Source organism: Actinoplanes sp. NPDC051851, assembly GCF_040681165.1.
GTDB lineage: Bacteria > Actinomycetota > Actinomycetes > Mycobacteriales > Micromonosporaceae > Actinoplanes.
In genome coordinates this window covers 1-45075 of the sequence record NZ_JBFAYF010000070.1, presented here as the reverse complement: position 1 = coordinate 45075, position 45075 = coordinate 1, and the positions used below count along the sequence as shown (strand labels likewise).

Below are 45075 nucleotides of genomic sequence, written 5' to 3'. Positions count from 1 at the left end.
CCGCCATGACTTGATCCTCACCCCCAGGCTCTTGCCGGTGCTGGCGGGGGCTCCGGTGTGTGACGGGCGGCCTGACTCACCCCGGAGCACCAGCCGAGAAGCTGTCAGGAAGGCACCGGAGCGAGGGGCGCGAGGGGTGCCGGGGACGGGGCGGGATCGGGGCGGGTGGACGCCAGCGCCGCGAACGGCAGCATCAGCAGGACCGCGCCCGGCACCGCGGAGAGGCCGTCCGCCGGATAGCCCAGCCCTTCGCTGGCGAAGAGCAGGTCGGGCACCATGCCGGCCACGAAGATCGCCCCGTACCAGAGCACCGCGGAGAGCGGCACCGCGGCCACGGTCAGCAGGCCCCAGCGGATCACCCGCCGGCCGCGCATCAACCCCAGCACGACCACCGACAGCGGCACCCCGATCAGGCCGCCGAGCAGCGCGTACCCGGAATCCTCCACCCCCGGGTCGACCGGCGCCAGCCCCGCGACGAGCGCGACGGCGAGCGGCAGCGCGATCAGCCAGGCGGCCCGGGTCCGCCCGCTGACCACCACCGCCGGAATCAGCGCGAGCAGCACGCCGAGCACCGCCAGCCCGGTCGTGGTGATCGTCAGCCCGGCGGGCAGGAACGGGTGGTTCACCCCGGGCGTGCCCTGGGTCAGGATCAGCGGACCGCAGGCACCGGCGATCATCGCGCCGGTGGTGACCCGCCGCCGGATCACGCGAGCCGCGTAGTCGCTGCTCAGCGCCGTACCCGCGATGATCCAGGAGAGCCCGACGGCGACCGCGCCGGCCACCAGGGCCACCCGGAGCCCACCGGCGCCCGCGACGCCGAGCCGGACCAGGACGCCGTTCGCGGCGAAGAGCAGCACCCCGAGGACCGCCGCGGCCGGCAGAACCCGGCGGCGATCGGCGACCGCGATCACGAGACCGAGAACGGTCAGGATGATCGCGGTCCAGCGCAGCTCCGCGACCCAGAGGTAGATCTCGCCGTCCCCGCCCGGCATCGGCGCCGTCGCGGAGACGCCGGGCATCGCGGGCGACAGGATCGCGAGCGTGTAGGCCCACGCGATCACCGAGAGCGCGACACACCCCACGCCCACGCTCACCACCAGCGGCGGCAGCGTCCGCGGCCCGTCGATCGCGACGGCGGTCATCCGCCGGGGGAGAGGCTTCAGGGAGCTTTTCGTGTACGCCCATGCCAGGAGCCCGAACGTGCAGAGCGTGACCGCCCAGGGCCCGAGGTAGTAGAACGCGCGGCTGCTGAGCCCGTCCTCGATCACCATGTACTCGGCCGGTGGCTCCCGGACCAGCAGGGACGCGACCATGCCGTGCAGGTCCCCGCCATCCGAGACGATCATCGGCACGGTCGCCGCGACGGCCGCGAGCGCACCGACCAGCGGCGTGGCGAGGACGACGGCCGGGCGCCCGCGACCGATGAAGATCATGCCGGGTACCCAGATCGCCAGACCGATCAGCTGGCCGGTCAGGTAGGTCGCATCCATCTCGGCGAAGGTGGGCGCCAGGATCGCCGGGACGAGCAGGAGCGGCGCGAACCGGGTGCCGCCCTCCAGGGGCATCCGGCGGCCCAGCCAGCGCCCGGCGAGCACGCACCAGAGCGCGGTCAGCAGCCCGGAGGCGAGGGTGGCGGACCAGGTCGTCGCGTACGAGTCGATCCCGATCATCCCGGTCAGCATCTCCGCCACCTGGGCGACGCCGATCGTGAGCATCCCGGTGACGACCAGCGCGGCGGCCGGGGTGAGCGCGCCGGTGGTCTCGGCCCAGCCGCGGGGCGCGCCGCTGCGGTCCTTCAGCGGCGGGGACATCAGCAGGCTGAGCGCGAACCCGAGGGCCTGCCGGCCGGACTCGGCGGCGGCCAGCTCCGCGTGCCACTCGGCGGCCAGCTCGTCGCGCAGCTCGGCCGGCCAGCGGCGGGCGGCCAGGTCTATGCACCGGTGCGCGAACCGGATCGGCGCGCTCACGCCGGACTCGGCTTGCTCACGATGTGCGCGCGGTCGAGCTGCCGGCGCAGGTCGGCGATCTCGGTACGGGCGGCGATCAGCCCGTCCGGGGTGAGCCGGTAGTAGCGGCGCGCCGGGCGGCTGGCCTCGGCGGGGTCGATCTCCTCCCACACCGCCTCGACCCAGCCGGCGTTCTGCAGGCGGAGCAGGATCGGGTAGAGGGTTCCGCTGGGATGACCGGTGGCGCGCATCAGGTCGAGGCCGTAGCGATCGGCCTCGGGGTCCTCGAGGAACGCGGCCAGGACCTTGGACACGGCGGCGGTCACCCGTACTGGGCTCGTCATGGTGTGACACCCTAGCCGACCCTCAGCCGGTTTTCTACATAGGGTGTGACCTGCGGGTGCGGGCCACTGGCCCGCACCCGGGGCGTGTCAGCAGTAGCCCGACGGGCACTCGCCACTGGCCAGCAGCTGGTACTGCCGGCACTTCGAGCAGATCGGCGGCTCGGGCTTGGGCGCCGGTTTGGCCGCGGCCTTGGTCGCCGTCTTCTTCGCGGTGGTGGTCTTGGCCGCCGCCGTCCCGCTGCCGGTGGCCTTCGCCGTCGTGGTCGCCGTGGCGCGCAGCTGGACCGCCTGCACCGAGGCCTCGAAGAGCGCGTCGTAGTTGTCGTCGATCAGCTCGGCGGGGACCACCACGAAGCAGTTCGGGTCGTCCGGATCCTTGATGTACGCGCCCTCGATGGAGAGCGCGAGCTCCTCGGCTAACGCCGGCTCGACGGCGACATCCGCGCCACCGGGGTGGATCCGCAGGGCTATCTTGCGGCCGCCCAGCGGGGTCACCTGCAGCGCCCGGCCGTTCTGCCGGACGTCGATCTTGACCCGGCCGCGGAGTTCCAGCAGCAACCGGGCCACCGACGGAGCCGCTCCGATCCCGTCGTCGGTCTCGATTCCGTGCATCTGATCGCTCACGATCTTCCTGCCTTTCCTGTTCGCCTCCAGACTGCCACCCGCGCCGGACCCTCCGGGCAGAGGCCCTGACCCTGAGCCGATTCCGGCCCGGCCGTCCGCCCGCGCCTCCCGCTCCCGTCTTCCGCCCGCGTCTTCCGCTCCCGTCTTCCGACCTCGTCGATGACATCGATTCGCGTTCTGGTACTCATGGTCGGCACACCAGGCTTCGGTGGGAGGAACGAGAGCATGGCCAACGGTCCCGAGCAGGCACCACCGACACCGCCGCGCCGCCCGCGTCATCAGACGCCGGTCGAGCTGGGCTTCACCCCGGCGGAACCGGTCGCCTGGCTGTCACCGGTGCAGCTCGCCGGGACCGGCCTGCGGGTCGCGCTCTCCTCGATCCAGGGCAGCTACCTGGACAAGCGGGAGCTGCAGGCCTCCTTCCCGGACCAGGTGCACGCCGAGACCGGCCCGGACGGCGACTGCTGGGTCGACTTCGTGGCCGACCTCGGGGACGGGTTCGACGCGACGTACTCGATCGCGTACCTGCTCGCCCAGCCGCAGCTGACCGTGGGGGAGCGGGTGCTGCCGCGCGGCCGGGTGCTGGTGCTCGGCGGCGACGAGGTGTACCCGACGCCGAGCAGCGACCGCTACGAGGACCGCCTCGTCGGGCCGTACCGGGCCGCGCTGCCGATGCCCCCGCCGGACGGCGACGCGCCGAGCATGTACGCGCTCCCCGGCAACCACGACTGGTACGACGGCCTCACCGCGTTCCAGCGGCTCTTCACCGGCACCAGGCGCTCCGGGATCGGCGGGTGGCGGCTGCCGCAGTCCCGCTCGTACTTCGCCGTCGAACTGCCCGGGAACTGGTGGCTGCTCGCCGTCGACGACCAGGCCTCCACGTACATCGACGACCCGCAGCTGGCGTACTTCGGGCGGGTCGCGGAGGGGTTCGGCCCGGAGACCAAGGTGATCATCGCGTCCGCGAGCCCGACCTGGGTGCAGGGCGCCGACGTACCCCAGGTCTACGAGTCCCTGGACTACTTCGCGCGGACCGTGATCGCCCCGAGCGGCGCCGCGATCCGCCTGATGGTCTCCGGTGACTGGCACCACTACGCGCACTACACCGGCGCGGAGCGGGAACTGATCACCTGTGGCGGCGGTGGGGCGTACCTGTACCCGACCCACCAGCTGCCGGAGACGATCGAGGTACCCCCGCCGCCGCTCGAGACCACCTCGCCGCGGGAGGAGTACCGGCTCACGTCCCGGTTCCCGGGCAAGCGGCTCTCCCAGGCGTACGCGGCAAGCATCTTCGGACGTCTCCCCAAGCACAACCCGAGCTTCATCGGCATGCTCGGCGCCGTGCACACGTCGATGATGCTCGCCGCCGGCGCCGTGATCAGCAGCGGCTACGGCAGCCCGATCCAGAAGTTCGCCCTGGTCCCGCTCTTCATCCTGGCCGCCGCGGTGGTCGCCGGCACGTACGCGTTCGCCCACCTGAGCGACTCGGTCGAGGGCCGGCTGCGCCGCCGGATGATGGGCCTCCTGCACGGCGTGGCCCAGCTGGGTCTCGCCGCGCTCGGCACCTGGGCCTGGTGGGAGCTACCCCTGCACGCGTGGCCGTGGCCCTGGTCGCTGATCGCCGCGCTGATCGTCTACGGGGTGCTCTCCGGCCTGGCCGGCACCGAACTGGTCGCGGTCTACCTGCTCTTCGCCGCCCGGGTCGGGGTGAACGTGAACGAGCTCTTCTCCGCCCAGGGCATCATCGACTCGAAGTCCTTCCTCCGCTTCCACGTGGCCGCCGACGGCACCCTGACCATCTACCCGATCGGCGTCCGCCGGGTGGCCCGGCGCTGGCGCACGAACCCGGACGGCGCCCCACACGAGCCCTGGCTGGAGCCGGTCGGCCGCCTGCACGCCCACCTGATCGAGGACCCGATCGTCCTGTCCCCGGCCGCCCCGGTCGCCCCGTCCGTCCCCTCGTCCGCCCCGGAGACGGCGACGGCCTGATCGGATTCAGCCCCCGCCGGACCGGTGGCGGGGGCGTCCCGGCCGCTCAGCCGGAGCGCCTGATCCTGCGCATGAGCATCGCCCAGACCCCGTAGCCGGACCCGGTGTTCCCGGCGATCACCCCGGCGGCCGAGCCCATGAACAGGGCACGCGCACAGTCCGGGCAGACCTCACGCCCGGTGATCGTCTTCTCGAACGGCTCCCGGACACCACGGCCACAGTCCGGGCACTCCCGGCTCGACAAACCCATCCCGGCCTCCCACTTTCGGTCCAGCCGAGCGTACGACCACCCCGCACTCCGCCTCCCGTCCAGCGGGCCGTCGACGCGGAATGCGGTTCCGTCCACGGGTGGCGCTCCGCGTCGTCGTCGTCCTGTCCCGGAGCCGAAGATGACGTGCGCGGCATGCAGGGTGTCGAGATATTCGCGCACCTCCGCGTACCCGCCATTCCAGAACCGCGCGTGTGCCTTCCGCGGTGATCTCACGCGATTGTTCCTCCATACCGCGTGGCTGCGGTCCCGGACGGTGCGGGGGATATCGGCTCGTGCTGATGTCGGGTCCAGTGCGATCATCTGGCGTATGGACGGATGTGTCTTCTGCCGGATCATCGAGGGCGAGTCCCCTGCATACCGCGTTCTGGAGGACGAACACTGCCTGGCGTTCCTCGACATCGCTCCGGCCAGTCCGGGACACTGCCTGGTGGTTCCGCGCCGGCACGTCCGAGATCTCTGGGAGATCTCGGACGAGACCCATCAGGACGTGTCCCACATGGTCCACCGAGTCGCCGCGCTGCTGAGAACGGCCCTCGCGCCGGACGGCATGAACGTCAACAACTCCACCGGTGAGGCCGGCGGGCAGGAGGTACCCCACTTCCACACGCACGTGGTTCCCCGCTGGCACGGTGATAGCCTCCGCCCGATCTGGGCCGGACGGCGAGCGACGCCCGGCGACCTCGAACGGATCTTGAGCAAGCTCCGCGACGTCCGGCTTTGACGCGCCGTCCGCACGCCGGTGCGACAGCGCGTGATGGCCAGGCCGGGGTGCTAGCGGCGCGAATGGCGGATGCGGGCGGCCGTCACCAAGCGCTCCACCTCGGCCGCCGTCGAGGGGCCCGGGTTGACCACGCTCGCCCAGCCCTGGACCGCGTACGCCGGGTGGGGCGTCAACCTGTCCACGGCGGTGAAGTCGATGGTGGCGCGCTGCGCGGCGAAGGACTCCGGGCCGTACCCGAAAAGGGTGTTGAACTCGGTGCGGCCGACCTCGACGTTGAGGCGGTAGCGGTCCGGGGCGGACAGGCCGGAGAGCGTGTCGAAGTCCGGGATGTCGTGGTACACGATCGTGGCGAACGGGTGCTTGCGGTCCGTGCCGGTGAAGAAGAAGCGGTCGCCCCAGGTGTACGGCGGCATCTCGGAGCCGGCGGGGATCCGGGTCTCGGTCACCCCGGGCATGCCGCTGATCCGGGCCGCGTCGACCGCCCCGGGCTCGGTGCCGAGGTGCAGGACCGCCTCGCAGCCGGTCACGGTGGCGGCGTCCAGCGGGAAGTACCCGAGCAGATCCGTCGTCCGGGCCCGGAGACCGGCGGGCGGCGGGAAGATCCCGGTCTGCGGGCCGAGCCGTTCCTCATAGGTGCCCACCGCCGGCTGGCCCGCGCCGTAACTGCCGGCCACGTACACGTACCGCTCCCCGAGCAGCGGCGACACGATCGACCCGGCGCCGTTCCACTGCGCCGCCAGGTGCCGGCCCTCCCAGTGGGTGTCCCAGGTGCTCGGGTGCCGCTGCAGGTGCGCGTTGTTCGCCGCGGCCAGCACCGGTCCCCGGTCGCGTTCCAGGGCCACGATGTCCATCAGGTTCCGGGCCATCAGTGCGTCCCGGGTGGCGAGCATCCGGCCGATCCGCTCCGACTGGGTGCCCGGCTCGGCCATCGCGGCGTGGTAGGTGAGCAGGCCGATCGCCGTGGTGGCGAGCACCGTGGCCCGGGCGTCCCCGGCCGACCGGGTACGGAGATCCTCCGCGATCACCAGCAGCGCGGCGGCCTCCGGCGACGTACCGGGCGACCGCGCCGCGTCGTACATGATCTCCGGGGCGCTCCAGCGGGCGTCGTCACCGACCAGGTCGTCCAGTTCGGGCACCGAGGCGCCGAGATGGTCGCGTAACGACCGCAGCAGCGGCCCGGGACTGGGCGCACCGGTGATCTCGGTGGGCGCGTCGAACCCGTAGAAGGAAATGGGGGACGGATGCCCCTCGTTGTACGCCCGCAGCCAGTCGACCAGCTCGCGGGTGGCCGGGTGCGCGCCCCATCCGTGGCTGATCCCGGTCGTCAGGTCCAGGTCGTCGCGCCGGCCCTGCACGTAGTCGTCGACGGCCAGCGCGGCGGCCCGGTCCGACTCGATCGCGATCGACCGGAAGCCGAGACCGGCGAGCGTCTCCAGGATCCGGTTGCGCAGGCGGGGGAAGGCGGGCTCCCCGTGGTACGGCTCCCCGAGGGCGAGCAGGTGCGGCCGGTGGGTGTCGACGAGCGTCCGCAGCGCGGTGTCAAAAGGCATGACCTTCACCGTATCGTTGAACCACCCGTTGAAACTTCCGTGCAGAAATCCCAGGAGAACTCCCGTGAAGTCTCAAACCCGGCCGGTGGACCTGGCGCGTGCGCACGGGCTCTCCGCGCAGGCGGTCCGGAACTACGAGCAGGCCGGGGTGATCCCGCCCGCCGCCCGTACCGCGAGCGGCTACCGGATCTACACCGAGGAGCACCGGGCCGCGCTGGCCGCCTACGTCGCGCTCATCCCCGGGTTCGGCTACGGCCCGGCGGGGGAGATCATGCGGGCGATCCTCCGCGACGACCTCCCGGCGGCCCTGGCCGTGATCGACGCGGCGCACGTGCAGCTCCAGCGCGACCGGGAGACCCTGGAGCAGGTCGCCGCGGCCGCCGCACCGACTCCGGGAGGGCCGATCCCGATCGGCGCCCTCGCCCACCGGCTCGGCATCACCCCGGCCACGCTGCGCACCTGGGAGCGCGCCGGCATTCTCGCCCCGGTCCGGGTGCGGACCGCGCGGTCCTACTCGCCCGAGGACGTCCGGGACGCCGACCTGGCTCACCTGCTGCGCCGCGGCGGCTACCCCCTGGACCGGATCGCGGCGGTGATCGCCCAGGTGCACGCCGCCGGTGGCCCCGGCCCCCTCGCGGACTCGATCGACCGGTGGCGGGAACGGATCACCGCTCGTGGCCGGGCCATGCTCCTCGGTTCCGCGCGTGTTTCCGCTTGTTTGCATTTGTAACCATCGATAGACTGCGGATTCCGTGGAAAACGTATTCAGCGCATCCCCCTCGTCGCGCCGAACACGTCATCCCCCGTCCCCGACCATGTTGGGAATCCCCATGCGCGTCTTACCCGGCGTAGCCACGGCACTCCTGCTCGCGGGCCTGGTCGTCGCACCGGCGACCACCGCGGCGGCCGACACGACCAGCACCACCGAGAACCTCGACCGCGGCCTGATCAGTCTCCGCACCACCACCGGCAACTTCCTCTCCTGGCGGCTGCTGAAGTCCGACCCCGCGGACGTGACGTTCGACGTCTACCGCGGCTCGACCAAGGTCGACACCACGAGCGGCACCAACTTCACCGACGCCGGAGCACCCGTCGGCGCCACCTACACGGTGCGCCCGGTGAGCGACGGCGTCTCGCTCGCGTCCGCCGCCGACCCGACGGTCTCGCTCGCCGCGGCGTACCAGGACGTCCCGATCCAGGCGCCGTCCGGCGGAACCACCCCCGACGGCGTCTCCTACACGTACACCGCGAACGACGCGTCCGTGGGTGACCTGGACGGCGACGGCGCCTACGAGATCGTGCTCAAGTGGGATCCGACGAACTCGAAGGACAACTCGCAGTCCGGGTACACCGGCGACGTCTACATCGACGCGTACGAGCTGAACGGCACCCGGCTGTGGCGCCTCGACCTGGGGAAGAACATCCGGGCCGGCGCGCACTACACCCAGTTCCAGGTCTTCGACTACGACGGCGACTCGAAGGCCGAGGTGGTCATGAAGACCGCCGACGGCACCGTCGACGGGACCGGCGTGGTGATCGGCAGCTCGACCGCCGACTACCGGAACTCGTCGGGTTACATCCTCTCCGGCCCGGAGTACCTGACCGTTTTCAACGGGCAGACCGGCAAGGCGATGGCGACCGCGGACTACGTGCCCCCGCGCGGGACCGTCAGCTCCTGGGGTGACAGCTACGGCAACCGGGTGGACCGGTTCCTGGCCGGGACCGCGTACATCAACGGTTCGTACCCGAGCATCATCATGGCGCGCGGCTACTACACCCGCTCGGTGATCGTCGCGTGGGACTACCGCAACGGCGCGCTGACCCGGAAGTGGACCTTCGACAGCAACTCGTCGACGAACGGTTCCGCCTGGACCGGCCAGGGCAACCATCAGCTCTCCATCGCCGACGTGGACGCCGACGGCAAGGACGAGATCCTCTACGGCGCGATGGCGGTCGACGACAACGGCTACGGCCTCTGGGTCAACGGCCAGGGCCACGGCGACGCGTACCACGTGGGCGACCTGATCCCGAGCCGCTCCGGCCTGGAGATCTTCAAGGTCGACGAGGACACCAGCAAGCTCGCCGCGTGGATGGCCGACGCCAAGACCGGCGCGATCATCTGGTCCAACGCGTCCTGCGGCTGCGACAACGGCCGCGGCGTCTCGGACGACATCTACGCGGGCAGCGCCGGCGCCGAGTCCTGGTCCTCGGCGGTCAGCGGCCTGTACAGCGCCGCGGGTGTCAATATCGGTCGCAAGCCGTCCAGCACGAACTTCGTCATCTGGTGGGACGGCGACGCTCAGCGCGAACTGCTCGACGACACCCACATCGACAAGTACGGCACCTCCGCCGACACCCGCCTGCTCACCGCCAGCGGCGTCCACTCGAACAACAGCACCAAGGCCACCCCGTCCCTGCAGGCCGACATCCTCGGCGACTGGCGCGAGGAGGTCATCTGGCCGACAACGGACAACACCGCGCTCCGCATCTATTCGACGACGGACTCGACGAGCATCTCCCACGTCTCCCTGATGCAGGACCGCATGTACCGCGAGGCCGTGGCCTGGCAGAACACCGCCTACAACCAGCCCCCGCACCCCAGCTTCTCGATGAGCTGACCCCTCAGGATCAACTTCCTGTCGCAGCCGAGTGGTGGGTACAGACCGCCGCTCCCGCCGAGGGCCCCGGAGAGCTTCGCTGGCCGCTGACGCGTCCAGACCGCGAAGCCCTCCGGGGCGACGTGCGTGAGCGGTCACGCTGTCAGCGTCCGCCCCCACCTTCGCACCCCGCACCCCGCACCCCGCGCCTTTTCTCTGCGGAGGGAGAACACCGGCCGGATCAGGTGGCGGGCCGGTCCGAGGGCGCCGTGCGGGGTCGGCGATGTCCTGGAGCCCGAACCCCGTGTCGACCAGGACCAGGCCGTCCGGGCCCTCGGCCAGGAGGACATGACAGATCAGCCCGTCGGGCGTCGCGGGCGGGCGCATCGTGCCGCAGTTGAGGTGGTGGACCTTCTTAACGCCATCCCCACGGATAAATCCGGGGGATTTCCCAGCTCAGACCGCACCCGACCCGCCGCCCCGCAGGGTGGCCGACCGCATGTCTCACGTCGTCAGCACTGGCACGGTCACGTTCCGCCGTGGCAAAACCTCGACAACACTCGTTCACTCCGATCGGTTTGGTTCTCACCGACCGGACGCCTGAAAATTTAGCACATCTGTCCACGTGGACCCCGCGCGGGTGGGACGCCGGATTCGCCGTGGCGGCGAACCGGCTTTCCTTGTCCTGCTCCGCAGGGAGTCCGTTTCCTCCCCACGGTTGAAGCCGGGGGTTTCTACGGAAGACTTTCGATGAGGGTCGACCTACCGCCGGGCGACAAGAAATGATCAAGGAGAACTCACAGGTCGGATAGCCTATAAAGCAGAGAGGATATATGGTTTGCTGGGGCCGCACGGAGGCTCCACCGCCGCCGGATAAGGTCGCACAACGCCGGCCGACAGACGAACCACGCCGACCAGTGCCGGTCGGGAACCCCGGGAGGAACCGATGCCGCCACTCTGCAGCACCACGTGTCGATGGACGGCGGTGCGCTCGTGACCAGCACCGTCGTCCGCCAACCGGCTCTCGCGGAGCTCTCCGACTCCCATGCCGGCGTTGTCACGATCATCGGCGGCGGGGCGGCCGGTGCGCTCGCCACCCGCGCCATCCTCCGCCGTACCACATGGCGGACAACATTGATCGCCCCCGAATCTTCGCCCGGTCGTGGCGTCGCGTACGGGGCCGCCGAACCCTGGCATCTGCTGAACTCCCGCGCCGGGGCGATGAGCGCCGACTCCGCCGATCCCCGGCACCTGGTCCGCTGGTGCCGCGAGCGGGGGCTGCTCTTCGAGGCCACCGACTTCCTGCCCCGGGTCCGCTTCGGCGACTACCTCTCCGCCCAGTACGCCGCGACCGCCGCCGAGGCCGGTGCCCGCCTGCGCCACACCATCGCGATGGCCACCTCGATCCGCGCCGACGCCGGTGGTTTCCTGGTCACCGACGACCACGGCGCCGAGGTCCGCGCCGACCACGTGGTGCTCGCCGTCGGCAGCGCCCCGCCGCGCCCGCCCGCCGGCATCAGCGAGGACGCGCTGCGCAGCGTGGAGTTCGTCGCCGACCCGTGGGCCAAGGGCGCGCTCGACGCGATCCCCGCCGACCAGCCGGTGCTGCTGCTCGGAACGGGTCTGACCGCCGTCGACGTGGCGTTGACCCTCACCCGGGACGGCCGGAGCGCCCCGGTCGAGGCCCTGTCCCGCCGTGGCCTGCTCCCGCTGACCCACCCCGAGCTGCCCGCCCCCGCCGTCACGCTGGCTCTTCCCTCCAGCCGCACGCTGGCCCCGCTGATCCGCCGGGTCCGCGCCGCCGTCCAGGCCGGTGCCGACTGGACCGCCGTGATGGACGCCGTCCGCGCCCAGGCCGACCGCCTCTGGACCGCTCTCGATCAGCCCGCACAGGAGCGTTTCCTCCGCCACTGCCACCGCTTCTGGGAGGTCCACCGGCACCGCATGGCTCCCACGGTGGCCGCCCGCATCGCCGACCTCGAGGACAAGGGCCTCTTCCGGGTACGCCCCGGCCGCCTGCTCTCCGTCGTCCCGCACGAGGACGGCGGCCTGACGGTCCACGTCGAGGGTTCCCCGCCGCTCCGCTACGGCGCGGTGATCACCTGCACCGGCCCCGGCCCGCTCCCGGCCGCCGCGACCCCGCTGATCGCCGCCCTGCTCGCCGACGGCCAGGTCCGCCCGGGCCCGCACGGCATGGGCCTGGACGCCGACCCGGACGGCCGCGCGATCGACGCCCTGGGCCGCATCCAGCCGAACCTCTGGATCGTCGGCCCCCTGCGCCGCGGCAACCTCTGGGAGGCGACCGCGGTCCCCGAGGTCCGCTCCCAGGTCGACCTGCTGACGGCCGCGCTCCCGGCCCCGATGGAGAACCAGCCCCGGTAACGCTCCCGCGGCCGGTAACGCTCCCGCAGCCGCTGACGCTCTCTCCCGACCCGTCAGCGGCTGCCGAGCCCACATCCCCGCCGCTCGTGCCGCTCGTATCCATCCTCTCCTGGCCGACCTCGCTCGTGGACGCCCGTACCGCACTCAGTCGCTTCTCAGGGTGATCACAGGAAGCACGTAAAGTGATCTTTGCTGGCCCCGCCCCGAAGATCGACCAGCACCCGTCGGACCTGCGGCGACACGCGGTTACCATGGCGGCGGTTCGCGGGACAACGGGGAGGAACACATGGAACGCGAGACGTCGACCGACTGGCTGGCACGAACGGTGCAGGACACCATGTCCCGCCTCGAGAAGATCAAAGACATCCGGGACGAGCTCACCGAGATCAGCGGGGAGGCCTCCTCACCCGGCGGCGAGGTGCGCGCCGTGGTCGCACCGTCCGGGATGATCCGTTCGCTGGAGTTGGGCCGCACCGCCTACCGCCTGGCCCCGGAGGACCTCGCCGACGCGATCGTCGCGACGATCCACGAGGCCGCCCGCAACGGCGCCGAGGCCCTGAGCGCGACCCTGCAGCCGATCGTCGGCGACCGCATCGACCTGACGGCCCGCCTCGCCGACTACGACACCCCGGACGATCAGGAGCTCGACTCCGCCCGCACCTCCCTGCGCGAGTTCAGCCGCGAGAACGGCAACCGGCAGTCCACGAGCGGGCCTCGCTCACCGCACTCCGTCCGTGCCGCCGGATCACCGCAGTTCGGTCGCGAAAACGGTGGTGCGCGATGAGCTTCGAGGTCGACCCCGACGTGCTGGACGAGGCCGCCGTCGCGATCCGGGCCGGCGGCACGACGCTGCAGGCCCAGGTGGCGAAGCTCCAGGAGGGCGCGGTCACCAGTGACGCGTACGGTCAGATCGGCAATCTGGTCGGCCTGAACGACGGTTACCAGCAGCAGCTGGAGGAGTCGATCCGGGAGATCGCCGAGGGCGCCGCGCTGCTCGAACGGGCCGCCGCGCTGCTGGAGTCCAACGCCGCCGCGTACCGGACCACGGACGAGAAGCACGCCGACGAGTTCGGGAAGATCCTGTGAGCGACGGTGTTGCCACCACGGTCGTCGACGGCGCCCAGTTCGTCGCCAACCGGGCCGGCGGCCTGGTCAACGCGGTCAACAATGTCATGGACGCCATCCTGTGGCCGTTCGTCCAGCCGCTGATCGAGGTCTTCGAACTGGCCATCGGCGACCCGGACCAGCTCCAGGCGAAGTCCAAGGCCTGGAACGCGGTCGCCGCCGAGGTGGAGAAGGTCGCCGGTGACCTGGCCGGTCAGCGCCAGACGCTCGCCACCCGGTGGAAGGGCGACGCCGGCACCGCCGCGCAGAAGAGCCTGACCGAGACCGAGGAGCACCTCCGCGACGTCGCCAAGCGCATGCGCGAGACGGCCCGCACGATGGAGCAGATCGCCGAGCTGCTCTCCGCCTACGAGCAGCTCCTCCAGGACACGATCCGCGAACTCGTCGAGTGGCTGATCGTCGAGTGGATCGTCGCGCAGATCCTGGCCCCGGAAACGCTCGGCGCCTCCGAGGTGGGCTTTCTCGGCGGTGCCGCCCCGGCGACGTCCTCGGTTTTCGTGGCCCGCTGTGTCAAGTACCTGAACGACCTCCGTAAGGCTCTCTGGGAATTCCGCAAGGTCTACAACGAGTTGAAGGCCGGCAGCCGCCTGGAGAAGTTTGCCGCCAAGCTGATCAAGAAGCAGATCTCCGGCGTGATCGGCGACCTCACCGGCCTGAACCACTCCAAGTTCGGCGCTTTCACCACCATGGCCGGCGACATCCTCCAATACGGCATCCACACCGCCGCCGAGGAGTTCGACGACCGCCGCAGCGGCATCGACGGCAACGACGACCCGATGCGCCAGAAGATCAGCGAATACGTCGACCCCATAGCGGACAAGGCCGACCCGTACCTGGACAAGGTCGAGGAGACGGTCGACCCCTACGTGGACAAGGCCAAGGAAACCGTCGACCCCTACATCCAGAAGGCCCGCGAATACCTTCCTGACTGACACCCGGGTCGAATCCCAGGGCTCGGGCACCATCCCCTTTCATCCCAAGCTCGACGGACGTCCCTGCTCGAGACGTCTCCTGCTCAACAGACGTCTTCTGCTCAACGGACGCCCCTGCTCGGCAGACGTCTTCTGTTCAACGGACATCTTCTGTTCAACGGACGTCCCTACTCGACCGACGATCCTCCGGGCCGGCGCCCTGCGCGCCGCCCCGAACAGCGAAAGGACACCGCCTTGACGGACGCGCCGAACGCACCCACCGGCCCGAACGCGGAGAACCCGCCGCCCGGAGCGAGCGCGCCCCATCCGTCCATCGGGGCGAACCCGCAGGCCGGGGCGAACCCGCAGGCCGGGGCCAACCCGCAGGCCGGGGCCAGCACGGCGGTGCTGGCGGACGACCAGCGCCGGGCGGGCGAGGCCATCCGGGCCGTGCTGCGCCCGGGCGAACGGCTGCTCGCGCACAGCATGCTGCTCCGCTCGCCGGGCCTGGAGGAGCCGCCGCCGACCCCCGGCGACGTGCTCAACAGCCTCAACCCCTTCGCCGGCTTCACCAGGGCGGCCCGCGAGGAGGGCGTCGGCTGGGCGCTGTTCTCGACCGCGCTCGGCATCCCACAGGAGGATTACTCCCCGTCCACGCTGATGGGCAAGGAGCAGATCGCCCGCAGATACGGCCACATCTTCTGCGGCGTCAAGAACAGCCAGGCCGGTCACCTGCTCGACGTGCTCAACCGCCACGCGACCATGGATTACGGCCATCGCCCGGCTTGGGTCGCCCGCACCGACCAGCGTGTGGTGCTGTTCGCCGATCCGGAGCCGGCGTCCGGCTCGCACTACACGCCCGGCCAGCCGCTGCGGCAACTGCTGCGCATCGGTGTCGGTCTGGGCACCTCCCTCTGGAAGCTCGTATCGAATACTCAGGACAAGGACGAGCGGAACGGCTTCTCCGGCTCGGTGCTCCCGGTCTTCGAGTGCCCGCCCACCTCGATCGTGGCCGTCCCCGCACCGCCGGTGGAGCACATGCCCCGGGTGATGCTCTGGTTCGCCGACCAGTCCTGGCTGATCGTCTCGCTGGGCCTGGGTGAACCGGCCGACCGGATGGCCGCTGCCCTCCAGCCGCACCCTGGTCCGCCCGGCGAACAGCCATCATCACGGTGACACCGCCGCCGGCGGGATGAACGGGCATCACAACGCCCCGAGGTAGTCGTCGACCGCGGATTTGTCGGTGTCCTCGGCGACCATGGCGACATACCCGTCCGGCCGGACCAGGACCTGGACGCCGGTGCCGTAGGCGGCCGTCACGTGCCCATCGGGCTCGACCACGTGCGAGTGGACGACGGCAAGCCCGGACACGGTGACGGCCTCCTTCACCGTGGGTGTGCTGGTGGTCTGCGCCGCCCCGGATGCGGTTGCCGCCTTCTCCAGCCCGGATGCGGTGGTTGCCTGTTCCACCTCCAGCCTGGATCCGGTGGTCGCCTGTTCCACCCCGGGCGTGCGAGCGGCCTTGGCCGGGACGTGGAGCAGGGTGAAGTGCGGCCCGCGGAAGAGGTCGAACAGTCGGCCTGACGCGTCGGGTGCCCGGTTGCCGGGGCGGATCGCGGTGGATTTCGCGGTGCGGTCGCGCGAGAGGCGACTCCACGGGTAGTTGACGGCCAGCTGGGTCAGCTCGGGAGTGGCGACGGCGTCGATCCCGCCGCCCCTCTGCTTCACCGCGTCGAGGACCACGGCGAGCCGCTCGGACGTGATGTCGAGGAGCCGGCTCGCGATCGGGAGCCGCTCCTCCTCGTAGGTGTCGAGCAGCGCGTCGGAGGCCCGCCCGGCGAGGACCAGGCCGAGTTTCCAGCCGAGGTTGTAGGCGTCCTGGATCCCGATGTTCATCCCGAGACCACCGGCGATCGGGTGGATGTGGGCGGCGTCGCCGGCGAGGAAGACCCGGTCGCTGCGGAGCCGGTCGACCATGCGAACGTTGACACGGTAGGTCGATCGCCAGGTCAGGTTGTGCAGCCGAACCCCGGGCACACCGGTGACGCGATCGAAGGTCCGCTGGAACCGCTCCAGGGTGGGCGCGAGCGGGACGCCCTCCGCGTCGAGCTCATGCGAGGCCTGCACCTGGAACGACCTCGTGCCGGGCAGCGGGCAGAGCATCATCGCCTCGCCGCCGGCGAACCACTGGTGCCAGACGTCGCGGCTCAGCCCCTCCACCTCGACATCCCCGACGGCCATCAGCTGCACATCCGGCGTCTCCCCGCGCATGGCCAGCCCGAGCGCCCGCCGAACGGTGCTCCGCCCGCCGTCGCACCCGACCAGATATCGCGCCTCGATCGTGCTGTCCCGGACCGCGCCGCCGGCGGTGCTGTCCCGGCCCGTGCCGTCCCGGACCATGTCGTCGGCGGTGCTGTCCCGGACCGCGCCGTCCCGGATCATGCCGCCGGGCGTGCTGCTCCGGACCGCGCCGTCGGCCGTACCGCCGGCGCCGACGGCGGGAGTGTCCGCGCCGGCCGACCCGTCGGCGCCGCTGATCGTGGCGGTGACGCCGTCGGCGTGCTGGTGGAAGGCTCGTAGCTCGGTGCCGAGTTCGACGGTGACGCCGAACTCGGCGAGGCGGTCGCGCAGGATCTGCTCGACCCGCCACTGGGGGATCAGCACCGTGGTCGGATAGGGGACGCCGGGTGTGGGCACGATGCCCGCCTCCGGGTCGACCTCGGCGGTCACCTCGGTGCCCTGATACTTCCGGTGCGGCAGGTGGGTCACCCCGGACGCCGAGATCCGGTCGGCCACGCCCAGGTCGTCGAGGACCTCGAGCGAACGGGGACTCAAGCCCTTGCCGCGGGAGCCGGTGGGGAACGTGGGACCGCGATCGATGATGCGGACGGCCGCGCCGCGGCGGGCCAGGTCGACGGCGAGGGTGAGCCCGGTGGGCCCGGCTCCGACCACGAGTACGTCTGTCATGCGTCCATGAAAGCGTTACTCGGTCACAAACGCAACCGGGTTTTTTATGTTACTGTGGTTGCGTGAATGAGGAGACCGGGCTGCGGGCCCGTAAGAAGGCGCGGACCAGGGACGGCATCGCCGGCGCGGCGATCGATCTGTTCCTGGCCCGGGGGTTCGACGTGGTCTCGATCAACGACGTGGCCGCGGCGGCGGAGGTCTCCAAGCCGACGCTCTTCCGCTACTTCCCCAGCAAGGAGGATCTGGTGCTGCACCGGTTCGCCGATCACCACGGGGAGTCCGCGCGGGTCGTCCGGGAACGCCCGGCCGGGGTGCCGCCGATGGAGGCGTTGCACGGGCACTTCCGGGCGGGGCTGGACCGGCGCGACCCGGTCACCGGGCTCAACGATCACCCTCAGGTGATCGCATTTCACCGGCTGGTCTTCGGTACGCCGAGTCTGGCCGGCCGCCTGAACCAGTACATGGTGGAGGACGAGCAGGCGCTGGCCGACGTTCTCGGCGACGGCATCGAGGGGCGGCTGCGGGCGGCGCTGGCGCTCGCCGTCCATCGGGTGCTGTCCCGGGCCAACTGGCAGAAGATCGCCGACGGGCGGACGGCGGACGACGTCCACCCCGAGGCAGTGGCCGACGCCGACCTTGCCTTCGGGCGGCTTCGGTGAAGAAGCGTTCGCGACATCGCCGTGCGGCCGCCCTCTATCTCGCCCCCGGCGACGTGCGGGGCCGGCCGAGGTGAATGCGTACGGGAAAAGCCCGGAATCGATGCGGACGGCCAGACGCGGGGTGAGTGAAAGGCTGAAGGGCGACGTCGTGGGGGTGTATTAGCGTGAGCCGATAAAGGGGTGGGTGTGGAGGAGAGCGGCAGACTGGCGGATGCGCTGGGGCGGCTTGTCGAACGGGGAACACTGGACCGGGCGCAGGCTGACGCGGTGCTGAGCGAGTACGGCAAGCCGGGGGAGGCGCCGAAACCGGAGAGCGTTCGCCGCAGGCTGGGGGAGATCGCGGGCTATCTCGGGGCGTCGCTGCTGGTCGGGGCGATCCTGCTGTTTCTTGCGGAGACCTGGGACATGGTCGGGCGATCGGGCCGGGTGACCGTGCTCGGGATCCTGACAGTGGTTCTCTTCGGCGGCGGCGTCGTTCTGCGGCGTGACGACGAGGTGCGACGGCGGCTCTCCAGCACGCTGATGACCGGTGCGGCGATCGCCGCCGGGTTCGGGATGGACGCGGCGCTCGACGATGTCGTGCCGGCCGAGTGGCTGATGGCGTCGATCGCGGCGACGCTGGTGGTGACCGCGGGATACCTGCTGGCCCGCAGTGCGCTCGGGCAGCTCGGCATGGCGGTCGGCGCGCTGGCGATCCTGCTCTCGCTGGTCGACCTGCTGAACGTCGACGACACCGTGGACTTCGGGCTCGGGATGATCGGGCTCGGCGTTCTCTGGGCAGTGCTGTACTGGCGGCACTGGGTGGTGGAGCGCCGGTTCGCGCTGGCGATCGCGGTCAGCTACGGGGTGATCGGGTCGCAGCTGATGCTCACCGCCGAGGGGCTGGTCAAGTACCTTCCGACGCTGCTGATGGCGGTCGTGTGCTTCGGCGCCTACGTGTGGGTCCGGGAGTGGGTCGTGCTCGCGGGCGGGGTCATCGCGGCGACGCTGGTCGTCCCCGAGTTCCTGTACGACGTGACCGACGGTTCGCTCGGCGCGGGCGGCGTCATGCTGATCTCCGGCATCACCCTGCTCGGCGCCAGCATGGCCGGCTTGCGGATGCGCCGTGTCCCCCCACCCGACCCGGATCTCACGGCCGGCTCCGGCTCTACGGTGGCTCCGGTCGCCGGATCTGACCCCGGTTCTGCAGCGGTCCCGAGCGCTGGCACGGACCCGGTCTGACCTCGCGCGCTCGATGATCCGGATCGGGCGCCGGGCCTGATGGGCGAGGCGACACGGCGCTGTCCGGCCGGGTCGCCCGACCGGCCGCTCGCGGCCCGGGCGGTGGGTGCGGCGGGCCGGGCCGGTCTGGCGCGGGCGGTGGGTGGGGCGTGCGGGGGTGGCTGGCTCGGTGTGGGTGGTCCACGAAGGCCATCGGTCCGGACTCGGTGTTGATCTGTCGGTGTTCCTGTTCGAATTCGGCCAGATCCATATCCATCGCCGTTTTCTGTGCCGCTTTCTTCCGGTCCGGAACGTCACATGAATTTGTGATGATCGATTAACTTAAAGGAGCGAGGCTCCGGACGTCGGGCCGGATTGGTCCGTGAGTACGATGATTTGGTGACCTATCCAGCGGACAGCCCGGTGACCGCCGTGCACATCGTGCGGGACGGCGAGCATTACCGGATCGACCTGCGCCGGGCCGACGGGAGCATGAGCGTGGTCCGGGGCGGCGCGGTTCCCGGCGGGCTACGCAAACCGGGCGATGTGCTGGTCCACCTGCTCGCCGAGGGTGTGCCGGTGGAGGAGGCCGAGCACTGCGTCGGCGAGATCGCGCCGGGTTTCAACGCAACGGCCGAACTGGCGAGGCGCCCCGCGAACCAGCGGCGCCGTTAGAGTCCGGGCGCGGACGGCGGCGCGGAGCGCGGTGCCGTCCGCGCCCGGCGCCAGCGGCGGCGCGTCACCGGTAACGGGACCGCGTGGGCGCGGGCGGCTGTGGTGGGACCCCGTGGGCGGTTGTGCGGTTGTGGTGGGACCCCGTGGCGCGGGCGGTTGCGGCGGCCCCCCGCGGGCGGTTGTGCGGGGGTACCCCGCGGGCAGCGGTGTCAGTCCTCGATCTCGAGCACGATCGCGCCTCCGGCAACGCTGCGGTACCAGCTCGCGTCGCGGGTCATCACGTCGACGCCCAGGTCGAGGGCGATCATCGCCGCGGCCGCACAGTCCGCGCGGCCGATCAGCGTGCGCAGGGCGACCAGCGTCTCCCAGTCCGCCGCGTCGTCGGTGATCAGCGCCGTTGCGGGGTGGGCGAGCAGCAGGTCCAGCCGTTCCCGGTCGAGCATCGCGGTGCTGTGACCTGCTTCGATCAGGCACCAGAGCGGGATCGCGACGTAACCGCCCTCGTCGTCGATCTCCGCGAGCGTCTCGCCGACGGCGATCGACCCGCGCACCCAGGCGACGACCGCGGTAGTGTCCAGCACCAGCTTGGCCTCGGTGGCCCGCCCGTGGTCGCGGCCCACCTCGTCGTGGGACTCGGTCACGCGGGGCGGCTGCGCAGCTGGGCGAGGAAGGCCGCCCGGCCCTCGGAGTCGCGGGCCAGCTCGGCCTTGCGCCGCCGCTGGCGGGCACGGGCCATCCCCTCATCGGTGACGGCCAGGCCCATTCGGGTATGGATCTCGCCGACGCTCAGTTTGCGGCTGGTGTCCTGTGCCATGTGCGTAAGGATAGCGTCGCCCGCGTTTCCGGCAAATGTCTCCGCCAGGCAGAGAGCATCGAGCCCGAAAGCGGCGCGAAAAGGATCCGGATCCACCGTGGGGAAAGGGATCAGAATCGGGAAGGCGACTGCCGTGCGTCATCCGGACCTTCCGGCCGCCGTACGCGGAGACGTCACCGACCCGGAGTCGGTCGCCGGGCTGGTGCACGGGCGGGACGCGGCCGTGAACGCGGTGAGCCCGGCCTCCGGGCCGGAGGAGCTCGCCCGGCTCGACCTGGATCCGGAGTTCTTCAGCAGGGCGGCCGGGGCGCTGCTGGCATCCGGGGTGCCGCGCCTGATCGCGATCGGACTCTTCAGCAACCTGCCGGGCGCGGAGGCCTGGCCGCTGCCGGAGGAGTTCCAGCCGTTCGCGCGGGCGCACACCGCCGGGCTCGACCGGCTGCGCGCCGCGGACACGGCGACCGACTGGGTGATGCTCACGCCGCCTCCCCGGCTGCTGCTGGACAGCCCGCGGTCGGGGCGCTACCGGGTCGGGGACGCGGCGGTGGACGGGGTCCTCTCCGACGCGGACCTGGCCGTCGCGGTGCTCGACGAGATCGACAAGCCGACGCTGCACCGTACGAGGGTGACCGTCCACGGCTGAGAAGCGCGGGGGACGAGCCCCACCACATCGCGGCGGCGCCGATCACGAAGACCGGGGCCAGGGCCGACCACCCCGGGCCGGCGGGGAGCAGCGCCGCCGTCATCACCGCCGGGCCCAGGGTCTGCTGGGCGTACTGGGACGCGTGGAAGACCGCCACGTAGCTGCCCCGGCGATCGGGTGGGGCCAGCGCGAACGAGAGTTCGTACGCCGCCACCGACTGGAAGCTCTCGCCCAGCGTGAACGCCACCACGGCGACCCCGAGCAGGGCGATCACCCACCACACCGGTGCGCCGGCCAGCACCGCGACGGTCAGCGTGACGCTTCCGGCGACCAGCAGCGCCGTGGCGATCACGATCGCCCGCCGGGTCGGGGCACGGCCCCGGGCCAGCCGGGCGGCGGGTACCTGGGTCAGGATGGCCAGGCCCGCGTTCAGGCCGAGCAGCAGCGGGGCGACGACGGCGGGCAGGTCGTGGGCGACGGCGATCCACGCCGGGATCAGCACGAACAGGACCGACTGGTAGACGTTCATCACGCCGTTGCCGATCGCGAGCGCCATGTACCGCCGATCCCGGAGTGGTCCGTGTCCGGGCGCCGGGGCTCTTCCGGCTTCGGCACCCCGTACCCGGAGAAGGGTGGAAGCAATGACGAGGAAGGTGGCCGCGTTGAACAGGAACAGCCCTCGGAAACCGGCGGCGCCCAGCCCCAGGCCCAGCATCAGGCTCGCGAGCAGATAGCCGGTGGCCGAGCCGGCGTTGCGCAGGGAGTTCACCGAGGCCAGCGCCCGGGTGCGGCCCTCGTCCCCGGCCACCCGGGCCACGACCAGCTGCTGCAGCGGCGAGCAGGCCCGGTCCAGCGCGGTCGCCACGCAGGCCAGCACCAGGTAGACGGGATAGCTTCCGGTCAGCGCGAAACCGGCGTACACCAGGCCGCGCAGCACCACGAGCAGCAGGTAGAGGCGGGCCGGATCGACACGGTCGGCCAGCCGGCCCACCGGCACCGGGCTGAGGATCCCGCAGACCGCGGCCACCGAGAGGGCCAGCCCCACCCGCGCGGCGGGGAAGCCCACCGTCCCGACGAAGTAGAGCACCGAGCTGCCGAGGAACGCCCCGGAGCCGATCGCGCTGACCCCGATCCCCAGTCCGAGGATGCGCCCCTTGCGGCTCTCGGGGAGATAGGTAAGCATCGTCGTCAATGTAGTCCGATACGGTGCGGAAACCTGCGAAGTGGACACCGGATGGGCATCGACTGGCATGGTGCCCGCAATGGTGATCTTCCTAGCTTCCTTGGCGTTCTAGACAAGGGAGGCAATGCGGCATGGTTTCACGTCGGAAACTGCTCGCCGGGGCGACCGGACTGGGTGGGCTCGGCCTGGCCGCCGCGGCGGGCGCGACCGCGTTCGCGGGCGAGGGCACGAGCGCCGCGACCGGAGTGCGGATCCCCGCCACGCTCGCCACCCGGCGGCCGCGGATCGAGAGCAGCACCCGGACGAACGTCGCCGACTTCACGCTCACCCACCTCTCGGTGGTCTCCTCGGCCGCCGCGGCGGTCCGGTTGCAGACGAGCGCCGGGTGGGGCGACTGGGTCGACCTGAACTCCTGCGCCGGCGGCCGGGACGACGTCGCCGCGCCCACCGGGAAGCGGTCGCTGATCCTGGCCCGCGACGTCACCGGTTACGAGGTGCAGACCGCCGACGGCAGCGCCGCCGCGGTCACCGAGCTGAACACCGTGGACGGCCCGGCCGGCGCGCTCGCCGCCGCCTCGTCGGACCGGATCCCGGCGCTCGGCCTGGCGACGGCCGATTGTCTGCTCCCGGCCTACCTGTCGCGGGCCGCGTGGGGTGCCGACGAGTCACTGCGGTTCAGTGCGGACGGCACCACCGAGACCTGGCCGGCGGTCTATTACCCCTCGCAGGTGTTCACCGTGCACCACACCGGCGTCTACGCGCACAACGACGACCCGGACCCGGCGGCCACGGTCCGCGCGGTCTACTACGACGACTGCGTGGTGGACGGCTACGGCGACGTCGGCTACCAGCTGCTCATCGACGAGCAGGGCGTGGTCTACGAGGGCAGGGTCTCCGGCGCCGACGGCCTGCCGGTCTTCGGCCCGGACCCGGACGCCGACGGCCGGCCGCAGATGACCAACGGCGCGCACGTCGGCCAGTTCAACGCCGGCAACATCGGCATCGTGCTGCTCGGCCGGTTCACCTCGATCCAGCCGACCGACGCGGCCCCGGAGTCGCTGGTCAAGGTGCTCGCCCTGCTCGCCGCGGCGATCGACGTGGACCCGGCGGGCCGGGTCACCTACCTCAACCCGGTCAACCTGAAGACCGGTGAGGTGGACGTGATCCAGGGCCACCGGGACTGGAACAAGATCGGCGCGGGCGCCACCGAGTGCCCGGGCGACGCGTTCTACCCGACCCTGGAGACGGTCCGCGCCGACGTCGCCGCGCTGCTCGCCTGACCCGGGCGTGGCCTGACCTTCCATAGTGGATGTCGCTCGTGTGGGCCATCTGTGTAGGATCACCCACACGAGTGACATGTCGGTTTATGGAGGGATCTGGGTGGACCGTAACGGTGGCGATCTGCAGACCGATCGGGCGCACGGCGCGCGCATCTACGACTACATCCTCGGCGGCAAGGACAACTTCGCCGCCGACCGCGAGGCCGGCGAGAACTCGCTGACGATATGGCCCGCGCTGCGCGTGCACATGCAGGCCAACCGCTTCTTCATGCACCGGGTGGCGCGCTACCTCGCCGCCGAGCGCGGGATCCGCCAGTTCCTCGACATCGGCACCGGCCTGCCCACGTCGCCGAACCTGCACGAGATCGTCCAGTCGGTCGACCCGACGTCGCAGGTGGTCTACACCGACAACGATCCGCTGGTCCTGTCGCACGCGCGGGCGCTGATGATGGGCACCGCCCAGGGCCGCACCGCCTACATCGACGCCGACATGCGTGATCCACAAACCATCATCTCCTCAGACGACTTCTCCCGTACGTTGGACCTCAAGCAACCCGTCGGCCTGCTCCTGATCGCGATCGTGCACTTCATCGAGGACGACGCCGAGGCGCTCCGGGTGGTCCGCCAGGTCCTCGACGTCCTCCCGTCGGGCAGCTACCTCGCGATGTCGATCGCCACCGACGAGTTCGACCCGGTCCCGCTCGCCAAGGTCCAGCAGGAGTACAACCGCCTCGGCGAGAAGCTCATCTTCCGCGACCGCGCCACCGCCCTCTCCTTCTTCGACGGCCTGGAACTCGTCGAGCCGGGCCTGGTCCAGGTCCACAAGTGGCGCCCGGACGGCACCGAACCCGCCGGCATCGAGGACCGGGACATCGCGATGTACGGGGCGGTCGCCCGCAAACCCTGACCCGCGGCCGAATACGGCGGGATTCCGCCCGGAAAATCCGGTACGAAAAAATGATTTGACGGCACCGATAATCTGATCCTCCGTGCTTGCGGCAGGCTGGTGAGGCTGCCCGAGTCGGGAGGGGGCTCTGCCCTACTCACCGACTCGGGAGCTTCACATGCGCCGGGCACCCGCCCTCTGGTTTCTTCTCGTCACCGTCTTCGTCGACATGCTCGGGCTCGGGCTGGTCGTGCCGATCCTGCCCCGGCTCATGGAGTCGATCACCGGGAGCGCCGTCGGCGGCGTTCGCTGGTCCGGGCTGCTCGGCTCGCTCTTCGGGCTGCTGCAGTTCCTCGCCGCGCCGCTGCTCGGGCGGCTCTCCGACCGGTACGGGCGGCGGCCCGTGCTCCTGGTCTCGCTGGCCTGTCTCGGCGTCGACTGGCTCGCCCACGCGGCGGCGACCGGGCCCTGGACGCTGCTCGTCTTCCACGGGCTCGCGGGCGCCTGCGCCGGTACGGTCACCGTGGTCAACGCGTACATCGCCGACGTGACCGCCCCGGATCAGCGGGCGCGGGCGTACGGGCTGATCGGTGCGGCGTTCGGGGCGGGGTTCGTGGCCGGGCCGACGATCGGCGGGCTGCTCGGCGCCGTCCACGTCACGCTGCCGTTCCACGTCGCGGGCGGACTGGCCTTCGCCAACGCCGCCTACGGCTGGTTCGTGCTGCCGGAGTCCCGCCCCGGTGATCGGAAGACGCCGTTGAGCCTGCGGCTGGCGAACCCGTTCACCGCGATCCGCACCGTCGCCCGGCGGCCGGTGCTCGGCCGTCTCGTCCAGGCCCGGTTCTGCGCCGACGTGGACCGGATGATCTTCCAGGCGACCTGGGCGTACTTCCTCACCTACCGGTTCGGGTGGCAGACCGCGCACGTCGGTGCCGTGATGGCCGCGGGAGCGCTCGCCGGGGCGATCTTCCAGGCCCGGGCGGCCGGGCGGCTGGTGGAGCGGCTCGGCGAGAAGCGCGCCGCGGTGCTCGGCGGCGCGATCGGGGTGGTGTCGCTGGCCGGCACCGCGTTCGTGACCGCGCCGTGGATGCTCTACCTGCTGCAGGGCGTCGGCGTGCTCGGCGCGGTCGGCGGGGTGGCCGTCCAGTCGTGGATCTCGCGGGGCATCGGCGACGCGGAACAGGGCACCGTCCAGGGTGCGCTGACCGGCGTCGGCGCGATCGCAGAGACCGTCGTCCCGGTGCTCGCGGGGGCGGCGTTCGGCGGCCTGCTGGCGTACGGGAGACCGGGTTTGATCTTCATCGGCGCGGCGGTGTTCGGCCTGATCTCCACAGTGCTGCTGGCCCGGACGCCGGTGAGTGATCAGACGCGGGCGGGCGCTCAGGCGTAGTTGCGCAGTAGGCGGAGGGCCTCGGCGGCGTCCGGACCGCGCGTCACCAGGCCGGACTCGGCGGCGGACAGGCGGCGGGCGCCGACCCGGCAGAACGCCGCCGCCGGGCCCTCGATGGTGGACGCGGCGGTGGGATCGCCGAACCGCCAGCGCGATCCGTCGGGCGCGGTCAGGTCGCAGAAGACCGATTTCGGGGTACGCCCGGCGAGGCGGAACGCGTACGGCAGGGTGCCGAAGCCCAGCCACGCCACGTGGCGCAACCGGGCGGTGTCCGGCCAGTCGAGGCCGAGCGGTGCGGTGATGTCCAGTCCGTGCGCCCAGTGCTCGGCCAGCCGGGTGGTGGCCAGGGTGCGCGGCTTGAGCGGCGCCGCCACCCACGGCACGGGCTGATCAGGATCGGCCGTGCGCAGCGCCTGGATCGAGGTGCGCCGCGCCGTCTGCCAGCGGGAGAGGATCTCCGGCGGGGTCGACGGCGCGGCGTTGACCAGGGCGGACATCACCTCGTCGACGGATTCACCGTACTGGCGCCAGACGGTGGCGTCGAACGCGCCGGTGAGCACCCCGGTCACCGCCTCCTCGGTCTGGGCCAGGTGCAGGACCACGTCGGCGATCGTCCAGCCGGCCGCGGCGGACCGGCGGGACCAGTCTGCGGGGGAGAGCGCGGTCAGGACGCCGGCGAGCCGGTCCTGCTCCGCCTGCAGATCGGTGATGAGATCGGGCTGCGTCATGTATCGATCATCCACGGAAGCCTATGTGTGGTGTGACGGATATGTGACGGAGGCGCCCGTAGGGTGACGCGGATGAGAGTCCTGGTGGTCGAGGACCACGTCCGCCTCGCCGACTCGGTGGCACGGGTGCTGCGGCGTGAGGGGATGGCGGTCGACGTCGCGTACGACGGTGCGGTGGCGCTGGAGCGTACGTCCGAAACGGATTATGACGTGGTGGTGCTCGACCGGGACCTGCCCGGGGTGCCCGGCGATCAGGTGTGCCGGGAGCTGACCCGCGAGCCGCTGCGTACCCGGGTGCTGATGCTGACCGCCGCGGCGACCATCGCCGACCGCGTCGACGGGCTGACGCTCGGCGCGGACGACTACCTGCCGAAGCCGTTCGCCTACCCCGAACTGGTCGCGCGGATCCGGGCGCTCGGCCGCCGGTCACAGCCCGCCGTCCCGCCGCTGCTGACGCACGGTGACCTGACGCTGGATCCGGCGCGCCGGGTGGCCACCCGGGCCGGGGTGCGGCTGGCGCTCAACCCGAAGGAGCTGGCCGTTCTGGAACATCTGCTCGGGGCGGGTGGCCGGGTGGTCTCCGCCGAGGAGCTGCTGGAGCGGGTCTGGGACGCGGCGGCCGACCCGTTCACCACGACCGTCAAGGCCACCGTGAACCGGCTGCGGGCCAAGCTCGGCGAGCCGTCGCTGATCGCGACGATCCCCCGCACCGGGTACCGGATCTGAGATGACGGTCCGGCTGCGGCTCACCCTCCTGTACGCCGTCCTCTTCGTGCTCTCCGGCGCCGTGCTGTCGGCGATCACGTACCTGCTGGTCGGGGAGAGCGGGTCCTCGGCGGTGATCAGCACCCGGACCTCGACGCCCGCCGGCGACGAGACGGTCACCACCCACCTGGGCACGACCGGGGAGTACCTGGGCACGATCGGAGAGGCCGTCGACGACCAGCGGGCCGCGCTGATGCACGCGCTGCTGGTCCGCTCGGCCGTCGCGCTGGCCGTCACCACGGTGCTCGCGGCGCTGCTCGGCTGGCTGGTCGCCGGGCGGGTGCTGCGCCCGCTGCAGACGATGACCGGGACCATCCGGCGGATCTCCGCGCGCAACGTCCACGAGCGGCTCGCGGCGGGCGGTCCCCGCGACGAGCTGCGCGAGCTGGCCGACACGGTGGACGGCCTGCTCGGCCGCCTGGAGGCGGCGCTCGGCTCGCACCGGCGGTTCGTCGCGAACGCGGCCCACGAGCTGCGGACCCCGCTGACCGTCGGCCGGGCGCTGCTGGAGGAGGCGGTGATCGACCCGGACGCCACGGTGGACTCGTTCCGCGCCCAGTTCACCGAGCTGATCGCGGTCGGCGACCAGCAGACACGCCTGCTGGAGTCCCTGCTGGTGCTGGCCACCAGCGAGCGCGGCCCGGACCGCCGCGAGCGGGTGGACCTGGCGGCGATCGCGCGTACCCACGGGGCGTCCGGCGAGATCGCCGCGGCCTCGGTGGTGGGCGATCCGGCCCTGATCGAACGGCTGGTGGCGAACCTGGTCGACAACGCGCGCACCTACAACGTGCCGTCGGGCACGGTCCGGGTGTCGACCGGGACGGACGGCGGCCGGGCGTTCCTGTCGGTGACCAATACCGGTCCGGTCGTCCCGCCGGAGCTGGTGGACCGGATCCGGCAGCCCTTCGAACGCCTCGGCCGCCGCGCCGACGACCGCCATCACGGGCTGGGCCTGTCGATCGTGCAGGCGATCGCGACGGCCCACGGCGCGGACCTGTCGATCACCGCCCGTCCGGAGGGCGGCCTCGACGTCCGGGTGCTCTTCCCGGCGTCATGGCCGCCGCCGGCGCCGGCGGCTCACGAGCCGGTGAGCCGCCGGAGTTCGGTGGTCAGGGCGGAGCGCAGCGGGTCGTGCTGAGGGCCCAGCTGGTGCTCCGGCGCCGAGCGGGCCGCTATCGGGTAGCGGAAGACCGGGCCGCGGGCCAGCTCGGCGGGCTCCCATCGGTACCGCGCGTGGACGTGGGCGTGCAGGAACGGGTCGAGGTTGCCGAGGATCTGGTAGTTGACGCGGCGGAAGGCGCTGTCCAGGTGGGCGCACGCGGTGGCGACCGCCTCGCCGAGCAGGTCCATGTCGGCGAGGAAGGCCAGGCGGCGGGCGCGCGGCAGGTCGGTGAGGCTGTCGATGGCCGGGTCGTCGGTCAGGAGCAGGCAGTACCCGGGGAGGAACTGTGAGTCGCCGAGCACCACGAAACCGGAGTCCAGGCGGGTGAGGACGGTCGGGTTCTCGCCCCGCAACGCTGATCCGATGCGGTCGTCACGCCAGTCGGTCATACCGGCACGTTAGCGAGGCCCCGTCACTCCCGCAGTGTCCCGTCCGCGTGAACCCGTCGGACTTCATGATCGGCGGGGCCGGTCGATAAGGGGTAGGAGGGCGGAGGGGGTGCGGATTGTCGCGAATGCTGACCTGGCGATGGTATCTCGCACTCTGCGCCGTTCTCGCCGTCGTCTACAACCTCGTCCCGTGGGCCACCTGCCAGGCCGCCCTCGCCACGATCGTCAACGGCGGGTCGGTTCCGGTGATCGTCGCGGGCGTGCGCCGGTATCGGCCCGTGGAGCGCTGGCCCTGGTACGCGCTCGCCGCGAAGGCCGCGTTCTTCGCGGCGGGGGACATCGCGTACTGGGCGCAGACCGTCCTGCTGGGCCGGGACGTCTTCCCGTCCGTCGCCGACGTCTTCTACGTGCCCGGGACCATCGCCCTGGTCGCGGCGCTGGTCGGCTTCACGCTCGCCCGACGGACCCGGTGGGACCGGGAGGGGCTGCTCGACGCCGCGATCCTCTCCACCGGCGCGGCCATGCTGGCCTGGCTCTACGTCATCGGCCCGACGGCAAAAGAAGGAGATCTAGACCTTCTCGGCCGTACGGTGTCCCTCGCGTACCCGGTCCTCGACCTCCTCGCTCTCGCCGTGCTGGTCCGGCTCACCATCGGCTCGGGGCGCCGGCCCGCCGCGTACCGGCTGATGGTCGCCGGTGTCACCGCGCTGCTGGTCACCGACGTGGCGTACACGATCCTGGAGTTGAAGGGCGCCTACTTCGCCGGCGGGCTGATGGACGTCGGCTGGATGGCGAACCACGCGCTGATCGCCGCCGCGGCGCTGCACCCGGGCATGGCCGCCGTCGCCGAGCCGACCGCGCTCGCCCCGGTCGGCGTGATCCCGCGGCGGCGGCTGCTCGCGCTCGCCGCCGCCAGCCTGACCGCCCCGGCGGTGCTGGCCATCGAGTGGCTCCAGGGGGACGAACCGGACGTCCCGGTGGTGGTGGCCGGCTGCGTCATCCTCTTCTCGCTGGTCATGGTCCGGCTGCAGGGGGTGGTCACGCTGCTCGCCGACGCGCTGGAGACCGCCACCGATCACGCGTACACCGATCCGCTGACCGGGCTGGCCAACCGGCGGCAGTTCCGTACCCGATGGGAACGCACCCTTTCGCATGCCCACGACCCGACCGCGCTGCTCTACGTCGACCTGGACGGCTTCAAGGCGGTCAACGACGCGCTCGGCCACGAGGCGGGCGACGTCGTCCTCGAGGTGGTCGCCATCCGGATCCGGCAGATCGTCCGCGGTGGCGACCTGGTCGCGCGGCTCGGCGGCGACGAGTTCGCGGTGATCCTGCCCGGCGCGCGGGACTGGCACGCCGATAAGATCGCCGCCCGGATCGTCGAGGCGGTCGCCGAACCCATCCTGATCAACGGCACGCCGGTGACGGTCGGTGCCTCGGTCGGGCTGATCGCGGCCCCGCCCGGCGCGGATCCGGTGACGGAGATGAAACGTGCCGACTCCGCTATGTACGCGGCGAAAGCGGCCGGTCGGGGACGGGTCTCCCGGGCCGGTGCCTGAGCTTGCATCGGGTTGTAAAGATACTCACATCTCGGCAGAATGATCACCGGGCAGGCAACCTTTTGCGACCCCGGCCGAGTCATAGACATGAACGGCTTTCACGGGCGCGCCGGCCGCGAACCCCCTCGGATTGTGAGTGTGATGATTCAGCGACGCAGGGTCATTATCGGCACTTTGGGTGCGGCCGCGGCCGCCGCTGCCGCCGGAGGCTCCGCGCCCCGGGCGAACGCGGAGACCCTCGAGGTCCGGCCCGGTCAGGTGGCCGGCGACTCGGTCACCGCCGCGACGGCGCTGCCCCTGCTGCTGAGCATCACCCCGGAGACCGGCGCCAAGAACGTCTCCCCGGGTAAGGAGATCGTCGTCGCGGTCCAGGGCGGCACCCTCGGCGAGGTCACGGTCACCAGTGGCTCGTCGACGATCGAGGGCGCGCTCGGCGAGGACGGGTTCTGGCGGTCGACCGAGGATCTGGCGTACGGGAAAAGCTATGAGGTCGTCGCCTCGGCGACCGACGCCGGTGGCGCGACGGTCGAGAAGACGTCGACCTTCAGCACGGTCACGCCGGAGGCGCTCGCCAAGGTCACCTTCCGGGCGAACATGCTGACCGAGCTCAAGAAGGGCAAGACGTACGGCGCGGGCCAGCCGGTGATCGTCGCGTTCAGCCGTGCGGTGAACAAGAAGGCCGCCGAGAAGGCCATCGAGATCACCACGTCGCCCAAGGTCGAGGGCAAGTTCTACTGGGCGGACAGCAAGACGGTGCACTGGCGCCCGGCGAAGTACTGGGCCAAGGGCACCGTGATCAAGGTGAAGGTCAACGGGCTCGGCGCCAAGCTCGGCGACGGCGTCTACGGCGCGAAGAACGCCTCCACCGAGTTCACCATCGGCCGGCAGCTGATCGCGATCAGCGACAGCCGTACCCACATGACCAAGGTCTACATCGACGGCAAGCTGGTCCGCTCGATGAAGAGCAGCCTCGGCAAGGGCGGCGGCACCACCGGCGCGAACGGCCAGTACATCAACTACTGGACCGCCAGCGGACCGCACGTCGTCCTCGCCATCGAGCGGACCCACACGATGAGCTCGGCCAGCTACGGCGTCACCGACCCGAGCAACCCGAACTACTACGGCGCCGAGGTCGTCCAGTACTGCACGCGTATCACGTACTCGGGCGAGTTCCTGCACGCCGCCCCGTGGAACGGCTCGCTCGGCAGCGCGAACCTCTCCCACGGCTGCGTCAACCTGAGCACGTCCGACGCCAAGTGGGTCTACGAGAACTTCATGCTCGGCGACGTCGTCGACGTCAAACACACCCCGCGCGAGCTCCCGATCTGGAACGGCCTCGGCGACTGGACCGTCTCCTACGACAAGTACGGCGCCTGACCGCGCGGCCGGCGCCCCGGCGCTCCCTCCCGGGACACCCGCCAGTGCGTCGGCCGCCGCCTGATCGAGCCCCACCCACCGGCGGCCCCGGTGTCGTCCGGCCCGCCGCCCGGAATCGATGATCCGATCGCGCCGACTTGATCGATACGTCTACCCTGCTCAGCCATGGGATGGATCAAGGACGCCAAGGCGAACACGCTCGGCGCGGAGGCACGGGCGGCCTATCAGAACGGCGACTGGTACTTCGCGCCGCGGCTCAACTCGCCGGTCACGGGGCACCAGCTCTCCGGCAACATCGAGGACTGGACCATCATGCTGCGGGCGATCACCGAGGTGGGCTGGGTGCTTCAGCACTGGAGCGTCACCCAGGACGGGCACGGCCACCCCGAGGCGTACCCGCTCTTCGTCCGCCGTCAGTGACGCGGTGGTCACCGGAAAGCCTCGCGAGGACGACCACGGCCGGTACCCGCGGGGAGAGGAGGTTTCACGTCCGGGTCTGTCGGGGGATCGGGCGCGGATGCGGTCGCTGCACGAGTTCTTCTACACCGACGAGTGGCACGGCGAGAGCCACGTGCTCGGTGACCCGACGATGACGCCGCAGGAGAGCCGCGCGCACCTGCGGGCCAGCAACGGGCACGACGCGTGGGACGTGCTGCCGCTGATCGAGGCGCCGACGCTGGTGCTGCACGGCACCGACGACCTGATGGTGCCGGCCGTGAACGCGAAGATCCTCACCGAGCGGATCCCGAACGCGTCGATGCACCTGCACGAGGGCGGCCGTCACGGGTTCTTCGACGAGTTCTCCGGCGAGGTCAACTCCATGATCGGCGACTTCCTGAGCTGAACGGCCAGGCCGCGGGCGACGGCGAGGGCCACCTCCTCGCGGTCGTGCGGGGCCACCACCTGCAATCCGGCGGGCAGGCAGCCGACCAGACCCGCCGGGACGCTCACCGCCGGATGGCCGGTGATGTTGAAGTCCCAGCACAGGTCGCCGACGAAGTCCGGGCCGGCCGGCCCGTCGTAGGGGTGCGCCACGGTCAGCGTCGTCGGCGTGACCAGCACGTCCACCTCCCGAAAGAGATCATCGAGCGTGGCGGTGTCGATGCGGCGCACGGCGAGCGCGTGGTCGACCGTGGCGGCGGGGACGGGCCGTCCCGCGTCCAGCGCGGCGAGGGCGTCCCACGCCTGCTCCGGCGGTGGCAGCGTCAGCGAGACGTCGACGGCGCCGGGAACGCGGGAGCGCACCACGGCGTCCACCGCCGGATCGGCGACGCCGCGACCGAAAGTGTTCGCATAGCCGATCCGCCGGGGCGCGGGCGAGGCGGGCGCGAAGGGCTCGCCGATCAGGGCGGACGTGAGGATCAGGTCGTCCGGGTCGGCGGCGATCACCCCGGCCACCGTGAGGCGGGAGGGGCGGCCGGGGACCCGTCCGTGCGTACGTTTGAAACCGGAGACGCCGCAGAAGGCGGCCGGGATGCGCAGCGATCCACCACTGTCGCCGCCGGTCGCGAACGGTACGACTCCGGCGGCGACGGCCGCGGCCGGGCCCGCCGACGAGCCACCCGGTGACCGTGACTGATCCCACGGGTTGCGGGTGTAGTCGCGCCCGTTCCAGCCGTGGGTCTGCGCGTCCGTGCCGGGGCGGTTGCGGGTGGAGACGCCGATCGGGATGGCGCCCGCGGCGACCAGCCGGGCCACCACGGGCGTCTCCACGGACGTCCCGGATTTGATCAGAAACGGAACTCCGGCGAGCGGTCCGTCGGGGCCCGGGCGCCGCGCCGCCGCCCGTGCGGAGGCGGTGTCGAGCCGTTCGAGGAAGTGCAACGCCGGGTCCAGACGAACGGCCGCGGCGAGTGCCTCCTCCACCACGTCTTCCCGGGTACGCCCACCGCCCCGTACCTGATCCGCGATCTCCCGGGCGGTCAGACGGTCGCCAGCCAAGCCGTGACCTCCTCGCTCGTCACCAGCGACCTGTGCTGGAGATAGTGGACCATCGTGAGCGCGTCGTCGTGGGCCTGCTGCGACGACCCGCTGACCACGTCGGTGACCACGTTGACGAAGAAGTCCCGCTGGTGCGCGTCGACCGCGGTGTAGAGGATGCAGATGTCGGTGAACCCGCCGATCAGGATCAGGCTGTCCACCCGGTACGCCTTGAGCACCACGTCGAGTTCGGTGCCGAAGAACGAGGAGTACCGCCGCTTCGGGATGTGGAACTCCTCGGGTGCCGGGGCGAGCCCGTGCGCGATCTCGGTGGCCGGTTCGCCCTCGATGCAGTGCGGTCCCTCGGACCCGTCCAGCTCGCGCCCGATGTCGGTCAGGTGCGGCTTGTGCACCTCCTGGATCCAGACCACCGGGATCCCGCGGGCCCGGCACCCGTCCACCATGGCGATCGCCTTGCGGAGCTGTTCGCCCGCGTAGACCGAGCCGGCCGAGTCGGTCAGCGGCCCGCCCTGAAAGTCGACGACGACGAGCGCGGTCCTGCCCTCGATGTTCATAGATCTCCCCTTATTTCCGGTCGAGTCATTTCCGGTCGAGCCAGGCGTAGACGGCGTCACTGCTCACGAGCGAGTCCCGCTGCAGGTACTTCATGGCGCGCAGCGCCGCGTCGTGCAGGTACTGACCGGACCCGACGACCATGTCGCTCACCGTCCGGAAGTGATAGTCGTGCTGGTGTGCGTCGAGAGCGGTGTAGTGGATGCAGACGTCGGTCATCCCGCCGATGAGGATCACCGTCTGGGCCCGGTACCCGCGCAGGATGATGTCGAGTGACGTACCGAAGAAGGCGGAGTAACGGCGTTTCTGAATGAGATATTCGTCCGGCCGCGGATCGAGGCCGGGGTGGAGAGCGGTGCGCGGATCGCCCTCGATGCAGTGCGGGCCCTCGTTGCCGTCCAGCTCGCGCCCGATGTCGATCAGGGACGGCTTGTGTACCTCCTGGATGAAGACGACCGGCACGTCCCTGGCCCGGAACGCGGCGACCAGGTCGACGGCCTTGGCGTTGCGCTCGGCCCGGCCCGGCATCCAGGTCTGCTCGGGCTTGCTCGGCGGGAACGGGTCGGCGTCGCCCCCGCCCTGGATGTCGACGACCACGAGCACGACGTTCCCGACCGGGTTGAGCTCGTCGTTCGGGGTGATGTCGGTGACCTGTAAGGGCATCACAGCAGCTCCTAATTGAGGCGGATACGCGGGTCGACCAGCGCGAGCGCGATGTCGACCAGCGCGTTGACCACCACGTAGACCGCGCCGAGCAGCAGGCTGATCGTGGCGACGGTGGCGGTGTCGGCGCCGCCGATGGCGTGCACCAGGAACTGGCCGAGGCCGTTCCACGAGAAGATCTGCTCGACCACGACCAGGCTGGAGAGCATCATCCCCAGCTGGACGCCGAGCAGGCTGAGCGCCGGGCTGGCCGCGTTGCGCAGACCGTGCCGCCGCAGCACCGCCGGTTCGCTCTCGCCGAGGGAGCGGGCGGTGCGGGCGTACGCCGATCGCAGGCTGGTGTCGAGTCCGTCGGCGAGCATCCGGGCGAGCGCGATCCCGGGCCCGAGGGCGGCGGCGAACGCGGGCAGGATCAGGTGCCAGAGGGCGTCGAGCGCGTACGGCAGGTTCCCGGTGAGCAGCCCGTCGAGTACGTACATCCCGGAGAGCCCGGTGCTCGGCCCGTAGGAGGTGCGCCCGGAGACCGGTAGCCAGTGCAGCTGGACGAAGAAGACCAGCACCCCGCCGGTGGCGAGCAGGAACGACGGCGCGCTGGCCGCGGTGTAGAACAGGAACCGGAGCGTCCCGGAGACCCGGGCCAGGCCGAGTCCGATCAGCACCGAGAAGAGCATGGTCCCGAGCGCCAGCTCGGCCGTGGCCGGAATGCGCTGGGCCAGCTCGTCGGCGACCGGGCGCCGGGTCGCCAGGCTGGTGCCCAGGTCGAGGTGGACGAGGCGGTCGAGGTAGTCGAGGAACTGCACCCCGATCGGCTGGTCCAGCCCGAGCCGGGTACGCATCGCGGCGACCGCGTCGGCGGAGGCGTTCGCGCCCAGGTAGCCGCGGACCGGGTCGCCGCCGTACCGGCTGATCAGGAAGACCAGTACCAGCAGGGCGAAGAGGACGACGATCAGCGAGCCGATCCGGCGTACGGTGAAGCGCAGCATGTCAGGCTCCCCGGTGGCGCAGGGCGGCGCGGAGTCCGTCGCCGGCGTAGGTGAACAGCAGGGACAGCAGGCCGACGGCGAGTCCGGGCAGCACCGGGATCCACCAGGAGTTGACCACGTACTGCAGGCCGGCCGAGGCCATCAGGCCGAGTTCGGGAGCGGGCGCCGGGGCGCCGAGGCCGACGAAGGAGAGCGCCGCGACGGTGACTATCACCCCGCCGATGTCCAGGCTGGCGGTGATCGCCACGGTCGGCAGCACGCTGGGCAGTACGTGCCGCAGGACCAGCCGCCAGCCGCGGGTGCCGCTCATCCGGGCCGCCTCGACGTGCAGCGATCCGGCGACGCGGCGGACCTCGCCGCGGACCAGGCGGGCGTAGAGCGGCCACCAGACCACGGTGATGGCGATCATCGAGCTGGTCATGCTCGGCCCGAGCCCGGCGGCGACGGCCATCGCGACGATGGTGGCCGGCAGCGCGAGGAAGAGGTCGGTGACCCGCATCAGGACGGTGTCCAGGAACCCGCCGGTGAACCCCGCGAGGGTGCCGAGCAGCAGCCCGCCGATCGCGCTGATCACGGTGACCACGGCCGCCGCGAGCAGGCTGGTCCGGGCGCCGGCGAGCAGCCGGGTGGCGATGTCCAGGCCCAGCTCGTCGGTGCCGAGCGGGTGCCCGGCGGAGAACGGCGGCAGGTGCGAGGCCCCGGACGGGACGATCGAGCTGTACGGCGAGAGCAGCGGCCCGATCAGCGCCGCGAGCACGACGGCGCCGATCAGGATCAGCGGGACCCTAGGCCAGGACCGCATCGAGCAACCTCCGCCCGTAGTCGCTGGTCATCGCGCCGGAGAGGGAAGCAGCGGGTACCCGTTCGACGATCCGCCCCGCGCTGATCACGTCGACCCGGTCCGCGACGATCCGGGCCGCCGCGAGGTCGTGGGTGACGAAGAGGAGGGAGAGCCCGAGGTCGTACCGGAGCAGGTTGAGCAGGTTGAGCACGGAGCTCGCCACCGACACGTCGAGGGCGCTGGTCGGCTCGTCGCAGAGCAGCAGCGCCGGCGGCACCACGACGGCCCGCGCGATCGCCACCCGCTGCTTCTGCCCGCCGGAGAGCTGCCCGGGCCGGGCGTCGGCGAGTGCCGGGTCGAGCGCGACGCGTTCCAGGGCCTCCCGGACACGTGACCGTTTCTGCTCGCGGTCCAGGTCGGTGGCGTTGTCCAGCCGCTCGGTGAGGAGCTGCCCGACGGTGCGCCACGGCGTCAGTGAGGCCCCGGCGTCCTGGAAGACGACCTGGACGCCGCTGCCCTGTGTCCGGTCGACGTAGACGTCGCCCGCGTCGGCCGTCTCCAGCCCCGCCACGATCCGCAGGATGGTCGACTTGCCGGAGCCGCTCTCGCCGACCAGCGCGACGCTGCGGTGCCGCTCGATCCGCAGATCGATCCCGGTCAGCACCTGCTTCCGGGCGCCGCCGAACAGCCCGCCGCTGCGGAAACTCTTGGTGACCCCGGCCAGCTCCAGCGTGTGCCCACCCTGGACCTCGGTACGCTCCTTCTCGAACTCCGCCCAGCTCAGCGAGCCGCCCTCCCAGCGCTCGCCGAGATCCTCCGGCGCCCGTCCGGTCTCCCGCATGGCGGCGATCACCGTCGGTTCCGGCAGGCCGACCGGTCGTTCTCGGTCGGTGATTACCGTGATTCGCGAGGCCACGAGCTTTTTCGTGTACGCCCCCTCGGGCTCGGAGAGGACTCCGCCGGCCGTCCCGCTCTCCACCACGCGGCCGTGCCGCAGCACCGCGACCTCGTCACACATCGCCCGGGCCACCCCGAGGTCGTGGGTGATGAAGAGGACGCCGCAGCCGAGGCGCTCGCGTTCCCGGGTGAGCAGCCGCAGGATCTGGGCCTGCACGCTCACGTCCAGCGCGGTGGTCGGCTCGTCCGCGACCAGCAGGGCCGGGCCCCGGGCCAGCGCCAGCGCGATCATCACCCGCTGGCGCATCCCGCCGGAGAGCTGGTGCGGATAGGCGCGCAGCACGGTCGCCGGTTCCCGGATCTCCACGTCGCCGAGCCAGCGCAGGCTCTCCTCGCGGGAGCCGGTGACCCGGGTCAGCATCCGGCCGACGGTCATCGTCGGGTCGAGCGAGGCCATCGGGTCCTGGAAGACCGTGGTGACCCGGTGCCCGCGGACGCCGGCCCACCCGGCCTCCGCGGTGACGTCCAGCCCGGTCCCGTCCACCACGACGGTTCCGGACGCCTCGACCTGCGGTTCCCGGGTGAGCAGGCCCTGGACCGCGAGGCCGATGGTGCTCTTGCCGGAGCCGGACTCGCCGACCAGCCCGAGGCACTGCCCGGCCGCGACGGTCAGCGTCACGTCGTCGACCGCGAGTACGGCCGGGGTACGCGAGGTGTAGCGGATGCTGAGCCCGGCGATCTCCAAGGCCGGGTGGTCCCGGTGCGGCCGGTTGCCGGCCGTACCGGGACGATCCGCGTTCGTGCCGGTCACGCCCCGGCCGGGTGCAGGACGGCCAGGTTCAGCACCCCGGTGATGACCGGGTGGTACGACTGCTCCACGCCGGCCACGTCGTCGGCGAAGATCGCGGTGCCGAGGCTGGTGGCGACCGAGTAGAAGTAGCCGGAGGCGGCGACCTTCGCGGCGGCCTGGCCGTAGAGCGCCTGGTCGCCGGTGGAGCGGGCCTGGTCGAGCAGGTCGGACAGGCCCGGGACCTCGGCGCCGAAGAGGTCGAGGCCGCCCTTCGGGGTGTAGAAGACGGTCGCCCAGGCGTCCGGGTGCGCGGTGTCCGGGAAACCGGAGAAGAAGGTCAGGTCCGGGCCGTCGGCGCCCTTCTCCAGCTCGGGGAAGTAGGTGCCGAGCGCGTAACCGGTGCTCTGCGCGGTGATCCCGGCGGCGTTCAGGACGGCGGCCAGGTTGTCGCTCAGGGACTTCGCGTCGGCGCTCGTGTTGCCGTACGCAATCTTGATGGTCTTGCCCTTGAGCGCAGCGAGTTTCGTCGCGTCGTAGGTGATCGCCTGCTGGTCGAGGTCGGGTGACGAGAGCAGGTTGACCGGGAAGACCTCGCTGGTCGGCTTGGCGATCTCGCCGAGGGCCTTGGTGGTCAGCGTGGTGAAGTCGACGCCCTGGAGGAGGGCGAGGCGGCTGGCCTGGTCACCGAGGGCGGCGCTCTTCGGGTTCACGAAGAGGGTGGGCGTCTGCATGCTGGAGAAGGCATACGTCTTCAACCCCTCCTTGCCCTTCAGGGAGGTGTACGTCGTGTTGTCCGCGTACCCGGCCATCCCGTCGAGTTCGCCGCTCTCCAGCTGGAGCTGGATCGTCGCGAGGCTGGAGACCACCGAGAAGTCGACCGTCGGGTAGCCGGGCTGCGTGCCCCAGTACTTGTCATAGGCGGTCAGCTCGTAGGCGGTGTCCGCGGTGAACGTGCCGTACTCGTAGGGCCCGGTCCCCGCGTCGTGCGTGGCGAACCAGTTGTCGTCCTCGCTGTACGGGTGTTCCTTGATCGCGGTCGGGCTGACCATCTTCGGACCGAACGGCGAGGCGAGCAGATCGAGGAAGGCGCTGTTCGGCGCGTCCAGGGTGATCACGACCTGGTGGTCGGTCGGCGTCGCCACGCTCTTGACGTCCGCGACCATGTACGCGGGTCCCGAGTCGATGCCGGTGCGCCGCTTGAACGACGCCTCGACGGCGGCCGCGGTGAACGGGGTGCCGTCGTGGAAGGTGACGCCTTCGCGCAGGTCGAAGGTGAAGACGGTGTTGGTGCTGTCCGCCTTCCAGTCGGTGGCGAGCGCGCCGGTCAGCTCGGCCTTCTCCTGGCCGCTCTTGTAGGTGACCAGGCCCTCGTACGCGCTGTTCACCAGGTTCAGCTCGGGGCCGTCGTACGCGGTGTCGGGGTCGGGGGTCTTGATGCCGCCGAGGAAGGCGAGCCTCAGCGTGCTCGCGCCGGCGCTGCTGGAGGTGCCGGGCGTGCCGCCGCCGGAGCAGGCGGCGAGCAGGAGGGTCAAGGAAGCGGCGACGATGCCGGTGGCGGTCCTACGGGTCAGGGGCACGGGATCGACCTTTCGTCCGGTGATCGACCGAGGGGGCCTGCCTATCAAGCGATAGGCTCGGCTGATGGACGAAAGAAAAGCCCGCGGATGCGGCGGCGGTGTTGTGATCTTGTTTCGAGTAGGAAACTTCGGTCCGGCAGGATGTTCCGCATGATCAACAGCGGGCGCGACCGCATCCTGCAGGCGGCCGCCGAGCTCTTCGCCGCCAACGGCTTCACCGCGACCACCACCCGGGACATCGCCGAGCGCGCCGGCATCAAGCAGCCCTCCCTGTACGCCCACTTCAAGGTGAAGTCGGACATCCTGCGGGAGCTGCTGCTGGAGACGCTGCGCCCCGGCGTCGAACGCGGCGAGGCGCTGGCGGCCGAGACCGGGCGGCCCGCGCGGGACCGGCTCACCGAACTGCTCGACTTCGACATCCGGGTGCTCTTCACCGGCCGCCGGTCGGTCGCCGTACTGGGTGTGCTGCCCGAGGTGCGCGCCGGACAGTTCGCCGAGGCCCACCAGCTGCGCGAACGGCTCCGGGACGCCTACGCCGGTCTGTCCCGGGAGGTGCTCACCGAGCTGGGGCACCCGCCGGGCGACGAATACCTGAAGAGGATCGCGGGCATCGTCTTCGCCGTCGTGGAGAGCATCAGCCTGCGCCGTTACGAGGACCCGGACCTGGACGTCGAGGACGCCGTACGGGACACCACCACGGCGATCCTGCGCATCCTCGGCGCCTGATCGGCTTCGCATCGTTTCGGTCACAGGGGCTCACCCTTTCCCGGCTGGATCCACTATAAGTGGCGTTGGATCCAATTCCCAACGCTCGTGGAGGGACCCCTCGTGACCCGACCCCGCATCGTGATAGCCCCGGTGGTGACCATGGATTCGTCCCGGCCGCACGCCGGAGCCCTGGCCACCCTCGGCGACCGGATCCTGGCCGTCGGCACCGTCGACGAGGTGCGCGCCGCGTGCCCGCCGGACACCCCGGCCGAAAAGCTGGACGCGGTGATCGTGCCCGGCCTGATCGACGCCCACCTGCACATGCTGCGCGCCGGGCTGAAGGCCCTGACGGTCCCGGCGCCCGGCGGGACGTGGACCGCCGCGTCCTACGTCGCGGAGATGGAGCGCACCGCCGACCTGGACGAGTGGCGGCCCGGCCCGCCCTCGCCCGCCGACCGCGCCGCGGCGCTCCGGGTGATCCAGCCGCTGCTGCACGCGCTCGGCATCACCTCGGTGGTCGACCCGGCGGTCACCGTCGACGAGATGCGCGCCTACCAGCGGGCCCGCGCGGACGGCGCGCTGACCATGCGGACCGTGGTGATGCCGCACGTCACCGAGGACGCCCTGCTGCGGCTCGACGGGACCGGGGTCGCGACCGGGTTCGGCGACGATCACCTGCGGCTCGGCGGCATCAAGGTCTACTTCGACGGTGAGGGGATGCGCCGGCAGGCCCTGCTGGAGCGGGAGTGGACGCCCGGCACCGGGGACTACGGGCTCCAGCGCGTCGACGACGAGGAGTTCCGGCGCCTCGCGCTCCACTGTGCGGCCCACGGCTGGTCGATGGGCGTGCACGTGGTCGGGGGCGGGGCGGTCGCTCGCGTCTTGCGGGTCTTCGAGGAGGTCGACGAGGTCACGCCGATCCGGGACCTGCGGTTCCAGCTGATCCACGCGTACCTGGAGCCGTCGGCCGAGAGCATGGCCCTCGCCGCCCGGCTCGGGGTGGTCGCCTCGCTGCAGCCGTCGATCCACGAGATCAACGCGAAGGGGCTGATCGAGCACCTCGGCGACCGTGCGGTGGACGCCGACCCGCTGCGCTCCTGGATCGACTCCGGTGCCACCGTGGCGCTCGGCTCGGACGGGCCGTTCTTCCCGTTCGACCCGCTGCACATGATGTGGAAGGCTCGCACCCGGATGGTCCGCGGCCTGCCCGACCCGGTCGCCCCCGAACAGGCGATCACCGGGTTCGAGGCGCTCGCGGCCTACACCACCGGTGCCGCGTACGCCGCCTTCGCGTCGCAGAACCGCGGCGTGCTGCGCCCGGGCCTGCTGGCCGACTGGGTGGCGCTCTCCGCCGACCCGGTGACCTGCACCCCTGATCAACTCGCCGCGGCCCGCGTGCTGCGAACCGTCGTCGGCGGCACGACCGTCTTCGAGGCGTCATGAGCGCCGAGGCACGGGTCCGGGAGCTCGGCCTGGCCATCCCGGACTACGCGAACCCGCCCTACGGTGGCCGGTACGGCAAGGTCAAGCCGTTCCACCGCTCCGGGAACCTCGTCCTGCTCTCCGGCATCACCCCGGAGGACCGGGCCGGCAACCGGCTCCACCCCGGACGGCTGGGCGAGGACGTCACCGTCGAGCAGGGGTACGCGGCCGCCCGGATGACCGCCGTCAACGCCCTGGGCCTGATCCGGCTCGCCGTCGGCAGCCTGGACCGGGTCGCCGGGATCGCCCGGAACCTCTGCTTCCTGCGAACGAGTGACGACTTCGAGGACCTGCACCTGGTCTCCGACGGCGTGTCCCAGCTCTTCATCGACGTCTTCGGGCCGGAGGCGGGTGTCGCGGGGCGCGCCTCGATCGGGGTGTCCAGCCTGTCCCGGCGCAACTGCTTCGAGCTCTGGACCGAGGTGGAGGTGCTGCCCGGCTGATCGCCGTCCCGTCGGCGCTCGGGACCGAGCCGGTGTGCGCCCGGCCGGACGCCCGTGCCGCCCCGCCGACCGTCGCTTGTCGGCGGTCGCCAGACTTGTCCGCATGGAACTTGCTGATGCGGAGCTTTCCGGCCTTTGCCGCGCGGCCGGGCTCGATCCGGCCGACGCCGAGCCGGTCCAGCGGTCGGTGAACCACACCTACCGTTTCCCCTCGGCGGGCGTCGTCCTGCGCGTGTGCCCCGACACGCCGCGGGTCGACCGGCTGGTGCGGACGGCCGCGGAGCTGGAGCGCCTGGAGGTGCCGACGGTCCGCCTGGCGCCCGGTTTCGATCAGCCGATCCGCTCTCTCGGCGGGCCGGACCGCCGTGCGCCCGCCGGGATTCGCCTGACGTCCGGTTTCGTTCAGCCGATCCGCCCGCCCGTCCCGCCCGTCCCGCCCGTCCCGGTCGCGCCGGTCGCGCCGGTGCCGGGCCGCGCGGTCCCTGACGCTGCCCGGCGGGGCCGCCGCGTGCCCGTGCCCGGTCAGCCGGATCGGGCCGCCGACCGGCCGGATCGGGTGGTGGGCTGGGCCGCGACCGTGTGGCGGCTGCTGCCCCCGGCACCGGCCGGGCGCTATCCGGCGAGCGATCTGGCCGGGCCGCTGCGGGCACTGCACGCCAGCCGCCCCGCGGTCGACCTGCCCGACTGGGATCCGCTCGGCCCGGTCCGGGAGATGATCTCGCGGGCCGCGACCCCGGCGGTCCCGTTCGGAGCGTGGACCCGCGAGCACCTCGACCGGCCCGGGCCCGCCGTGCTCGCCGCGTTGCGCGCCCGCTGTGACGAGCTGGCCGCCCGGCTGGCGGCGGCGCGGTGGGCCACGCCGGTCGGGCCGGTGCACGCCGACGCGCACACCGGCAACCTGCTGCGCACCGCGTCCGGCGAGCCGGTCCTCGCCGACCTGGACTCGATCTCCCGGGGCCCGGCCGAGGTGGATCTCGTGGCCGCCGCGCACGCCGTCGGCCGTCTGGCGGGAGACCCCGGCGATTACCGGCGGCTGGTCGACGCCTACGGTTTCGACGTACGGGAATCGGAGGTGTGGTCTGATCTTCGCGCCCTGCGTGACCTGCAGCTGGCGGTCCATCTGCTGCCGCGGCTGCCGGACGGGCCCGTCGCGGCGGAGCTGGCCCGGCGCCTGGAGACCGTGCTGACCGCCGACGACGCGGCGATCTGGGAGCGCTATCCGGCGATGACCTGACCCGTGTGCCCGCCTGTGGTCAGCCGCTCGCCCGCTTGCCGGCGGTCGCCCGCTCGTCCGCTCGTCTGCGCTCGCCTCGCCCGCTTGCCTGCGATCGTCCGCTCGTCTGTGGTCGCCCGCGTGCCTGCGGTCAACTGGCGGCGGCCTCGGCGGCCTCGGCGGCCTGACGGTCGCGTCGGCGGCCCAGCCAGGACAGGAAGAGGGCGACCAGCACGAGGGCGAGTCCGACGAGGGCCGTCGAGTACGCCAGCCAGCTCGGGCTGGGGATGATCGCGGTGTCGTCGTTCACCTTGAGGTCGATGATCCAGCCGGCCACGGCCTCGTCCTCGTCCACTTCGAGCGTACTGGTCTTCGTGCCGTCCCCGGCGTCCCAGGTCACCTCGCACCGGTGGTAGATGCGGGCCTTCGCGCCGACGGCACTGCTCTGGGCACCCTCGACGGTGCAGCTCTTGACCGTCCCGGTGGCGTCATCCCAACTCTGCCCGGCCACCTGTACGACCCCGACCACGACGAAGACCAGCCCCACCAATCCCAACACGACCGAGGCGACTCGACGGAACACTCTGAGCGACATGCCCCGCACATTATGATCAACTCCACTGCCCGGTCCCCGTCCATCCGGCCAGGATCGATCACCGTCAGGCCAGCCGACGTTACGGTTAAGTTTCCGCCCCTGACCGTTTCAGACCACGTCGGATTTCACTGGGGACAGTGGCTCCCCAGCCAGGGCCGCGATCTCCGCGTCGGCCAGGATTCGTTCGTGGACCGGCCAGGCGGCGCCCGCGTGTGGTGGGCTGGAGGTCCGGGGTGTCTCGGGCCGGTCGGCTGGTGTTCCGGGGTGTCTCGGGCGCTCCGAGTGACCCGTGAACGCCAGCCGCGCCGGGAAA

Annotated in this window: 44 protein-coding genes and 2 pseudogenes; 26 read left to right on the top strand and 20 right to left on the bottom strand. The window is 71.5% G+C overall.

Annotated features, from left to right (window positions below):
* Nucleotides 1-104: 104 nt before the first annotated feature.
* From AB0M08_RS40395 to AB0M08_RS40385, 3 genes are all read right to left on the bottom strand, one after another.
* Entirely contained in the window at nt 105-1967 is a 1863-nt protein-coding gene (locus AB0M08_RS40395) for a hypothetical protein (protein ID WP_364505490.1), read from the bottom strand.
* Complete coding sequence (locus AB0M08_RS40390; protein WP_364505488.1) at nt 1964-2290, bottom strand: helix-turn-helix transcriptional regulator; 327 nt, start codon at nt 2288-2290, stop codon at nt 1964-1966. The genes AB0M08_RS40395 and AB0M08_RS40390 overlap by 4 nt, the downstream gene beginning before the upstream one ends.
* An 87-nt stretch (nt 2291-2377) precedes the next feature.
* Nucleotides 2378-2914: a hypothetical protein gene (locus AB0M08_RS40385; RefSeq protein WP_364505486.1), complete on the bottom strand. Its 537-nt coding sequence runs from the start codon at nt 2912-2914 to the stop codon at nt 2378-2380.
* A 225-nt stretch (nt 2915-3139) separates the two neighbouring features.
* Between AB0M08_RS40385 and AB0M08_RS40380 the strand changes: the two genes are divergently transcribed.
* Nucleotides 3140-4903, top strand: a complete 1764-nt coding sequence (locus tag AB0M08_RS40380; RefSeq protein ID WP_364505484.1) for a metallophosphoesterase — start codon at nt 3140-3142, stop codon at nt 4901-4903.
* Between the two features lie 46 nt (nt 4904-4949).
* On the opposite strand, the gene AB0M08_RS40375 is transcribed toward AB0M08_RS40380, so the two are convergent.
* Nucleotides 4950-5153 carry a hypothetical protein gene (locus tag AB0M08_RS40375; protein WP_364505482.1) on the bottom strand — a complete coding sequence of 68 codons (204 nt, stop codon included), beginning with the start codon at nt 5151-5153 and terminating at the stop codon, nt 4950-4952.
* Nucleotides 5154-5481: 328 nt separating this feature from the next.
* Here AB0M08_RS40375 and AB0M08_RS40370 point away from each other — a divergent pair, with 328 nt between their 5' ends.
* Nucleotides 5482-5895 carry an HIT family protein gene (locus tag AB0M08_RS40370; protein ID WP_364505480.1) on the top strand — a complete coding sequence of 138 codons (414 nt, stop codon included), beginning with the start codon at nt 5482-5484 and terminating at the stop codon, nt 5893-5895.
* Between the two features lie 50 nt (nt 5896-5945).
* On the opposite strand, the gene AB0M08_RS40365 is transcribed toward AB0M08_RS40370, so the two are convergent.
* Complete coding sequence (locus tag AB0M08_RS40365) at nt 5946-7445, bottom strand: DUF6194 family protein (RefSeq protein ID WP_364505478.1); 1500 nt, start codon at nt 7443-7445, stop codon at nt 5946-5948.
* Nucleotides 7446-7509: 64 nt separating this feature from the next.
* On the opposite strand from AB0M08_RS40365, the gene AB0M08_RS40360 reads away from it, so the two are divergent.
* Nucleotides 7510-8175 carry a MerR family transcriptional regulator gene (locus AB0M08_RS40360; RefSeq protein ID WP_364505476.1) on the top strand — a complete coding sequence of 222 codons (666 nt, stop codon included), beginning with the start codon at nt 7510-7512 and terminating at the stop codon, nt 8173-8175.
* Between the two features lie 100 nt (nt 8176-8275).
* Entirely contained in the window at nt 8276-10063 is a 1788-nt protein-coding gene (locus AB0M08_RS40355; RefSeq protein ID WP_364505474.1) for a rhamnogalacturonan lyase, read from the top strand.
* A 209-nt stretch (nt 10064-10272) separates the two neighbouring features.
* On the opposite strand, the pseudogene AB0M08_RS40350 reads toward AB0M08_RS40355, so the two are convergent.
* Nucleotides 10273-10429: pseudogene (locus tag AB0M08_RS40350) on the bottom strand (MBL fold metallo-hydrolase); the annotation flags it as partial.
* A 606-nt stretch (nt 10430-11035) separates the two neighbouring features.
* Here AB0M08_RS40350 and AB0M08_RS40345 point away from each other — a divergent pair.
* The 5 genes from AB0M08_RS40345 to AB0M08_RS40325 all read left to right on the top strand — a co-directional run bounded on the left by AB0M08_RS40345 (nt 11036) and on the right by AB0M08_RS40325 (nt 15636).
* The gene (locus AB0M08_RS40345) at nt 11036-12424 is read left to right on the top strand and encodes an FAD/NAD(P)-binding protein (protein WP_364505473.1); all 1389 of its coding nucleotides are present in this window, start codon (nt 11036-11038) and stop codon (nt 12422-12424) included.
* Nucleotides 12425-12710: 286 nt separating this feature from the next.
* Nucleotides 12711-13208 carry a YbaB/EbfC family nucleoid-associated protein gene (locus tag AB0M08_RS40340; protein WP_364505471.1) on the top strand — a complete coding sequence of 166 codons (498 nt, stop codon included), beginning with the start codon at nt 12711-12713 and terminating at the stop codon, nt 13206-13208.
* On the top strand, nt 13205-13510 hold the full coding sequence (locus AB0M08_RS40335) for a hypothetical protein (RefSeq protein WP_364505469.1): 306 nt from the start codon (nt 13205-13207) through the stop codon (nt 13508-13510). The genes AB0M08_RS40340 and AB0M08_RS40335 overlap by 4 nt, the downstream gene beginning before the upstream one ends.
* Complete coding sequence (locus tag AB0M08_RS40330) at nt 13507-14481, top strand: WXG100 family type VII secretion target (protein ID WP_364505467.1); 975 nt, start codon at nt 13507-13509, stop codon at nt 14479-14481. Before AB0M08_RS40335 ends, AB0M08_RS40330 begins: the two co-directional genes overlap by 4 nt.
* Nucleotides 14482-14715: 234 nt before the next feature.
* Nucleotides 14716-15636, top strand: coding sequence for a hypothetical protein (locus AB0M08_RS40325; RefSeq protein WP_364505465.1), 921 nt, complete (start codon nt 14716-14718; stop codon nt 15634-15636).
* A 27-nt stretch (nt 15637-15663) separates the two neighbouring features.
* Here the strand turns inward: AB0M08_RS40325 and AB0M08_RS40320 are convergent, their stop codons facing one another.
* Nucleotides 15664-17427: an FAD-dependent oxidoreductase gene (locus AB0M08_RS40320; protein WP_364505463.1), complete on the bottom strand. Its 1764-nt coding sequence runs from the start codon at nt 17425-17427 to the stop codon at nt 15664-15666.
* 62 nt (nt 17428-17489) lie between these two features.
* Between AB0M08_RS40320 and AB0M08_RS40315 the strand changes: the two genes are divergently transcribed.
* The 3 genes from AB0M08_RS40315 (at nt 17490) to AB0M08_RS40305 (ending at nt 19961) form a co-directional block, all read left to right on the top strand.
* Entirely contained in the window at nt 17490-18086 is a 597-nt protein-coding gene (locus AB0M08_RS40315) for a TetR family transcriptional regulator (protein ID WP_364505461.1), read from the top strand.
* 180 nt (nt 18087-18266) lie between these two features.
* Nucleotides 18267-19307 carry a DUF2157 domain-containing protein gene (locus AB0M08_RS40310; RefSeq protein WP_364505459.1) on the top strand — a complete coding sequence of 347 codons (1041 nt, stop codon included), beginning with the start codon at nt 18267-18269 and terminating at the stop codon, nt 19305-19307.
* A gap of 378 nt (nt 19308-19685) precedes the next feature.
* Nucleotides 19686-19961, top strand: a complete 276-nt coding sequence (locus AB0M08_RS40305; RefSeq protein WP_364505457.1) for a hypothetical protein — start codon at nt 19686-19688, stop codon at nt 19959-19961.
* Between the two features lie 209 nt (nt 19962-20170).
* Here the strand turns inward: AB0M08_RS40305 and AB0M08_RS40300 are convergent, their stop codons facing one another.
* Both AB0M08_RS40300 and AB0M08_RS40295 read right to left on the bottom strand, forming a co-directional pair.
* On the bottom strand, nt 20171-20602 hold the full coding sequence (locus AB0M08_RS40300; RefSeq protein ID WP_364505455.1) for a hypothetical protein: 432 nt from the start codon (nt 20600-20602) through the stop codon (nt 20171-20173).
* Nucleotides 20599-20775, bottom strand: coding sequence for a hypothetical protein (locus tag AB0M08_RS40295; RefSeq protein WP_364505453.1), 177 nt, complete (start codon nt 20773-20775; stop codon nt 20599-20601). Before AB0M08_RS40295 ends, AB0M08_RS40300 begins: the two co-directional genes overlap by 4 nt.
* A gap of 133 nt (nt 20776-20908) precedes the next feature.
* On the opposite strand from AB0M08_RS40295, the gene AB0M08_RS40290 reads away from it, so the two are divergent.
* Nucleotides 20909-21418 (top strand): NAD(P)H-binding protein, encoded by a 510-nt coding sequence (locus AB0M08_RS40290; RefSeq protein WP_364505452.1) that lies wholly within the window; start codon nt 20909-20911, stop codon nt 21416-21418.
* Between the two features lie 121 nt (nt 21419-21539).
* Here the strand turns inward: AB0M08_RS40290 and AB0M08_RS40285 are convergent.
* Nucleotides 21540-22601: pseudogene (locus AB0M08_RS40285) on the bottom strand (MFS transporter); the annotation flags it as partial.
* Between the two features lie 131 nt (nt 22602-22732).
* Here AB0M08_RS40285 and AB0M08_RS40280 point away from each other — a divergent pair.
* The 3 genes from AB0M08_RS40280 to AB0M08_RS40270 all read left to right on the top strand — a co-directional run bounded on the left by AB0M08_RS40280 (nt 22733) and on the right by AB0M08_RS40270 (nt 26157).
* Nucleotides 22733-23881 carry a peptidoglycan recognition family protein gene (locus AB0M08_RS40280; protein ID WP_364505450.1) on the top strand — a complete coding sequence of 383 codons (1149 nt, stop codon included), beginning with the start codon at nt 22733-22735 and terminating at the stop codon, nt 23879-23881.
* Nucleotides 23882-23981: 100 nt separating this feature from the next.
* Complete coding sequence (locus AB0M08_RS40275) at nt 23982-24788, top strand: SAM-dependent methyltransferase (RefSeq protein WP_364505448.1); 807 nt, start codon at nt 23982-23984, stop codon at nt 24786-24788.
* Nucleotides 24789-24945: 157 nt separating this feature from the next.
* Nucleotides 24946-26157 (top strand): MFS transporter, encoded by a 1212-nt coding sequence (locus AB0M08_RS40270; RefSeq protein ID WP_364505446.1) that lies wholly within the window; start codon nt 24946-24948, stop codon nt 26155-26157.
* On the opposite strand, the gene AB0M08_RS40265 is transcribed toward AB0M08_RS40270, so the two are convergent.
* On the bottom strand, nt 26148-26885 hold the full coding sequence (locus AB0M08_RS40265) for a DinB family protein (RefSeq protein WP_364505444.1): 738 nt from the start codon (nt 26883-26885) through the stop codon (nt 26148-26150). The genes AB0M08_RS40270 and AB0M08_RS40265 overlap by 10 nt on opposite strands.
* Nucleotides 26886-26957: 72 nt before the next feature.
* Between AB0M08_RS40265 and AB0M08_RS40260 the strand changes: the two genes are divergently transcribed.
* Both AB0M08_RS40260 and AB0M08_RS40255 read left to right on the top strand, forming a co-directional pair.
* Nucleotides 26958-27611, top strand: coding sequence for a response regulator transcription factor (locus tag AB0M08_RS40260; protein WP_364505442.1), 654 nt, complete (start codon nt 26958-26960; stop codon nt 27609-27611).
* 1 nt (nt 27612) lies between these two features.
* On the top strand, nt 27613-28788 hold the full coding sequence (locus AB0M08_RS40255; RefSeq protein ID WP_364505440.1) for an ATP-binding protein: 1176 nt from the start codon (nt 27613-27615) through the stop codon (nt 28786-28788).
* On the opposite strand, the gene AB0M08_RS40250 is transcribed toward AB0M08_RS40255, so the two are convergent.
* Nucleotides 28728-29201 (bottom strand): diadenosine tetraphosphate hydrolase, encoded by a 474-nt coding sequence (locus tag AB0M08_RS40250; RefSeq protein ID WP_364505438.1) that lies wholly within the window; start codon nt 29199-29201, stop codon nt 28728-28730. The genes AB0M08_RS40255 and AB0M08_RS40250 overlap by 61 nt on opposite strands.
* A 125-nt stretch (nt 29202-29326) precedes the next feature.
* On the opposite strand from AB0M08_RS40250, the gene AB0M08_RS40245 reads away from it, so the two are divergent.
* From AB0M08_RS40245 to AB0M08_RS40230, 4 genes are all read left to right on the top strand, one after another.
* On the top strand, nt 29327-30760 hold the full coding sequence (locus AB0M08_RS40245; protein WP_364505436.1) for a GGDEF domain-containing protein: 1434 nt from the start codon (nt 29327-29329) through the stop codon (nt 30758-30760).
* Between the two features lie 174 nt (nt 30761-30934).
* Nucleotides 30935-32137, top strand: coding sequence for an Ig-like domain-containing protein (locus AB0M08_RS40240; protein ID WP_364505434.1), 1203 nt, complete (start codon nt 30935-30937; stop codon nt 32135-32137).
* A gap of 165 nt (nt 32138-32302) precedes the next feature.
* On the top strand, nt 32303-32557 hold the full coding sequence (locus AB0M08_RS40235; protein WP_364505432.1) for a hypothetical protein: 255 nt from the start codon (nt 32303-32305) through the stop codon (nt 32555-32557).
* A 97-nt stretch (nt 32558-32654) separates the two neighbouring features.
* Complete coding sequence (locus AB0M08_RS40230; RefSeq protein ID WP_364505430.1) at nt 32655-32981, top strand: alpha/beta hydrolase; 327 nt, start codon at nt 32655-32657, stop codon at nt 32979-32981.
* Here AB0M08_RS40230 and AB0M08_RS40225 read toward each other — a convergent pair.
* Genes AB0M08_RS40225 through AB0M08_RS40195 form a run of 7 tightly spaced genes read right to left on the bottom strand, consistent with a single transcriptional unit; the run spans nt 32918 to nt 40321 of the window.
* Entirely contained in the window at nt 32918-34078 is a 1161-nt protein-coding gene (locus tag AB0M08_RS40225) for an amidase (RefSeq protein ID WP_364505428.1), read from the bottom strand. The genes AB0M08_RS40230 and AB0M08_RS40225 overlap by 64 nt on opposite strands.
* Nucleotides 34060-34632 (bottom strand): isochorismatase family cysteine hydrolase, encoded by a 573-nt coding sequence (locus tag AB0M08_RS40220; protein WP_364505426.1) that lies wholly within the window; start codon nt 34630-34632, stop codon nt 34060-34062. Before AB0M08_RS40220 ends, AB0M08_RS40225 begins: the two co-directional genes overlap by 19 nt.
* A 25-nt stretch (nt 34633-34657) precedes the next feature.
* Entirely contained in the window at nt 34658-35293 is a 636-nt protein-coding gene (locus tag AB0M08_RS40215; RefSeq protein ID WP_364505424.1) for a cysteine hydrolase, read from the bottom strand.
* 11 nt (nt 35294-35304) lie between these two features.
* A complete protein-coding gene (locus tag AB0M08_RS40210; protein ID WP_364505422.1) occupies nt 35305-36276 on the bottom strand; it encodes an ABC transporter permease in 972 nt (323 codons plus the stop codon).
* A 1-nt stretch (nt 36277) separates the two neighbouring features.
* Nucleotides 36278-37078: an ABC transporter permease gene (locus tag AB0M08_RS40205; protein WP_364505420.1), complete on the bottom strand. Its 801-nt coding sequence runs from the start codon at nt 37076-37078 to the stop codon at nt 36278-36280.
* The gene (locus AB0M08_RS40200) at nt 37062-38765 is read right to left on the bottom strand and encodes an ABC transporter ATP-binding protein (protein WP_364505418.1); all 1704 of its coding nucleotides are present in this window, start codon (nt 38763-38765) and stop codon (nt 37062-37064) included. The genes AB0M08_RS40205 and AB0M08_RS40200 overlap by 17 nt, the downstream gene beginning before the upstream one ends.
* Complete coding sequence (locus AB0M08_RS40195; RefSeq protein ID WP_364505416.1) at nt 38762-40321, bottom strand: ABC transporter substrate-binding protein; 1560 nt, start codon at nt 40319-40321, stop codon at nt 38762-38764. The genes AB0M08_RS40200 and AB0M08_RS40195 overlap by 4 nt, the downstream gene beginning before the upstream one ends.
* Nucleotides 40322-40471: 150 nt before the next feature.
* Between AB0M08_RS40195 and AB0M08_RS40190 the strand changes: the two genes are divergently transcribed.
* The 4 genes from AB0M08_RS40190 (at nt 40472) to AB0M08_RS40175 (ending at nt 44188) form a co-directional block, all read left to right on the top strand.
* Nucleotides 40472-41047, top strand: coding sequence for a helix-turn-helix domain-containing protein (locus AB0M08_RS40190; RefSeq protein WP_364505414.1), 576 nt, complete (start codon nt 40472-40474; stop codon nt 41045-41047).
* Between the two features lie 102 nt (nt 41048-41149).
* Nucleotides 41150-42472, top strand: coding sequence for an amidohydrolase family protein (locus tag AB0M08_RS40185; RefSeq protein ID WP_364505412.1), 1323 nt, complete (start codon nt 41150-41152; stop codon nt 42470-42472).
* Nucleotides 42469-42954, top strand: coding sequence for a RidA family protein (locus AB0M08_RS40180; RefSeq protein ID WP_364505410.1), 486 nt, complete (start codon nt 42469-42471; stop codon nt 42952-42954). The genes AB0M08_RS40185 and AB0M08_RS40180 overlap by 4 nt, the downstream gene beginning before the upstream one ends.
* A gap of 103 nt (nt 42955-43057) precedes the next feature.
* Nucleotides 43058-44188, top strand: a complete 1131-nt coding sequence (locus AB0M08_RS40175; RefSeq protein ID WP_364505408.1) for a hypothetical protein — start codon at nt 43058-43060, stop codon at nt 44186-44188.
* Between the two features lie 130 nt (nt 44189-44318).
* Here the strand turns inward: AB0M08_RS40175 and AB0M08_RS40170 are convergent, their stop codons facing one another.
* On the bottom strand, nt 44319-44762 hold the full coding sequence (locus AB0M08_RS40170; RefSeq protein ID WP_364505406.1) for a hypothetical protein: 444 nt from the start codon (nt 44760-44762) through the stop codon (nt 44319-44321).
* Between the last annotated feature and the right edge of the window lie 313 nt (nt 44763-45075).

Coding starts and splice junctions, on each gene's coding strand:
- AB0M08_RS40370 (WP_364505480.1), top strand. CDS start 5,482: ATGGACGGATGTGTCTTCTGCCGGATCATCGAGGGCGAGTCCCCTGCA.
- AB0M08_RS40245 (WP_364505436.1), top strand. CDS start 29,327: ATGCTGACCTGGCGATGGTATCTCGCACTCTGCGCCGTTCTCGCCGTC.
- AB0M08_RS40295 (WP_364505453.1), bottom strand. CDS start 20,775: ATGGCACAGGACACCAGCCGCAAACTGAGCGTCGGCGAGATCCATACC.
- AB0M08_RS40280 (WP_364505450.1), top strand. CDS start 22,733: ATGGTTTCACGTCGGAAACTGCTCGCCGGGGCGACCGGACTGGGTGGG.
- AB0M08_RS40180 (WP_364505410.1), top strand. CDS start 42,469: ATGAGCGCCGAGGCACGGGTCCGGGAGCTCGGCCTGGCCATCCCGGAC.
- AB0M08_RS40170 (WP_364505406.1), bottom strand. CDS start 44,762: ATGTCGCTCAGAGTGTTCCGTCGAGTCGCCTCGGTCGTGTTGGGATTG.
- AB0M08_RS40230 (WP_364505430.1), top strand. CDS start 32,655: ATGCGGTCGCTGCACGAGTTCTTCTACACCGACGAGTGGCACGGCGAG.
- AB0M08_RS40220 (WP_364505426.1), bottom strand. CDS start 34,632: ATGAACATCGAGGGCAGGACCGCGCTCGTCGTCGTCGACTTTCAGGGC.
- AB0M08_RS40320 (WP_364505463.1), bottom strand. CDS start 17,427: ATGACAGACGTACTCGTGGTCGGAGCCGGGCCCACCGGGCTCACCCTC.
- AB0M08_RS40335 (WP_364505469.1), top strand. CDS start 13,205: ATGAGCTTCGAGGTCGACCCCGACGTGCTGGACGAGGCCGCCGTCGCG.
- AB0M08_RS40265 (WP_364505444.1), bottom strand. CDS start 26,885: ATGACGCAGCCCGATCTCATCACCGATCTGCAGGCGGAGCAGGACCGG.
- AB0M08_RS40390 (WP_364505488.1), bottom strand. CDS start 2,290: ATGACGAGCCCAGTACGGGTGACCGCCGCCGTGTCCAAGGTCCTGGCC.
- AB0M08_RS40340 (WP_364505471.1), top strand. CDS start 12,711: ATGGAACGCGAGACGTCGACCGACTGGCTGGCACGAACGGTGCAGGAC.
- AB0M08_RS40210 (WP_364505422.1), bottom strand. CDS start 36,276: ATGCTGCGCTTCACCGTACGCCGGATCGGCTCGCTGATCGTCGTCCTC.
- AB0M08_RS40250 (WP_364505438.1), bottom strand. CDS start 29,201: ATGACCGACTGGCGTGACGACCGCATCGGATCAGCGTTGCGGGGCGAG.
- AB0M08_RS40255 (WP_364505440.1), top strand. CDS start 27,613: ATGACGGTCCGGCTGCGGCTCACCCTCCTGTACGCCGTCCTCTTCGTG.
- AB0M08_RS40260 (WP_364505442.1), top strand. CDS start 26,958: ATGAGAGTCCTGGTGGTCGAGGACCACGTCCGCCTCGCCGACTCGGTG.
- AB0M08_RS40175 (WP_364505408.1), top strand. CDS start 43,058: ATGGAACTTGCTGATGCGGAGCTTTCCGGCCTTTGCCGCGCGGCCGGG.
- AB0M08_RS40190 (WP_364505414.1), top strand. CDS start 40,472: ATGATCAACAGCGGGCGCGACCGCATCCTGCAGGCGGCCGCCGAGCTC.
- AB0M08_RS40365 (WP_364505478.1), bottom strand. CDS start 7,445: ATGCCTTTTGACACCGCGCTGCGGACGCTCGTCGACACCCACCGGCCG.
- AB0M08_RS40215 (WP_364505424.1), bottom strand. CDS start 35,293: ATGCCCTTACAGGTCACCGACATCACCCCGAACGACGAGCTCAACCCG.
- AB0M08_RS40270 (WP_364505446.1), top strand. CDS start 24,946: ATGCGCCGGGCACCCGCCCTCTGGTTTCTTCTCGTCACCGTCTTCGTC.
- AB0M08_RS40235 (WP_364505432.1), top strand. CDS start 32,303: ATGGGATGGATCAAGGACGCCAAGGCGAACACGCTCGGCGCGGAGGCA.
- AB0M08_RS40355 (WP_364505474.1), top strand. CDS start 8,276: ATGCGCGTCTTACCCGGCGTAGCCACGGCACTCCTGCTCGCGGGCCTG.
- AB0M08_RS40380 (WP_364505484.1), top strand. CDS start 3,140: ATGGCCAACGGTCCCGAGCAGGCACCACCGACACCGCCGCGCCGCCCG.
- AB0M08_RS40205 (WP_364505420.1), bottom strand. CDS start 37,078: ATGCGGTCCTGGCCTAGGGTCCCGCTGATCCTGATCGGCGCCGTCGTG.
- AB0M08_RS40375 (WP_364505482.1), bottom strand. CDS start 5,153: ATGGGTTTGTCGAGCCGGGAGTGCCCGGACTGTGGCCGTGGTGTCCGG.